Raw genomic sequence first — 57,671 nt, 5'->3', positions numbered from 1 at the left:
ACCCAGATCCAGATTGATTCCCACAGCCCGATTCAGCGGTTCAGGCAACGGCGTGCTGTTCACCGGCATTTGTGTTAACTTTTTGCCATCCACCCAGATCTGCACATTCTCCACATCAGGCGTTCCCGTCAATGTCCACGTGACAGCTTCTAGCATTTTCCGTTCTTCCTTCGCATCATACTTGGCAAAATTACCCGAGAACTCCACGACCGCCAGCTTGTCATCCGCGTGAATCGTTACATTCTGCACAACTGTTCCCTGCGGGAGAACGCCCTGGAATCCTTCAGGCAGCATACCCGCATAAGCCCCGCCTGTGACAAGTGTATCCAGTGCTGTCTTTGGACTGCTGGCATCTGTTCCAGAAGGAAGTGTCAGGGATACCGGAGCGAGCAGCCCCTGCTGGTCTTGCAAATATACCGTCGTTAAAGGGAGCGTTGCGAGTGCTCCATTTCCTTCGGCTGCCTGAATCATGGCTGCTTCCTGAATGGGCGGTGGTGGATCAACAGCTTCGGAAGACTGTGCTCCAAACATGCCACAACCTGACAACACCATAGGAATGCTCAGCAGCGCAGCTGCCGATACCGTACGCAAAGATTGGATCTTTCTCATGATCACGTTCCCCCTCATCATTTTTACAGTTTGTACTACCATGTATACGAGCCTTTGTCCAAAAAATAACTAAAAGATAATCGCTTCGCTGAAAACTTATATATGATCTTAAAGAAACGTAAAACAGGTTAATAACGTATTAGGAAGCAAGAGTAGGGACATTGCTAACTTCAGAGGAGGAATCGCCCATGGAACATCCTGAGCAAGAAAAAATCCCTTACAGCCTAAATAGCCGCAAGGTGGCGGAGGCAACAAGGGAATGGCTGCATAAGCGGGGCGTCACGATCCCTGAGATCGCAGAACTGGTTATGTTATTGCAGAAAAAATATTATCCAGGTCTTACGATGGAAGAATGTATCGAAAATGTGGAGATGGTTCTCCGTAAACGTGAGGTACAGAACGCTGTTCTGACCGGGATTCAGCTTGATATTCTGGCAGAACAGGGGCAGCTCATATCTCCTTTGCAGGAGATGATTGAGAACGATGAAGGACTGTACGGCGTGGATGAGATTTTGGCATTCTCCATCGTCAATGTATATGGCAGCATTGGATTTACGAATTATGGTTATGTGGACAAGCTGAAACCAGGGGTGCTTGAACGACTGAATGACAAGAGCCTGGGGCCTGTCCATACGTTCTTCGATGATATTGTCGGTGCGATTGCATCGGCAGCGAGCAGTCGGATCGCCCATCGCAAACAATCCGAGCTTGAAGAAGCACTGGGAGAAAAACCTGTCAGTGATGACGCTGTATAATGCGTAACTCGTTTCATATCTGAAGTCATGTGGAACATTGGACATGTGTATGGATGCTTCGTGAAATAACTGTTTAATAAAATAACTGTTCATGGAAAAAGCGGCCTGATGGCCGCTTCTTTTGCATGTGTAACGATACATATTGGATAATCCACATGTTATTATTTCAGATGTTTAGGTCGTACCGTTCCCACCAAACCAAAACCTTCAACCCAATTCTGCTCGGAAGGTGAACCAGATATTTCCCGTTTCGGTCCAATCGTAATTTCCGGGCCTTTGCGTTCTCTCAACATGCCACGCAACACCGTGATACCGAGAATGCTGAGTCCGGTAAATACATACATCATCCGCATGATGATATTGCCAGAATCCGTTCCGGTAACCATGCCGTGAACCAGCAAACCAATGAACACCGGATAGGACAGGAGGTGGAACATGAACCACCATTTACGGCCCAGCTTGTTTCGCAGATCACTGGATAACAGGACAATCACTAATCCGTAGAAGGCTAACGTTCCCAGACCACTGCCAATCGGATGCACGGAGGCGGTAAAAGGAATCAGAAGTTCTCCCCAGGTAAATGGGCTGTAATGATCAATATATAACGTTAATGCGTGCACGAGTCCAAGTCCGAAGGCGAGCCAGGTCGTTCGCGTATGCCATTTGAACATGGCTGCTTTTGGTTTGCCTTTGGCCATAGGCATCCCTTGCGCAATGCCCAGAAACACTCCGGCAAAGAGCAGTACATAAGCAGCAATTCCACTAATTCGAATGATATTCCACGTCGGCAGGTAATCTACAATCCATTGTGCCATAACCGGCCCCCCCATATCTGTTAGACTTGTCCTCGTTTAGATCAGACTGAAGCGATGATCCGGATCAAACCCGGGCCAGTGCTCAGCAAGCGTATCCGTATTCCCTCTAAAATAAGTAATTCCATCCCGTGTCATCCACAGGACGTCATGCCGATCGTAATGTCGGTTTAACCAGCCCACCGCTTCAGCACTTCCCAAAATGCAGACCGTCTTGGCAATAATCTCGCATTGCGAAGCATGCTGTCCCAGAACGGTACACTGTAACACATCCGTATCCGCCGGTTCCATCGTCCGAGGGTCAATAAGATGGTGCGCAAGACTTCCATCCGTATTCTGCCATTGTCTGCGGGAAATACCCGAAGTGGCAACAGCTCCTCGCTGTAAACGGATCACTCCCGACACAGCACCCTGATTCTGCAAAGGATCTGCTACTTCCAAGGTCCACTGGGAATGGTCTGGTGAACCCCATACTTGAATATCTCCACCAGCGTTAATCAACCCCGCCGGAATATGCAACGTTCGCTGTAACCAGTCTGCGATGCGCTCCACTGCCCAGCCCTTAACAATGCCTCCCAGGTCCAACTCAGCTCCGGGGTCCAGATGAACCATTCGGCTACCTTCCCGCTGAATCCAACTCGGACGGCTGTGGTCATATCGATCTTCCAGCCAGCCTGATGATTCAGGTGTTCTCGTTCGCAATATGCGTTCAAGCAATGGACGTTGCGGTTGTCGTTGCTGCACCTTATCGAAACTTAGATCATATCCCGAAGCCTGAAGAGCCTGGGAGATACCCGGTTGAAAAATCCCTTCGGTCAGTCCAATATATCCATATGCCAAACTCAAAACTTCATCCATCGCAGCGGAGATGGGCATCCATCCGGTTGAAGCATTCAGACGATTTAGTTCACTGTCTGCCACAAATCGACTGAAGCGCTGCTCCTGCGTCTCAAACCAATTCTTCACCAAGGTTGCTGCATGTTCAGCTTCTTCCCGCCCAGCGGACAGTTGCACTTCAACATCCGTGTTCATCGCACGGAATTGAAATCGGAGCGGACGAGCAACTTGCTCTGTGCGGCTCATGATGCACCTGTGCGTGACTGATAGTTGCCACTGCTGTATCCGGAGTCTGTACCCTGGTTATTTTGTCCGAAACGCTGAGAATCTGAATAATTATCCTTGTTACTCGTGCTCTGATCTGGCCGAGCTGCTTGTGTGCTATCAGATGTTCCATTATATTGACTATCATTATTGTCATTGTCCTGCGTGTTCCAATTGTTGCTGTCCGTTGTACTGTTGATCCATTCATCCATCACATCATCATGCGTATCCACCTGGCTTGAAGCAGTAACACTTGTGTCTGTGCCATTCGCTGCTGCATAGGCCACATCAAAGGCATCCGAAGTTCTTACATATTGAAAGAGTGCAGCCACAGTCAACGTTGCTGCCGCTGAAGCTTGCCATTTTCTCCATTGATTCCGTTTTTTTCTGGTCATCGCTCTTCCCTGCTTTCTTTAGGGTGTGTCTCAAAACGCTCCCTAGCGAAGTTCATAGTTGTATGATAGTCGCGCTGGCTTAAAAATAGATGAATGAACCGTTAAGAGAGGCTAAAAAGGCCCAGAACAGGTGAATTTCCTGTCCCGAGCCTCTATACAAGATCACATTATCATTTCATATCGATATCATCATTCCGTTTAGATTTGAAAATAGAACGTGCCATCCGGTTGCTGCTCTTGCTTCACTACTCCGCGTCGAAGTAACTCCTGCAAATGGGCCAACGTCTCACTCATGGCAAATCGCAGTTGATGGGTACCCAGCCGATTGCCAAACATGTGCACACAGATGTCATAAGCATTCGCCGGTGACTCCTGAATTCGCTCCGTCATCTTCTGAAGACGTTCCTCGTGATGAGCCAGCAATTGAACTGTCCGTTCGTTGAACTGGGCAAAAGGATTCCGATGTCCCGGATACGCCTGCTTGACATTCAAAGCACCGAGACGTTGCAATCCTTCCATATAAGACAATAATGGCTGAGGGTCACTGCCAGGTTGCAGACTGATATTCGGTGAAATCTGTGGCAAAACTGCATCTCCGCACAGAATCTCCATGGACTCCGGCGCATAAAAGGATAAATGGCCTGGGGCATGTCCACCCGTCTCCACAGCAATCCAACGTTTCCCGCCCATATCGAGCCACTCGCCATCTTCAACAGGTGTGATATTCGGAAGTGGCGTAATCTGCGAAGTAAATACCTTCATATGTTCATGTATCTGCTCAGTCTTGTCTTCTGGCATACCATGACAACCATAATAATCAGGTAATATTGTATTAATACGTGAATCAGGTCCCCACATATAATCAGCCTCTTGACGGGAGCGTGTCGACATTCGAACGGGTGCGCCCGTCATCTGTTGCATCCAACCCGACAACCCAAGATGATCGGGGTGATGGTGGGTCAGTACAATTTGACGAATATCGCTAAAGGTCAGGCCGAGATCTGCCAGCGCTTCAACCCACTCCTGTTCTGTTTCCGAATTACGCGGTCCCGGATCTATAATCGTTATCGTTCCATCCGGTTCTGATAACACATAACTGTTCACCCATCGCAAGGGAAACGACATGCTGATCTTGACCCGGTGTATGCCCTCTGTCATGGACATCTCTTCTGTGCGCTTCATGTTATCCCCCTTCCAGACTGTCTCTGTTCACTCCACAGGACGACGACCCACAAAAATCATGCGTGGAGAAGTCTGCTCGTCATATTTCTCTTCGTCATAGCCGCCATGTACCTGATCTACCCGGAGTCCGGCGGCACTTAACATCTGACTCAGTTGATCCCGTGTGTACAACTTCACACGCTCCTGATATACCCGCGGTTCATGTCCGGATGCGGTGTCCGTAATACGAATTTCCTTTTGCACAAATCCATCCTCAATCTTGCGGAACTCCTCAATTCGCTGCCCTTCATCCTCTCGGACGGAGTGCGGCACCAGATGACGAGTCACATAAGCCGTATTCATAAAATCAATAATATAGCTGCCACCCGGGCGAAGCATCCGATGAATGGCACGTAATACTTTCAGTTGTTCTCCGTCCTCCAGGAAATAACCAAACGATGTGAACAGATTGACTACGGCATCAAAGCCGCCTTTCAGCGGGAGTTCACGCATGTCTGCGTGACACCAAGATACTCGGTGTTCAGTGTCCATTAGGCGTGCTTCGCGCAAAAGCACATCGGACAGATCAACTCCGGTCACTCGTAAACCTGCGTCAGCAAGTGCCATGGAGTGCCGTCCCATACCGCAGCATAGATCCAATACTTCAGCATTGGGCTCAAGCTTCAACCAATTGATCATTTTATGTACTTCCTGATGGGCACCCTGCACATCCCGGTGCTTGTATACGAGAAGGTAATCTTCTCCAAAACTCTTTTCATACCATTCCGTCATCCATTCTCGCCCTCCACTTGGTCACTGGTTCTCTATCTATAGTACGCTTTGTACAGGCCTGATCATTTCCCCTAGCTTTAATGTATTGTAACGTCTTTATTCTGCAAACTCAAAAAATCCCAGTAAGTTTCCAACATTGAAGAGCCAAAATGCAAACGATATAATGTTAGACATACGCCAGTAAATCGGTTAATTATAAGAAGTTGTTCAAAAAGCAACAGGAGGTGTTCTTATGATTCGCATCGGACTTACCGGATGGGGGGATCAGGAAGATCTCTATCCAAACCGTACCAAAGCCAAAGACAAGCTCGGTCTATACGGACAATACTTCTCCACCGTGGAGGTGGATAGTTCCTTCTACGCGGTTCAGCCGCGGGATCGAATGGCACGATGGGCTGCAGAGACGCCCGAATCCTTTGCTTTTATCATCAAAGCCTATCAGGGAATGACCGGACATCTACGGGGCAAGCCCTACTTCACCAGCACGTCAGAGATGTATAAGGCTTTTCGAGAATCACTAGAGCCCGTCATTGAAGCTGGCAAGATGCAGGCAGCCTTGTTTCAATATCCACCTTGGTTTGAGTGCAATAAAGACAACGTGAAAGAGCTTCGTGAAGTGAAACTGAGAATGGAGGGTATTCCGTGTGCCCTCGAATTCCGTCATCGTAGCTGGTATGAAGGTGACATGCGAGAGCGCACACTTGCGTTCCTGAAAGAACAAGGCTGGATTCACAGCGTCTGTGACGAACCTCAGGCGGGTCCAGGTTCCATTCCCATCGTTCCACAGGCGACGGATTCGGAGATGACACTGGTTCGCATGCACGGACGCAACGTGTCCGGCTGGCATCAGAATGGTGCGCCCAATTGGCGCGAGACCCGTTACCTGTACCGTTACAACAAGGAAGAATTGTTGGAATGGAAAGGATATCTGGAGCAATTGCAGGAGCAGAGCAAGGATGTCTATGTTATTTTTAATAACAACTCCGGAGGCGATGCAGCGGCGAATGCCCAGATGATGATGGACCTGCTGGACCTGCCAGTGAAGCCTTTTCCTGACCGTACTGAACCGGAGAAGGAAGAAGGACCGGAGCAACTAGAGCTATTTTAATGCGTGCAAAAAACGGAGTTATTCATATTATTGGGTGAAGGTAAGTGTATTTATATATTGCTATTATGCAGATCAGATTCGGGATTGGAAACAAACTAAAAGCGGCAAGCCTGAGGGCATTGCCGCTTTCTTTAGCTGGTAATCTACCTATAGAAGGCTATCCACATACATCCGTTCCGTTGCGTCAAACATCAGCGCTGCGCGGCTGTAACCGAAGAATTGATAGACACCTTGCGTAGCTTCTGGTTCATTTTATGAGCCTCAATGCCAGCCAAGAGCACAATGCCGATCCCATGGGTATCATTCAGATTCCATCCCAGATCATCGCGATAATACAAGGCGGTAAACGAGTATCCGGAACCGCGGCATACCCCGTATATATTGCCTTTATAGTCAATCGACAAACGCGTCATGCCTTCCCATCCTTTACGCACTGCCTCCAGATAGGGCTCTGGCTGTTCCAGCCAGCCTTCCTGAATACCACGGGCATAAGCGTAGATGAACATGGACGTGCAGGAGGTTTCTTCATACGAATCCGGGCGGTTCAGCACCTGATGCCATAGTCCATTTTCCCCTTGTAGCGCCAAATAACCTTGACTTAAATCACGGTAGAAACGTAGCAGTTCCGGTCGTTTCACATGATCATGTGGCAGGATAGATAACAATTCGGTTAAGGAGAAGAGCACCCAGCCGTTCCCTCGTCCCCATGGAATACCTGTCGCCCGACCACGCACAAAATCATACACATGGGACATGATCTGTTGATCGGGAAGGTAGAGGTATTTACGGAACATCAGGAACTGATTAACCGCATCATCCCAATACGCCCTATCTCCTGTCAACTGACCATAACGCATCAGAAAAGGTGTACTCATATACAAGTCATCACACCACATCGTCTCCTGACGCATCTCCCCACTGCCTCGTACCCGGTAAAAGGCGCCATCCTCCAGACGTTCCTGCTCATCCGTAATGTAGCCCGCAATTCGATCCGCGGTATCTCTTCCCCCATGAATATCACCGAATTCCATCGCAGCAAGCAACGTAGATCCAAACGAACCGCAATCATCCAGACTGTCGATGGCAGACAGCTGATTATTAATCCCTGCCGCACCGTACCCTTCCCGATCCCACAGACCATAGCGATCAAATGAAGTACTCAGTTCAATATGTTGCCGCACATACTGAATGTAATCATCCCGTCCCAATTCCTGTCCCGTCTGGAGAAGTCCAAGCAGGGTAACGCCGAGCGGATAATTCCACTTTCCGTAATGTGTATTTTCCAGGTAAGGACGAACATGGGTGTCGGGAAGATCTACCCGCCAATACACACCTTGTGCGCCATCATCAAAAACGGTATCGGTTCGCACGATCTCGGCGTGGGATGGTTCAGCACCGGGAGCAAACACACCTGTGTACAGCCAGGGGTCAGAGCATCCTGCCACCGGATGAGGAGGTTTCAATCTCCAGCCTGTGGAACCCGAACGCTCGGCATCTTCCAACGTGAATCCCCATGAGCCGCCGACTTCCTGAATTTCACCTTTCGCGACCAGATCAGATGAACCGTAACGGCGAGGAAGTTCAACGCGGAAATTACCGCTGCTTCCAGCAGAGTATACTTCCGTGCCATCCACATACAGAGTCAAGGCTCCATCATGACATCCTTGTAAAATAACTGGCTTTGGTTCTGGCAAGGTTACGTCTAGTTTGGACCATGCGTAAGCAACAGCTAGTTGTTCCGTCCCAAAGATGCGGGCAAAAGAACCCATACTCTGCTCCTCATCTGTCCACTCCTTGCGTGGATACCAGGTAAGGCCCGTCTCTTCTTCCGTCATCCCGTCACGAGGAAGAGATAATACAGGTTCATCGACGGGTTCCGAATATAACCAGCCCTCCTGTCCCTGACGATCTGCCCCAGGAGTGAGGAAGTGGAGCGGGAAATTTTTGAATGAAGCTGTTCCGTAGATACCGCCGAATCCTACTTCTGTTTTGACAAAACACAGCAACACATCATTCCAGCCATAGTGAACGGAAATCGGAATCTGGGTTCTTCGCTCGGGAAATAACTCCTGCAACAACTCGGACTTAAACACCTCTTCACCATTCACATAGATCGTCACCGGACTATAACAGTTCAGACCCGTATTTAACGTTGTATTTTGCTCGCTCCATAACTTGCCCCATACATACACGTACTGCCCTGCACGCACCTCTGCGCATTTCTCATTCAGATTCAAGTCGTAGCGATAGTCCCCTAACCTGCGGAAACCTCCCTGATGATACGCTCTGAACAAAAAGGAATTTTTCGGATTATCACCAATATAACGCTGAGCCACCGTAGTCAATATATCCGGAATTGAATCGTACACCCTGCCTGCAATCGCCTCGTTCTCATGGAAATAACGAATGATCATCAGCTCCCTTCCTTATACCTTGATTCGTTCGCTTAGCCGCAATGTCTCTCCGCCCTGCACTTCAACAACCTGCTGATCTGCCGTGAACCATACCGGGATGGCAGACGGATTATGGATGATGGTTCGATCGGCCGAACACTCCAATCGTTGTACGGCTTTCCAATAGGCGATCACTTCGATGTTCGTGGCGTACCAGATGTCGTTCCTGCCGCCAATCTGCTCACCGAACTGTTCCATGATCTCCCAGTTGTCGTTGTCATTGAACTCATAGCTGTGACCCCAGACGTAGAGCAATAGTGGCGTACCTGTTTTGGAATGTTGGATAAAACGTTCGGCATGCCCCGCCAGATCATGATTATGATGACAGGTCGGATGCCATTCAAGCGGCCGATCGGGCAACGTGTATCTGCCATGTGATTCAACGGTACGGGCATAATCAATGCCAAGCCACTCCAGCTTTGTACTTAACGCACGGTCATACCCTCCGTTGGGATAAGCCATGCCTCGTACCGGATAACCGACGAGCTGCTCCAATGCTTTTCGATCTTCCATAATCTCTTCGGTCAATAGTTCATTCGGAACATAAGGCAGCGTAGGGTGAGTAACCGTGTGAACGGCTACTTCATGCCCCGTATACAGTTCAGCGACTTCCCCAGCCTCAATGCGGCCTGGATTACCCAGCGTACCGGAGTTCAGATTAAAGGTTCCCCGCAGGCCATACCGATTACAGATCTCCACCAGTCTGCGATCATGCACCACTCCATCGTCATAACTGAGCGTTAACGCTTTCATCAGGCCGCCTGGATAGCGGTCAAACTGAATCCGATGTCCCATCCCTTACTTCCACTCCTTTATCCCAATTCTTCAACAGGTACATGACCTGCCTCCTGTAATCGATGATGTTCCGAATCAAAATACGTACCTTCCAGCAGGCCAATCAATGTGTTGGTTATCCGCACTTCAATGTCGTTATCCCCTGGACGAAGCCAGGAGGCTTCTCCCTTCCAGCGATACGGAGACCAGCATCGCACACCAAGACTATGTCCGTTCACCCTCACTTCCGTCACATCCTGCACCCGCCAATCGCTAAATTCCAGTTCAAACGTGGTCATATCTTCCCCTGGCTCATCCAGCCAGAACGTGCGTTTATAACTCATTTCCCCGGCAAAATGGGGATACAGCGGCTGCGGTTCAGGTCCGATGCGAAGGGCCGTATCCGACTCCCGTACAAGCGAAGCCATGCCTTCATGATGGAACTCCACGCCGAATCTACCTTGTAGATACAAGGGATCAACGATACCATCCTCATCTTTCGTTACCTGCACAATCACCGTCATTTCGTTGAGACCGCTGTGCAGCAGCGCCGTAATATCACAAGCGATGTTATTGTGGTCGGTTATTTCGATTGGATCGAATTGTTCCTTTTCAAGCAGATGCCCATTAATCTCCATCGACCAATTGCCCGAAATCGCCGCTCTGTCCATGAATAAAAGGCATGCAGGCAATGCCGTTCTTAGCTCAAATGTGGTCGTATATCGGCACTCGATCGGGTAAGCAACGGATGCCTTTTTCGGTGTGCCAAATACCTGATTAAACTGGACTGGCAGATGCTGCTGCTCCGATAATTCTGCCGCCTGATCAATAAACGGTTTCACAGTTACATGCTGACTCTCCAGAATCACACCATTAGCATTGGAAGCCTGAAGATGGAATTGTCCCATTCGCAAAATGTTAGATTGCACCGTTTCGAGTCGCCATGGCCCTTCCGAAGGAACTCTGATCTTACAGGCTTGATTTGCTCCTACCGAAACATCCGCTCCGAACGTCGATCCTGTTTTGTCTGCAACATCCACCTTCGTTGTTAATTCCTCTTCCTTCACAGGTTGTAAAGTAAGACGAACAGCATGCGCTTCATAAGGCGCCAGCGTTAGTGAAATACAACATTCCCCGCCACTGCTCGTATACGGCAGTGCCTGAAGCTGTCCTGTCTCCAGATCGAGTCGTTCTGCCACGAGACAAGTGTTCTCTGCCAGCTCCGTTCCATCCCACAGCTGTCTGGCGACCAGCTTCAATTGACCCTTCAGGTCCTGACCCTCCTGATTGGTCAAAAAAACCATGTGCTCTCCAGCCGACAATTGACGGGTATGCATCAGCAGAGATGCACTTTCCTCCTCCATGATCCAACAGATGGGTTCGGGCAATACCTGATCGAGCAGGAGAGAGATCAGCTCCAGTGAAAAGTCATCTCCTTGGCCCGTTCCTGCGGGTAGAAAATAGGCATTCCCCTCACCCTGATGCCACATGGTTTCACGGTTATCGTGATCCGTTGTCACGTTACGGCCCCAGTACACCTCTTGCGGCTGCTCGCCTGCGCCAAAGAACTCGGCAGCTTCATATCCCTCTGGACTTCCCGGCTGAATCGCAATATGTGGAGGCATCCCAACAGAGATGACAGTTCCTCCCTGCCGAACAAATCGCTTCACCTGTTCCCAGGCCGCGGCCTCCAGATTCAGCATCGGTGGCAGAATCAGTACGTCATAACGGGCAACGCCGATCCGAATGATGCCATCCGTTAAGTCAGCTTCAGCCAACAATTCGGGATCAAGGTGATCATAGTCACGTCTGTTTTCGAGCAGATGGGTAGTAATCCGCATCCAGTCCTTCGTCAGGCGCTCCAGTTGCGCCCGTTCTAATTTATCCTCGCCGCTATACTCAAATCCATGCAGCGGATTCCCCATCAGACTCCAGAATGTCGTCGTTGGGTCAAGCACGGCAATACGAATATCTGCTGCTCCGGTGCTCATGAGATAGCTCAAACGTCCGGTATAATCCCCCAACTGCCGGAAATGCTTCCAGTAGGGATTCTGTAAAAATTGAGATGGCGGTGCATCATGCTTTGCCAGCCCACCAATCGTATAGAAAAAGGCGTGAAAGTTATAAAAATTGGTACCCATGGCGGCCATGCGATCAATCATCCACTTGGCATCCTGTAGCGTCATCGACCAGCCTACACTGTGAAAACATTCAATCAGATTGCGGCTTCGGCCCAATTGCCGGGCAAGCGAACTGACCATCTTAGGATTGTCACGCATCTTTTGGCCGTATCGTTCCAGAATCCACGATAAGGATCGTCCGATTTTCTCATGTGCCGAATCACCACCTGGCATATGGCTGAATAACTGGGTGGTCATCCGTACACCAGGTACCTCAGCTGCGTACTGGATTCCTGCTTCCTCACACCAGTCATGCACCTGTTTGTGATAGGACTCCCGGAGAAGCAGATGCAGTGACTGGTAATAGTCATACCGAATCCGATGCGCGTCCGGAACATCGCCATATATCAGGGCCGGTAGCGAATCGATCAGACTGTAACCACAACGCTCGCTGAAATAACGGGGAAGCTGTTGGGACCAGGGGATACGGCCCAGCGGTGCAATCTCATCCGAGAACATACCTTTGATCACGCTTTCAAATTGATCTCCAACCGCTGACTTATAACGCTCATGTGTCAGTTCAATAAAACGACTCATCGCTTCCTTGTGGCAAGGATCAACAAAGTTGCCGTAATATTTGAAATCATCGATCTCTTTTTCCTGAAATATAATCAACTCCCAATCACCCGGGGGAACATCCCACAACAAGCGGAACGCTGTTCGGTAGGTGAAGAACCGCTTGCGGTTATACGATGTGAGTCCGGTCTCCTGATAGACCTGATCAGTCTGGATATTGCCGATTTTATTTCGCAAGTCAATGGATTCAGGCCACAGACGCTTGCCCTGCGCATCCTTGGGAATCGCCTTGGCAACCAAGACTCGTCCCCACGGCAACTCCAGATCCACAGCTTCTCCGCCCTGAACCACCAACTGATGATGCACGAGCTGACGCTGCTTCGCTTCAGGGAAATCAAGGGTCACTTCCCCGCCAGCCATTCCACTCGGATAGGGATACTCGTCATATAACCATACCTGCATGCCATGATCGGCAGCTGCCTGCACTGCAATCCGCACCTTATCGAACCATGCTTCAGAGAGATAGGGAATCTGTAGACCCTGACGCGGACAGATGAAGAATCCGCCTACACCTTGCGCGGCCATCTCAGCCACCTGCCGCTTAATCTGCTCTTCTTCCATATCCCCATTCCAGAACCAAAAGGGATGGACCCTGTACTGCGCCTCGGGATTTTCAAAAGCATCCCCGTTCCACACGTTGCCTTCCTCCCTGCATGTTCAAGAGTGTATGGTAACCAGCTTTACCAATAACGTTCATTTCAGTTCAAATAGGTTTTTTTGATTTGATTATACATCAAAAACCATATTCAGGAAGTCATAATTTCCAGAAAGTTGGATGAAATTTGGTTCATGGATCAAGCCATCACAGCGATAAGAAAAGCCCGGCTGTTTCCGCTACACTGAAAGCACAGCTACCGGGCTCTGGCTTATACGACTACTTCAGTGCAGCGTACAGTTCATTAACTTCTTTCACATAATCATCTCCGCCGTTGTTCTTCCACAGAGCAACAGCATCTTCGAATCCTTTCTCATCAATCTGACCTACGATATATTTGATCCGCGCATCGTTAATGATATTGTCCAGCTGCGGTCCTTTCTGAGCGTAAACATCAGAGATCAGCGGTTCACCAGGATTGGCAATGACAATCTCTTCGTTGGCTTTCTGCACCTGTGCAACCTTTTCACGGACAGGTGTCTGTTGTACACGAAGCGTTCTGTCTTCTGGCACAAACATCAAAATCTGATTTAAGCCTTGCAGGTCGCGGAGCGCAAGCTTGTCAGTGCTCGGTATGATGTAGTCTTCTTTTTTCTCGTATTGCTTGCCTTCCAGTCCGTTGTACAACAATGCCTGCAATTCCGGTTCATTCAGCTGATCCAGAAAGCTCAGTACCTTCTTCAGGTCTTCTTTCGTTTTGACACTGCTTTTGGAGATCGCAATCAGGCCGGAGTAGCCAGACGTTGGCATATCACGTAATCCCTTTGGACCTTCCATCGCTTGCAGCACGTCCACACGTCCTGTCGCATTCGGGTCTTTATCGAGTATTTTCTGATCCATGCGCTGTGCATTATCTGCTACATCCACCATGACACCGGCTTGCCCATTCACAAATGGATCAGGCAGTTTCGTTGCATCCATCACGGCAAAGTCCTTGTTGACCAGACCCTCACTATAGATTTGCCGGAAAAATTTTAGGGCTTCCATGTATTCTGGTGTCTCATGCGCCGGGATCAGACCTCCACTGCCATCATCTCCCCATTTGTTGGGCGCACCAAACCATACCTGCATGTTATCCCACGGCCCCGTGAATTTGCTGGCAACCAGACCGTACGTATCATCCTTGCCGTTACCGTCTGGATCATCCTTCGTGAACGCTTTCAACACATTGTAAAATTCATCAATCGTCTTTGGCTCTTCCAGCCCCAGATTTTCAAGCCAATCTTTGCGGATTGTGACCCCATTACGTCCCAGGGCGCGCGCCCGGTATATGCCATAGGTTTTGCCATCGATTGACGCATTATTGGTGATGATTTCATTCATTTGACTCAGATTCGGATAATCTTTCAGATAAGGACCCAGCTCCCAGAAAGCCCCGGTTCGGGCCGCATTAATGAAACTTGGGGACTTCCCTAACACCACCATAATCTGAGGAAGCTTTCCCGAGGCCAGTGTGATGTTGAATTTGTCTTCGTACGAGCTGCTCGGCACCCACTGCAAGTTCACATCCACCTTGGTCAATTCCTCAAGCTTCTGGATGACCGGGCTGTTCTCCGGCGGATTCTCCGCTTCGAAGTTCGGAAGCATAATGGTAATTTCGTCGGTGCCACCCGCAGCGGTTCCTGAACCTGCTTTGTCCGTGGAGCATGCTCCCAGAATTGTACTTAGTACCAGTGACGCAGAGAGTAACAGTGCACCTTTTTTGAATCCCGTTTTTTGTCCCATACGTTCTCCCCCTTGGCTTTAACCTTTAATTGAACCTAACATGACACCTTTGGCAAAATGCTTCTGCAAAAACGGATACACCAGCAAAATCGGAATGGTACCTACAACGATCACTGCCATTTTGATCGACTGCTCTGGTGGCTGTACAAAATTGGGGTCCATGTTTGCCATATCTCCGACACTGGCTTGCGAGAGTAACACGATCTGTCTCAGCATGACTTGCAGAGGCCATTTGTCACTATCGGAAATGTACAGGAGTGCCGAGAAAAAGTTGTTCCAGTGGCCTACGGCGTAGAACAAAGCAAACGTGGCAATGACCGGTTTCGATAAAGGCAGAACAATTCGCCACAGCACGCCGAGATCCGAACAGCCGTCGATGCGGGCCGCTTCCTCCAGCCCGGGCGGCATTTGCTGAAAAAAGTTTTTGACAACGATTAAGTTAAAAGCGCTGATCGCGCCAGGAAGCATAAGGGCCCAGTAAGAATCGAGCAGTCCCAGTCCACGAATGACGAGATACGTTGGAATCATGCCACCACCGAATAACATCGAGAAAATCACCATGTTCATCATGACGTTACGGCCCCAGAAGTCACTTCTGGATAGTGGATAAGCCATCGTTAGTGTGAAGAATAGATTGACCAGTGTGCCTGCCACCGTGATGAAAATGGAAACACCAATGCTGCGAAAAATCGTGGACGAAGAAAAGATATACTCATACGCGCTGAAGGAAAACACCTTCGGGATGAGGAAAAAACTGCGTTCGGTGATCTCGGCTTCCGTTGCGAAAGAATTCCCTATAATATACAGGAAAGGAAGGACGGTTAATATGCCCAGAATCCCCAGCATGACGTAATTGAAAATATCAAATACCTTGCCGGCAGGGCTGTTGTATAGACGGCTGTTCATGGGCGCTCCTCCTTAATAAATTCCGGGGTGACCGAATTTTTTCGCAAGTTTATTACTGCCAAGCACCAGAATGATCCCCACCACTGACTTGAATAGTCCAACAGCGGTACTGTAACTGAATGCACCTTGCGTAATCCCCACCGTGTACACATACGTATCAAATACGTCAGCGACATCCCGGTTGAGGGAGTTGGTCATCAGATAGATCTGCTCAAATCCGGTATCCAGAAAATTCCCCAGTCTGAGAATGAGCAAAATGACTATGGTCGTACGAATCGCGGGAAGCGTAATATGCCACATCCGCCGTAATCGTCCTGCGCCATCCACGATGGAGGCTTCATATTGTTCCGTATCTACACCTGCAAGGGCCGCCAGGAAGATGATCGTGCCCCATCCCATCTCCTTCCACATCATCTGAACAATAATGAGCGGACGGAACGAACCTGGACTGGAGAGCACATCAATGGGCTTGCCTGTAATCCAGGCGATCAGGTCATATAACACTCCGCCTTGCGGGGTCAGAAACACGTACGTGATACTTGCGATAATAACCATCGATACAAAATGGGGTACATAGACCAGCGTTTGAATCGTTCTTTTGAAGAAAGCGACCCGAATTTCATTTAATAACAAGGCGATAATGATCGGTGCCGGGAAAAAGAAGATAAGATCATACAGGGCAAGAACCAGCGTATTGCGTAATAGTCGGAAGAAGTCCGGGTTGGAGAAAAAGTTCGTAAAGTTCTCTAACCCCACCCAGTTACTCTCCCGGATGCCCAGGAAAGGCTGGTAGTCCTGAAAGGCAATGATGATCCCCCACATGGGCAAGTATTTAAAGATGACAAAGTACAAAAAGCCGGGAAGCACAAGCACATATAACCATTTGTTTCGTTTAATCTGTCTTTTCCAGTTAGACTCTCGTCTCATGGGCCTTGTGGCCCTATCCGCTTGGGTGGTTGCAGTGCCGTTGGTATTCCACTCCGTCTTCCCGTTCATCATGTCTCCCCTCCTTCAATCATGTAAGCGTTATCAATTAACCTGATACTCAGACTATACAGCCGATCTTTTTCCGGCAACCTTCATTTTTTGCATTGCTACGGTATGATGGTCGGAAAGCCCGCTATAACGCCATTTCCACAAGAAACTGAACATAACGCAGCAGGTAGAATTGCACATTTTTGCGGGTTTATCCTTCTTTGTATCACGGTAAAAAAAAGAAAAAACCGACATCCGTTAAAGCTGAATGCCGGTCTGAAATGACAAAGATATAAACGGTTATTGTCCAAACCATTGATCGCGATACTGACTCGGGGTAACTCCCTCCTGTTTCTTGAAAATCCGATTAAAGTAACTATGCTGATATCCCACAGCCGCCGCAACATCATTGATTTTCATCGTTGTCTCCCGTAACAATTGCTTCGCCGCATCCATTCTCACACGTGTCAAATAATCAATAAAATTGATGCCCGATACCTGTTTGAAAGCCTTGCTCAGTGCATAGGGTGTCATCTGCTCCTCGTCAGCACAGTTTTCCAGCGAAATGTCGCTGCGGTAATGTGTATCGATGTACAACATCGTTCGTTCCACCACTAGTTTCAGCGGTTCCTGCGTTCGTACTTCAACCTCTTGTATATACGGTATGAATACCTCATTCATCATCCATTGTCTCATCTGTACAGGTTCACGAATACCGGATAGTTGCTCATACATGTTGTAACCACCAAACAGCTTATAAGGTGTGACACCCGTTTGCAACATCATGTGCTGAATACTGCCGAGCAATTGAAGCATCATCTGTTGCACCTGAAATTCGGTACTGCCCGTCCGCGTAATCTCACTCATGAATTGTTCCAGCACACGTTCTGCTTCGGCTTGTTTGCCCAGCCTGACCGCCTGTAACAACTCCCGTTCCAGCCCAAGTGGATAGGAAGCTGCTTCATTTCTGCGGAAACACGCCTCATCCTCCAGATCGAGAATCTGACTTCCTTCCTCCACACTGCGATAAGCCACGGCCTGTTCCATCTCAACGAATCGTCCGGGCAGTTCCTGAAGTGAAGCTGCTGGGCGACTGATCATCAAAGTCACCTTCAGTTTGAGTGTTCTTCCAATGACCTCCACAAGCTCCTGCCCCCATAACATCGCTTGTGATTTCACAGGTTCGTCCTGGGGAGCAATCACAAGCATGGCGGAAGACAGGTCATGAAAATTCATGACACTGATCTGTCTAAAATAATTCTTTGCCACTTCCTGAGTGATATTCACGGCTGCAAAGGTGACTAATCCCGTGTCCTGGCTCCCAAATCTGCCTTGCAGTTGCTCGTACCCCGTAAAATACATCTGCACCAGCAAATACTGCTGGCCCTCCAGCTCAAATCCAAGATGACGCATGCGCTGCTGGAGATCCTGCTCGTTATAGGCATATAGATGCCCCTGTACAAGTTGTAGGACAAAGCTGTCGCGCAGATGGGGAAGCTGCTCCTGCAACTGGCGATGTGCCGTAACACTGCGGGAGGTCAGTTCGTTCCACTGTTGCTCCAGCAGCTCAAACTCATCCAGCTTGGCATCCGTTGGTGTTGTTTCGTTTCTGCCAGGCGTAAGCAGATGCAGCATCCGCGCTACAGGCGAATATATGCGGCGTGAAGCAAACCAGGATAACAATAACCCCAGGATGAGACTGCCTATACTGGCAATGACGATGATTTTGGACACCAGTTTAACTGGCGAAGTGACTGAGGTCAAAGGTGCTGCGGAGACGTAAGTCCAGTCTGAGTCGATTCGACTCAATGAACCGTATGAGACAGAATAGGTCTGATCCTCATATCTGAACAGGAATGAGCGGCTGCCCGCATTCAGGGCTACTTCTTCTTTTAGCTGCTGCTCAAAAGCAGAAGTCTCTCCCGCCGTTCCAGGATTCCCGGTAACCAGTGTGTTTCCTTCCTGATCCATGAGGAACGTTAACCCTTCGTCGTAAGGAGTAAGCGTTTTCAACAAACTGGCAACTTTCTCGTTATCCAGCGTGATGATCAGTGCACCAAACGGATTAATGCTCTCACCCGGTATCTTATGTACTAGAACAAGTGCATTGCCTGCATCCGTATGAAGTGGACTATCGTTGGTCGAAGGTTCGGTATCTCTGTTGATACCGGAAACCCAGTCTGTCCAGTACACGTGGTTACCCATGGAAAGGTATCGATCATAGGCTTGTACTTTGGCTTCATCGTTCAACTCGGTATAATCCCGATTAAACAAGATTGGCTTCGGTTCCTGCAAATACAGCTGTGCTGACTTGATCAGTGGATGGGAACCTTGTAATACGTATAAGGTAGTCACAATCTCCTGCGTTTCATTAAAATAATACACAAAATCCAGTGTTCGCAAAGCATTGCCAAACCTCGGTTCAAAAGCCCAATGAGATAAGTTCATCTCCAGATAAGCCAGCTGGTCATCCACATTGCGTGCCCGGTTCTCGATCTGGTTCTGATGCATCTGATTGAACTCGGTCTCCATTCGGCCAACCACCTGTTGATACATGACGATACCTGTGATTAGCCCGGGAATGCTGGCAATGAGTAAAATCAGCATGAGGCTGTTTCGATAAAATCGCCCTTTATGCCTTCCAGCCTTCAAATCGGACAAACGCTTGAATCTACCAAATATTCGATCGCTCCTAGTCGGTTCCATCGCTGCTCACCTGCCTGCTTGCATCGGGTCTGACTGTCATGGAAACTTCCTCAACTCCCCTGAGAATATATGGATGAAATCCTTTTCTTGTATTATACGCACAATCTTCTGGTGAATGAAACGATCTGTAACCGATCATTTTTTTAACCAATGTTTTATTAACATGACAAAATGGATTACAATGAGATAAAGCAAACATGAAGGAGGCCTTTTTAATGAAAGAACAGACTTATTTTGAACAAAATAGAGAAAAACACCTGGCAGAACTGAATGAATGGTTGTCCATTCCGAGTATCTCTGCCATTTCAGAGCATAAAGAGGATGTTAATCGTGCAGCACAATGGGCAGCAGATGCGCTCACACGTGCAGGCATGGAAAACGTAGAGGTCATTCAAACGGCTGGACATCCGATTGTCTATGCAGATCACCTGCATGCACCGGGCAAACCGACGGCGCTGATCTATGGACACTATGATGTACAACCTGTTGATCCGCTTAACCTGTGGGAGACACCTCCTTTCGAACCTACCGTTCGTGATGGCAAGCTGTTCGCTCGTGGTGCAACGGATGACAAAGGACAGATTTTCCTACATATCAAGGCAGTTGAAGCCATTCTGGCCGAAAACAAAGAACTTCCGGTTAACATCAAGTTCTGCATCGAAGGCGAAGAGGAAATCTCCAGCCCGAACTTGCCCATCTATCTGAATGAACATACGGACAAGCTGCGTGCAGACATGGTATTGATCTCGGATACGTCCCTGCTTGAAAAAGGTAAACCGGCGATCTCCACTGGCCTGCGCGGCCTCTGCTCGCTTCACGTAGATCTGCACACAGCCAATACCGACTTGCACTCCGGTTCATTTGGTGGTGGTGTACCTAACGCACTGCACGCACTCGTATCCCTGCTCGCTTCGTTGCATGATGAGCAAGGCCGTGTGAGTGTAGACGGTTTCTACGACGGCGTTCTGCCACTGTCTCCTGAGATGAGAGAAGAATTTGTGAAACAGGGCTTCAATGAAGAACAGCTTCGTCAAGACCTTGGGCTGGAGCAATTGTACGGCGAAGAAGGTTACTCGTTCGTGGAACGTGTTGGCGCTCGTCCAACATTGGAACTAAACGGCGTATGGGGCGGTTTCCAAGGCGAAGGCAGCAAAACGGTTATTCCGAAGGAAGCTCATGCCAAAATCACCTGCCGCCTTGTTGCGGATCAAGATCCACAGCATGTATTGGATCGTATCGAAGCACATCTGCGCGCTCACGTTCAACCGGGTGCAACGCTGCATGTGAAACAGATCGAGAAAGCTTTTGCTTTCAATACCGATCCTTCCAATCCAATTCTGCAAAAAGCGGCAGATGCGTATGAGCACGTGTATGGCGTTCGTGCCCTCTTTACCAAAGATGGCGGCTCCATTCCGATTGTTGAGAAGCTCTCACGTGTACTCGAAATCCCTGCTGTTATGATGGGCTTTGGTTTGCCGGATGAGAACTTGCATGCTCCGAACGAGCACTTCAACCTGGAGAACTTTGATAAAGGGTTGTTGACGATTGTGCAGTTCTTGAAGAGTTTGTAATAGTTAAAAAGTACTCTTACACGGAGGTCACTACGCGGGGAGAATAAGCTTCCGATCGCTGTTATCCCCCGATTTCTTTGATCCCCTTTTCTAAAGGGAGAAATTCGGGTGATAAAGGCGAACGCTCCGCTTCTTCAGCTTTTTTCTCCCCTCTCCGTTAACGTGTAAATTATTTATTCAACTTCATAAGAATAGGGGCAGATAGATATTACAAAAACGGTGGCCTACAGGTCATCGTTTTTGTTTGAATCGATTTCGTCCCCTACACTACGTTGCAGCTTCTTGCATGACTGATTTTAGGATTGAGCCTAACTATTGATTGGTTAGTGTAATGGGGAGAACAAAGGACGGCCTTCGGGTCGTTTTTTTGTTATTTATTTTATTTCTTTGTTTCTTTTTTCTGTGTTTTTTGTTTCTTTGGTTCTTTGGTTCTTTGGTTCTTTGGTTCTTTGGTGAAATTGTAGTTTTTTTCATGGCTGCTTTTTATGAATGGAGACGATGCAGACTTACTTTTAAATGGATTAGTGTATTAGAGATAAAAACATGGTGACCTTATTAGGCCGTTTCTTTGGATTTTGTCTTGATCGTTACGTTGTAGCTTTAGCGCGGCTGCTTCGAAGGATTGGGTCTCACTTTGATGGGTTAGTGTGATAGATTACCTTAACGATGGGCTGCTGAACACTTTTTAGATTTTTTCGTTTTTTTCATTTTTTTCGTTTTTTTCTCAATAACTTCGTTATCGTTGTTCCTATGACTGATTTTATAGACGAGGTCTCTCTTTTAATGGTTTAGTGTATTGGAGATAACTTACGCGACCTTATCGGCGGTTTTTTTAGATTAATTACGTCTCCTCACTAGGTTTCAGGCTTTTACCATGGTTACTCTTTATTGTGACTGGTTTTAGACGACGGCTAACTTTTAAGGGATTGTGATAGAGACAATACAAGTGGCCTTTAGGAGTTTATTTGAAGCGATTGATATTCAATATTTAGGATGCACCCTTATGGAGTATGATGTGGATCGGGTAACGGATATTGTTGATGGCTACAGAGGTATTTGTGGATGGAGGATCTTGCAGGATTCCTGCGTTTTGATCTGCTTATGTTAAGCGACTTCGGCGCGGGGCTTTTGCCATGAGTGTTTACGTGCTGTTGCGCCCCGGCAAGCTAATCCAAAATGATGAGGTGAATGTTGTGTCTGCTTCTCACCTAACCAAACATGCGCTGGCCCACTCGCTTAAATCACTGATGGAGCATACTCCATTGAACAAGATTACGGTCAAACATCTGGTTGACCATTGCGGAGTGAACCGGCAAACCTTTTATTATCATTTTCAGGATATTTACGCGCTACTTGGGTGGATCTATCAGACTGAAGCGGTGGAGAGCCTTACGGAGTACCGAAGCTACAGCACATGGACGGACGGATTCTATAAAATCTTTTGTTACATCGAGAACAACAAAACGTTCTGCTGCAACACACTCAACTCGCTCGGGCGTACCCACTTGGACACATACCTCTATGAAGTAACCTATGATCTGATTATGGGTGTTATTGATGAACTCGCCTGTGGGATTAAGGTCCGCGATGAAGACAAAGAGTTTGTCGCCAACTTCTATACCCTGGCTTTCACTGGGCTAGTCATTCAGTGGATGAGAGGTGACATGCAAGAACCGCCAAAACAGATTATTGAGAAGCTCAATGGGCTGATCGAAGGCAATGTCCTGAGGGCACTGCACAGGTATGAGAATAAGCTGCCCTCCACTTAATGATGTGCGGCTTTTTTCATATGTGATCTAAGCCTAGGTTTTAGACACTTTTCCAAAAGTGACCAAAAATTAGACACTCCCGTTCTTTTGATCATACCTTACGGGACCTGCAAAGTTTACATTAGGGATGTGATTACAGAACCTTTTGGAGGCGAATGATCGTGAAGAAAGATTACGGTAATAAACAGGTCTATTTTGTAGGGGGCGGCATTGCATCTTTGGCGGGTGCAGCTTATCTGGTTAGAGATTGTGGCTTTCCCGGAGAACATATTCACATTATCGAAGAAATGCCCATTCTCGGCGGTAGCAATGACGGAGCTGGTAATCCCGATCAAGGATATATCATCCGCGGCGGGCGAATGCTCAATGACGAGGCCTATGAGAATCTGTGGGAGCTGCTGGCTTCCATCCCTTCCATCGACCGTCCGGGCATATCTGTCCGACAGGAAATTACCGAATTTGACGATGCCAATCCCACACATTCCAATGCGCGGCTCATCAACCGTGACGGGAAGGTCGAAGATGTGCTCTCGATGGGCTTTAATATGGCCGATCGTCTGGCGATGGGTAAACTGATTATTACTCCTGAAGACACGCTGGGTAAACTGCGCATCAACGACTGGTTTGGTCCTCATTTTTTCAAAACAAACTTCTGGTATATGTGGGCGACCACCTTTGCATTCCAACCTTGGCATAGCGCCGTGGAATTCAAAAGATACATGCTTCGCTTTTTTCACGAATTCCCGAGAATTCAGACGCTGGAAGGTGTTACCCGCACACCGTTCAACCAGTATGACTCGATCATCCTGCCACTGCATAAATATTTGGAACCGTTTGGCGTAGATTTCACGCTGAAATGCACGGTTACTGATCTGGATTTCAAAGACGGCGACGGCATTACGGTAAGTCGGATGCATGTGCTCAGGGGAGGTGAAAAGGAAGTCATTGACATCCTCGAAGGTGATCTGGTCATTGTTACAAACGGTTCGATGACCGAAGGGGCTGATATCGGCTCCATGACCTCCGCACCAAAACTGAACGGCAAGGGCAGCTCATGGAAGCTGTGGGAGAACATCGCCGCCAAGAAACCGTTGCTGGGCAACCCTTCTTCTTTTAATGATCATGTGCATGAGTCCAAATGGGAATCGTATACGGTCACCTTTCAGGATTCGGTCTTCTTTGATCTGATGGAGAAATTCACACGCAACCGGGCAGGTACCGGTGCTCTGGTTACTTTCAAGGATTCCAGCTGGTTCATGTCTGTTGTTCTGGCCTTTCAACCGCACTTCCGCGGTCAGCCGGAGCATGTAAAAGTATTCTGGGGATACGGATTATACCCGGATAACGTGGGGGATTACGTGAAGAAAAGAATGTGCGACTGTACCGGGGAAGAGATTATGCAGGAGTTGATCGGCCATCTTCATTTTCAGGAACATCAAGAGGCCATCATGGCTACTGCCAACTGCATTCCATGCATGATGCCTTACATTACAGCCCAATTCATGCCTAGACTCAACAGCGACAGACCAAAGGTTGTGCCTGAAGGCTCCACCAACCTGGCCTTCATCAGCCAATTCTGCGAAATTCCCGATGACGTGGTATTCACCGAAGAATATTCAGTCCGGGCAGCACGAATCGCCGTCTACACCTTGCTTGGAGAGAACCGTCCAATTGAGCCGATCAACAAGTATCAGTATGATGTTCGGACGCTGTTCAGCAGTTTTGTGACTTCGTTTAGATAATTGCTTATATAGAGAATGTGTGTTGTTGAATTGTATAAAGCAAATAGAGAGAGTTCCGTCAGCTATGACAGGACTCTCTCTTTCGTTTACTCGTTTACTATCTAAGCCCGACACATAACCTTACTCGAGATTGCCAACTGTCGTCTAAAGAACCTGACAAGCCTTATTACTTGAAATATCGCAGGTTTGAAAATCTAACGAATCGTAGACATCTTATTTACGCTGCAGACATGTTTAAGTACCGAAATATCGCTAAATTGCATTAAATAGCGTGTCTGAGATTCGTTACATTTTCTATCACTGCCAAATCATTGGAATAAGGCTTCACAGATTCGTTAGCGCTACGTGGCCTAAGGAGAAAACTACTTATGAGAATGGAATCGTAGTGAAATGTTATTGTGGAGATCCTAGTCTATTCTTCCTTGAAACTTAACTTATTACTCTTCCATGTTACTCACGTATACTCTTGTGGTTGTTCATGGTGTTACTCTTCATTTTTGCGTTGTTACTCATCGCTTATGAGAGCCACATATTATACTCTACTCTTCCTACTCACGCCGCTTATTACAGCCTACATATCACACTTCGCTTATGTGCGGAATGTTGTGAACTTCAACATGTGCACAAGTTTGGATAAATGTGCGATCTCCTGCTGGACTCCAGAGGTGTCCGTGCCTGCCATCGCCTGGTTCGCCCGCAGCGTTCTGCGTGTGTTCAGCATACCTTCGATCAGTTTCATGACTGTGTTGCGTCCACGATGATCGACAATCATATACTTTTTGCGTGCATCCAGCTCTACCCATACGATGTTGCTGAATGATGTGAACAGATGCCTGCGGTACAGCTCCATATCGGTCTCATTGTAATGCTCGCCATAAAAGGCATAATATCCGTGTATGTGCAACTTCTCCGCCAGCACTGTGATGAACGGATCATGTTCGAGCATAGCGTTACGTTCCATGTTTCACGCCTCCGTTATGCGTGATCCGCAGATCCCGTCTTTTTGAGATCTATTTTAACATATTGCGCAAGGTGTTGCCTCTACACAGATAAAAGCTAAGTTTTAACTCCGAAGACGGATGCATCACAAATGAGAGTTATTAGCACGATACTAGTTTTCTAAATCTAATATGACTCGCCAATCCGTCTGCCTTTCACCCACACACCCTCAATATCCAGCTCCGCATTCAGTAAAACGATATCTGCCTGTTTTCCTTGAGCCAGGGAACCTGTCCGGTGATCAATGCCCAGCAGGCGTGCCGGGGTCAGACTTGCTGCACGTGATGCAGCGTTCAGACTCAGGCCCACTTCCTGTACCAGGTAACGGAAACCTCGAATCATCGTCAGTGTGCTTCCCGCCAGTGCGCCGCCGTCCTTCAGTCTGGCCTCGCCATGCTTCACAATTACGGGCAGGTCGCCGATTTTGTACTCCCCATCATCCAATCCCGCAGCAGACATGGCATCTGTAATCAACACGAGTTGATCATCATGTTGCTTCAGCTGAGCGAGGATCGAGATCGCCGCAGGGTGAACATGAATGCCGTCAGCAATTACCTCGGCACTGATACGTGGATCACTCAGCACGGCTCCGGCAGCCCCGGGTAGCCGGTGATGTAGCGGTGTCATGGCATTGAACGTATGTACTGCATGATGCAGTCCGGCTTCCACTGCCCGCTCCACCTCTTCATAGGTCGCATCGGTATGGCCGAGTGCCGCTGTAATCCGTTGTTCTCGCAGCCATGAAATGACTTCCAGCCCGCCTTCACGTTCCGGTGCCAACGTAACTTGACGAATCAGGCCAGGATATTGCTTCTCCCATGCTTCGAGCCAAGATACATCAGGCAGTATGATATGTTCCGGATTTTGCGCACCAGGCCATTTCGGACTGAAAAATGGACCTTCCAGATGTACGCCCTCAAGCTGTGCATATGGCATTTCACTCGAACGATAGCGGTCGACTTCAGCAAGCACGCTGTCCAGGCGCTCTTTCGGAGCCGTCATGGAAGTCGCAAGCATCGCTGTTGTGCCCTGCGTACTATGAAAAGAAGTGATCTTGTCCAACACCTCCGGGCTTGCGTCCATAAAGTCTTCCCCATTCCCACCATGCACATGGATATCAATGAATCCAGGCACAATGAGGCCGCGTTCCGGTACAGACAGCGGCAAAGCCTCTCGCCGAATCTGTTCAGGAAGACCTTCCGGTATCCCAGCATAGATGATTTTCCCATCCCTCCAAGCTAATAAACCGTCTTCCAATATCTCATTTGAAAGGAGCAGCTTGCCCCGAAGAAGAGAAATATTTTCATCACGCTGTCTCCCAGGTTCATGGCTATTCGCTCCGGTCATCTCACCAGCCTCCCTGCCGCACGGTCCAGCAATACCACCACATTTGGATGACATTGCAAAAGCGATGCAGGACAGGCCGTTGTGATTGGGCCCATGAACGCTTCGCGAATAATCTCGGCTTTTTCCTCGCCACGGGCAATGAGCAGAATCTGTTTGGCTTTCAAAATGGTACCGACACCCATCGTAATCGCCTGAGCCGGAACTTCATCGATGCTGTCAAAAAAGCGCGCGTTTGCCTTTCGCGTCTCGTCTTTCAGATCCACGACATGTGTTCGTCCTGTAAGTTCAGTTCCCGGTTCATTGAAGCCAATATGACCATTATGTCCGATGCCCAGCAGTTGAAGGTCTACCGGTCCACGATCGTCCAGCCTTTGTTCATAGGAATTACATTCCTGTTCCAGATCGGCAGCCTGACCATCAGGCACATGCGTTCTGGCAAGATCCATATCAATGTGATGGAATAATTGTTCGTTCATGAAACTGCGGTAGCTTTCACGATGCTCCGTTGGCAGTCCAACATACTCATCCAGATTAAAAGAGGAAGCCTGTGAGAAGCTGACCAGCCCCTTCTGGTACAACGTGATAAGCTGTTTATATATGCCCACAGGAGAACTTCCTGTCGCAAGCCCCAATACAGCCCGTGGTTTGGTCTGCAACAAGCTGGCAATGAGGCCAGCACCCGTGGCGTTTAAATCTTCTTCATTTTCAAAAATTCGTATATTCATCTTCATCTGTCAGGCACCTCCGTTGTGTTGGAATCGATAAGACTGCACGTTGTGATAGGATTGTTCCAGTCTGGGGATAAAACGGTCGAAGTCGGCACTTACCATGCCTGTGAACAAAATATCGACCACATGCAGCAGTGCAATACGTGAAGCCATATCTCCACGCCTCATGCCTTCTTCCAGAGAGGACGTAAAGAGTGGGATATCGGATACAGTTGCGAGCGTGTTACTGCCATAGGAAGTCAGTGAAATCGTAGAAGCTCCGGCCTGTTTGGCACAATGCAGGGCATCTATGGTCTCTGGTGTTTCGCCTGAATAGGATACGGCCATCGCCACATCTCCCTCGGCGAGCGAAGATGCGGATGTAATCTGCATATGTGAGTCGGAAAAAGCCGTACAGCTCTTGCCGATCCGCACCAGTTTCTGATAGAAATCCTGTGTAACAATCGATGAGGTAGCTACACCGTACAGATCGATGCGGCGAGCCTGACACAATAATTGCACTGCCTGCTCCAATCTGCCCAAATCCAGCAAACGGGTGGTATCTGCAATCGACGCGAGGTGGTTGGCTTCGATAGCTTCAACAATTTTGGATAGGGAATTTCCCGCTACAATATCCTGATACGCCGTTTCATCAGATGCGTGGGACAATTCTGCGGCAAGTTTCATTTTGAAATCGGGAAAACCTTTGAAATGAAACGACTTGCAAAAGCGGGTCACCGTCGCCGCACTTGTGCCACTCTGCTCTGCCAGATGACTAATCGTCCAGCCGGGAATGTCCGATGGAGATTGCATAATGACTTCGGCAATACGTCGCTCCTGAGACGGAAGGTTATTCAGTTCTTGCTGCAACGCACGTAATATGGCTGCCATGAGGTCCTCACTTTATGAAAATTATTTTTATTTATTTTTAATAAATCAAGAAAATCATTTTTATAACTTCATTTTAATCAAGACGATCCTGCAAATCAAGAGGAATTTAACATGACTTTTGCAATTATGCTGAGCGTGTGGGTAGACCCTCGTCTCCTTGCTCCAAATAGTGGATATCCTTTATATTGAGAATCGAGAGGGGTGCAATTCTAATGAATCGAAGACAACGTGAAAAGCTCATTCCTTCCACCTGGATTATGGCTACCAAACAAACAGAAGGACACGCCTATTATGCCCTCTATGCTATCGACTGGAAACGCGGAGGTCGGTTGAGTTGGGAAGGATGGAATCACCTTGAAGATCTGCTGCAATTTCATATTCCGATCAAACGAAAAGCCGGAGGAAGGAAATACGCTTCCCAACCTGCCGCAAAAATTGCGAAAAGAGCACTCCATCTTCATCTGAACGAAGCACAATTTGAGGAATTGGAGCAGCTCTTTTATCAGCCATTTTCGAAGAAAAAATGGAGGACGTTCCTTCAAATGAATAGGAATCAATAAGTGTATGGATTCGGTTGTTTCATTTTTTCACGCTCAAACAAAAAAGCCTCTTCCTTCTTTAGTTTAGTTAAAGAATAGGAAAGACTTTCGCGGTACTAAGATTCAATGTTTTAATGCAATTTCCATTCAACTAAACGCTCAACTCAAGTTAACTCGGTCTAATTCATGTCATCATATCGTTTTAAGAATTTGCTGGCTAAGCCGGGTACAGTCATTTGATGGACCGATTGATTTTCAATTTCCTCCGCCAGATCATCATCTGTGAGAGAAACGAAAAACGTAATGTCTGCTTTGGTTTGTCCATATCGGGCGAAAACGTCATCTGCTGTCTCATTCACAACTTTGGCGATGATTCGAATGATCTCATCCTTATACTTCTGGACATCTTCTGTTGCATACAACAATCGACTGATGTGGTTAAAGTGCGTATCCTCGCCATATTGATATTCGGAGCAGCCCCATCTGTAATAGATCTCGTCCTCCTCGCTGTCGCACAACCCCTGTTCCTTCATATTGGTAATATGCCTAGCCAGGGATTCCTCTGTATTTACCGCCATGAACAGCGTTATCCAATCGCTGTCTGTTCCAAAGGCACAAGCATATACTTTCTCGTGCTCTACCTTAGCCAGCGTTTGTTCCAGATCAGGTAGAAACCCCGCTCGAAATTGATTTTCAAATTCACTTAAAAAGTGGTCCACACAGCTCATCCTTTCATTTTCAATGCAGTTTAAGATTCAAATGTCTTTTCAAACCATTGATTCGGGCCGAAACGGTTAACGAGATATTCATATCCCCGCCCTGTTGCTATGTAGGTCTCTCGATAACTACAAGGTACCACATAATCGCAATTAACGTGCTTACTTCCTACACCCTTAAATGACTATGCTATAATAAAAATACGACTAACCAAGTGAGGTGACACCGATGAAATGGGGAGAGATTATTGAATTACACCCAGATCGTTTTGTGCTTGTGGAAGCAATCAAGGCAAGCTCCAGCAACCGTGTCCGTCAACTAGAGGATATAGCTGTTATTCAAAACTATGATAATCCTCAAGAAGCCTGGAGCGGTTACAAAGAACTGCACAAGCTCCATCCGACACGCGAGTTATATGTCTTTCATACGAGCAGAAGCGATGTTGAGGTTGTAGAAGAATTTTTCTCAGGAACCTCATGCAAAGTCGACTTTGAATTAATGGATGTTCAATTTTCAACATAAGCCATGTAATGATAACCTTTGGATGGTTGCGTTGCGTGGCTTATTTTTATACACCATGGATGGGAGACTTAATCCCTGAACAGCGGATCATCTGATGTAATAAACTATAAATCAGCAGCAAAAAAGCCTTGCCCCATTCTTCATGACAAAGAATAGAGAAAGGCTTTCATGCTGCTACTTAATCCTAACTGTAATTCGCAACTAAATCTTCAGTTCTCCAAGCTTAATCAGCTCGACAACTGCCTGCGAACGACCCTTAACATTGAGTTTCTGCATCACATTCGAAATATGGTTACGCACCGTTTTCTCGCTGATGAATAACTGCCCTGCGATGTCACGCGTTGTTTTGTCTTGAACCAGTAATTCGAATACTTCGCGTTCACGGTGGGTCAACAAAAATTTGCTTTTATGATCGATACCCTTCAATGTTCACCCCTCCTTGCTCGGGTTGTGTTGGTGTAACAAGGTTAAGGGGATACAGTCAACTCATCTTATGTAAGGTCAAGGGCGTTGGTTCAGTTTTATAAGAAAAATGGGCAGTAAACATGTGATTCATTGTCCAAAGAGAACGTGTGCAATTGTATATGTAATAAAGATCATGTAAAACAAACATGCCCCTGCAGCGGATGTTACCATCTGCGCAAAGACACGCTTGTTCATGTCAAAAAAACTACCGATTCATTCGGTTCATGACACCATCGTTGTGATTACGGTTCATCAGGCCATCGTCAAGGATGCCATCACGGTGATTGGTATCCGTACCGTTGGTTGGGAAAATGCGCTCTACCATCGATTGGAACGTATCGATCATGCCGCTGACAGGCTTACCATTACGAATATCTGTGGCATAGTTCTCAACATGCTCCACAAAATCCGGATTAGCTGATACATATACATTCTCGATGTTTGGTGCAAACTGCTTGATTTTGGCTGAAATCTTGCCTTTAATCTCAGCTGATGTGTTATCATCCGTGCTATCTACACGTTGTCCTTCACTTTTCATACCATAATGCCCATCGTCCGTCCCACGTGCTTTGCCGCTGTTTGTCAGACCACGCATCATACCAATTGTTCCTGTGCCCATCGTGCCATAAATGCCACGGTCATTGCCCATATGGCTGCGATCCGTTGCTGAATTTGTGTTCAGTCCTGGAGCAATTCCGCTAGTGCTGTACGGAGACATTGTTCCCGTACCGCCATTCACACGCATACCACCCATATCGTGATTCATGTTGCCCCCACGCATGGTATCACTGGCATGATTACGCATTGTTCCATTCAGCATGCTCGTACGACCATTGGACTTGCTCTCCAACTTGCCTGCATGACCATCTGCCAAACGAACCGCCACATAAGCATTACGATCCGTTAACATGACACGGGCGGATTTAACTTCCTTCATCTCCGTGATGCGTTTTGCCAGCTCTTCACTGGATTTCAGGTCAGTCACATTATGCATGCGATAACTTTTCGCACGGATGCCATCCATGCCATTTGTTTCCACACCATAACGGTTAATGCCGTTGGCTTGCTGACGAACACTTTGTGTATGCATATTGTTGGTATCCCGATTCGTGCCACAACCTGTCAAACCGGCCATTACAAAGATCGCAGTAGATAATGATAACGTAATAGCTGTTGCCTTTTTGACTGCTGGCATGTACTCATCCTCCAATGTCTGTTGGTTTTGGTCACAAAGATAGGATGCGCTTCTGTACGTACCGATATGCTGAAAGGATATGGTACCTTACCCTGTAGATTCAGGTCTTCTGGTTTGGGTCTTCTGGTTTGAGTCTTTGCTTATTGGCCTTTAGGTTTGATCTGTGGACAGTGAGTTTCTTCGCTATATAAAATAAAAAAACAGTGCTGCTTGTTCGCAGCACTGCCTCGAAATAATATTGCATCTTAACTCAATAATATCACTTATCTTCCGCCCCGCTCATTTCCCGTCTGTTGATGAGGATGTCGTTGCGTCATTTGCAGAACTCGATGACTCTTCCGACGAAGTTGTGGATGCTTTAATTGTATCCGGGAATTTCTCGGCTTCCGTTAGACTTGTCGCATCCATGCCATATGCCCATTGACCATCTGGCGTAATGACCCAGATCTGATCCGGGTCGGATGGCACTGTAAGTCCCCGATACACGTCTCTAACTTGTTGCCCATCAACCGTCTGTTCAACAGACAGAGTGAATCGTGGAACCGAATTCTTCAGCTCGGACGCTTTGCGCACATCATCTGCTGTCGACAGGTTTTTGATTTTGCCGATAAGAGATACGGCATCTGTGGCTTCAATCGTTTTTCCATTCAGTGTCCAAGTCTGCTCTGCCGCATCGTTCTCCGATGTCGATGTTAACATCCAGGTAGCTGCTTCACCTTCCCACTCCAGAGACTCAACATTCGTCTCATCCATGTTGAAAGGTGTCGTGTCCAATAAATCACGACGAGACAAGGCTATATTGGTAATCGTCTCTGTCTGTACGGCAACTACGGGACCCTCATCTACGCGTACATACCGTGCATCATCTGCTGGAAGCTGTCCGCCAATAGCCAGTTTGATCTCCCGATTATCTTTGAGTTTGATATCCATACGTGTAGCATCTGTACCTAATCCGTACTTATCCGGATCCGTCGGCGATTCTTCCACCACCAGTTCCTGATTTGCACCACTCAGAGCATCCAGCCAGCTGCTTACACTGTAACCGTTCAGAGGATAGGCTTTTGGCTCAACCATCTGCCATACGCCATTTTCAAGCGACAAAGTCGAAGATCCTGCTGCACCAGATGTCTCCTCCGTAGTGTCATGTATTGTGATAGATTGAATATCCCCGGATTGAATACCGAGCGATTTGGCTTGTACCGCTTCTTCTTCTCGAAAATAATTTTGACTGGCCGCGTACACCCAGCCCACAATCAGTACGATGACTACCAGAATCGTTGGGACCCATTTTCTCATACCCGTCTACGCCTCCACCATAAGAGTACACCGATGATAACAAAGATAAGTGGGAACGCTACAATAGCCACGAAGAAAATCGTTCTGGCTTGCTCGCCATTCAGGTATGCCGTCTCATACCCGGCTTGTACCCGTGGGCGAATCGTCAATCCATTTTCTTTCTCACTCAAATAGTTTACCGTATTCAAAATAAAGTCCCGATTGCCGCCATTCGCAATTTCCGAATCCTGCATGAAAATGGACGACCCCAGAATAACCGCCTTCGGTTTACCATCCGTTGTATCGGCTGCATACCCTAATTCAACGGGTCCCTGAATGTCCTCTTCGGCATCATTGGTTGTTTCATTCTGCAATAAGCGGCCGATATTTGTCTCCCCATAACTGTCATTCGAAGAATGAATTAACGGTGAAAGGGTATATTTATCCTGTTCTTTGCTGGTCAACGCAATCGACAGCGACAACATCGGATACAATTGGCTTGCAGCAAGTTTGTCCGTGATTGCATGTGTACCATACTCCGGCACCACCCAGAGTGGCCCCATCGTACTGGCTTGCTGGTTATCTACCATGACCGCATGCTCGTCAACGACGCCATAGTCAGCCATCAGGGCATCGATGTTTTTCCAACTGGATTTCATATCTTCTACAAATCCGAGGGATAATAACAGCTTGCCTCCATTACTCAGATAGGTGCGAATGGCCTTCATTTCTGCATCACTGAGATCACGTTGTGGACCTATAATGGCAAGCACATCTGCATCTTCCGGAACCTTCCCGGCCTGATTCAACTGCAACTCTTCCGTCTGCACATTATTTTGTTCCAAGGAGGATTTCAGCGTAGTCATCTGAGCGAGACTCAGCTCTTCATGTCCGGTCAAAAAGACCATTTTATGCATCTCGGTGGATGACATATTCATGAGCGCCTGTGTCAGCTTTTCTTCACCTGTGAATTGATATGATCCGTCACTGCCGTCACCTGTCGCGGTGAACAAACTGGCGATATCAATCACTTTGTGTTGATCTCCCTGCTCCAGCACAATGGAGCTGCCTGTTATGCCGTATTTGGATGCAAGCGCAGGTTCCTGCGTCAGATTATACTGTTTTAGCTTCAACTTGCTATTGCGTTTCGTGTATTCCTCGACCATATCCGTGACCTCACGGTTCAGGACGGTGTTGTTGGCATTTTCGACGGTTAACACCAGAATGTTGACGTCATCCTTCACGTCTTTGATCGCAGTTAGAGACTGGTCAGACAACGTGTATTGTTTGTTCGAGGTCAGATCCAGCTGGAAGCCGCCAAGTGAATTCAGGAACAGTGTTAGCAAAATAAAGATGCCAATCACCGCTACGGACAGCACGGTACTGTTGGTATGACTTAACCATTTTTTCATCTTCTCACCTCCACCGCTTCCGTTCCACAATTTGAATGCTTAACAGCAGAAACACACCTGAAAGTGTGACATAGTACAATATATCCGGTCCACTAAGTACACCTTTCATGAAGCTGTCGAACCGGTTGGTCAGTGCAAATGGGTCCAGCCACTGTTGCAAAGCAGATCCCGTATTTCCTGCGAATGAATCAAGCATCCACAAAACGAGCAAAATAATAAAACCCGCAACCGCAGACACCATCTGATGCTGGGATAATGTAGAAGCGAACAATCCAATCGCCATCATGCTTCCGCCCAGGAAAAATAACCCCAGCGCAGACATCCATACCGTCGTCATATCCAATGTCCCATAGAACGACATGATGAATGGATACACCAGACTACACAGGATGAGAACGACCAGAATGGCCAGAGAGGCAAGATATTTGCCAAAAATAATTTCTGTTACACGTGCCGGAGAAGTCAGCAATAACTCATCCGTTCCCTGTCTGAATTCCTCTGCAACCAGTCGCATCGTTAACAATGGCACGACAAACAGCAGCATGGACAACGTATCCCCCAACACGAGACGATAATCGACAATACTCGGCTGGTAATATACAAAGCTTGAATAGAACAGCAGACTGGTCATCAGTACATATACGGCAAAAGCAAAATAGGACGTTGGTGACAGAAAATAAGCTTGTAGCTCTTTATTGCATACCGCCATCATTCGTCTCATTTGGAATCCTCCCCTTTGTGAGCTTGGGGCGAAGTATCGGCTGCTGTACTCACTGATGTTCCCGATATACTCGACGAGTCGATGTCCGAAGTTACGTCCTGATCCATCTCTGCCCCAACAACCTTATCCACATCTGCCGAATTTGCCTCTGTGTCTGTGGGCTCGGTTGTGGTCAGCTTCAGGAAGATTTGCTCCAGACTCAGGTTCTCTTTCTTCATCTCCAGGATCGGTAATCCTGCACCAGACAAAAGGTAGAACAGCTCCTCCCGGAAATCTTCCGAGTTTTCTCCAGTAAGCAGCATTTTAACCGTATTCGCTGAATCTGAATTAAGTGAAATATCTTTGGTGTGATTTGCATCCGATGCTTGAATGACTTCACTCCGCACCTTCTCCCATGGGGTCAGCACATTATGTAATTGCTCCGCAGTGGCCTTCACTTCAATCGACACCTTGAACTGATCCCCCATTGCTGATCCGAATTGCTGAGGTGAACCATCCAGCACGAGCTGTCCCTGATTGATGATCAACATTCGATTACAGAGCGTGCTCACTTCAGGCAAAATATGCGTACTGAGCAGCACCGTATGGTTCTCGCCCAGTTCCCGAATCAGATCTCTGATCTCGATAATCTGATTTGGATCAAGGCCCGATGTTGGCTCATCCAGAACCAGCAGATCCGGTTTATGAATAATGGCTCCTGCCAGCCCAAGGCGTTGTTTGTATCCTTTGGATAACCCACGTACCATTTGCCTTTCCCGACCCTGAAGTCCCAGTCTGCTAACCATCTCACTGACACGCAGCTTAACCTCACGTGCCGGGACATCTCGCAAATTGGCTACGAATTTAAGATAGGACTGCACCGTCATATCCGGATACAGTGGCGGAGTTTCAGGCAGATACCCAATCTTGGAACGAACACGCTGACCCTGCTCATGCACCGATACCCCATCCACCATAATGGTACCCGCGGTTGGATGCAGATAGCCCGTAATCATACGCATCGTTGTTGTTTTTCCGGCACCATTTGGCCCGAGAAAGCCAACAATCTCACCACGTTCCATGGTGAAATCCAGTTGATGTACGCCGCGTTGCCCTTCGTAAACTTTGCTGACCTGTTTCACTTCGAGCACATCATTCATCCTTTCCCGTTAAAATACCCGTGCACCATCGTTCAGGTTAGATGATAGACACGGGAAGTTCCTTGTATCTTACGTGAGCTATCCTAGCCTCAGCTTAATGACACTTAAAAGGCAGCTTAAAAATATTTGTCCAAAATGTGAACATTCTGACCAACACCCACACCCTGCGCTTAAAGCCAACGTAACATAGAGTACAGGAGAATGTGCTCCTGACCAAAAGTCAGAGGGTGAATCGTGTGAAAGTATTATTCACGTTTTATGTTCCGAGCGGTGGCGTGGATACGTTGAATCGACTGCGCACCGCTGTTCTGAAACGCCACGGCATTGAAGCGCACCTATTATATCTCAACACAGGCTCGGGATTGCAGAACAACAGTGATACGCCCATTTTCACCGCGTCCAGTGACGAGGATATTCATCATATCATTCATACTCATCATTATGATGCCATCATTGCCACTTCAGACATCGCTATGCCCGGCCGCTTGAGAGGACTTGGATATACCGGACGAATTATTTTTGAAGCGCAGGGACTCGGAACACGCGATCAAGCTCTGGAAACGATACAGATGGGTGTCCCTTACCTTCAAGCCCATTGCGATGCTGCCGTTATACCTCCCACAGACCATCTGCTGGATATGTTCATCCATATCTGTCCTTGGCTTCATCGGTTTGTTATTCCCAATATGCTGGATACGAACACCTTCGCACCCATTTTGGTGGATACCCCACCCTATCCGGTGCTGGCTTGGGTAGGACGACTTGAACACAACAAAAACTGGCGTGAATATTTAATCATCTCAAGTGAAATCGTCAAAAAAAATCCGAAAGCCAGACTATGGTTATTCCACGATCCAACTTTGGCTAATCCAGAAGATGAGGTCATGTTCCGGCACATGCTGGTAGAATACGGGCTTGAGGATCGGATTGGCATCTTCATCAATGTTCCACATTCTCAGATGCCTGCATACTATTCCATGATTGCCGAATCAGGGGGGATCATGTTATCCACTTCCTTGCTTGAAGGATTCGGCTATGCCGTCGCTGAAGCCATCAGTTGTGGCTGCCCGGTGCTCAGCACGGATTCGGATGGTGTGCGTTCATTTATCACACATAATAAGACTGGAAAGTTTTATCCGATTGGAAATGTAAAGGCAGCTGTAGCCGAAGCAAGGGAGCTCATGGATAACAAGAAACTGCGTGACTATATTCGCATTCAGGGCAGACAGCATATGAGCTTGTCTTTCTCACCCGATCGATATGCCATTTCTTTCCGTGAAATGATGACAGCACTGCGAATTTTCCATTGAATATAGCAAAAAAGGCAGTTCAGCAAGATTTCTCTGAACTGCCTTAGTATGGTTTGTAAGAAATCTTAGTGTCCCATCATCATCGCGGGATCAGGCTTGTCGCCATTTTGAAGTTCTTCTTCCGGCATCGGTTTAGGTTTGCGCAGAATCAGACTGAGCAAACATCCGAACAATGCAATACAAGCGGCCAGGAAGAACGTATCATTGAAACCAGCCACCAAACCATGAACGATAGCGGTCGGCTCTGCACTCGTTGTATTGTCTGCGATTCTTGAAGTAAGGAAGCCTGTAAGCCCTGCAACTGCAAAGGACACGACCACTTGCTGTGCAGCGGCCGTGAGCGGTGTCACCCGTCCAACCAACTTGCGTGGTGCAGCATTTAATACATGCGTATTGAGTGGCATCATGGACAGGCCCATACCCAGACCCATCATGACCAGAGCCGTTATTATCAGGCCAAGACCTGTCTCCGCAGTGATGGAGGACAGAATAAACAATGCTCCCGAGATAATACCCAGACCCACAAAGGCCAAAGGTCTAGCACCTATTTTATCAAACAATCGACCACCAAGCGGCATACCCACTCCAGAAGCCAATGCCTGTGGCAGCAGAATCAATCCAGTTTCCAGTGCAGTGTACCCTTTGATCTGTTGCAAGTAGAGCGGGATCAGGATCATCGCACCGAACAGTGCCACTTGTGACACCCATGCGAGAATAATTCCCCGTGAGAAATCAGATGATTTGAATACCCGGAGTTCAAGCAATGGATTTTGATGACGAAGCTCCACAATAATGAACAAAATGAGCGCTACACCACCCACAATGACACCCGTCAAAGTTGTTGCAGACGTCCAGCTCGTTCCACCCTCACTCACACCGTAAGCCAGCATCGAGAACGCAATTGGCGCCAGAATCATGCCGAGCAGATCCAGTGCAGGTGTGCGTCCACGATCTGTATCAGGCAAAAACTTGATACATAGAATGAAAGCTGCAATACCAATGGGCAAGTTAATCAGGAAAATCCAGTGCCAGCTCAGTGATTCAATAAACCACCCGGACAACACCGGACCCAATGCAGGGGCAAGCAGCATCGGAATTCCCAGCATCCCCATGATGGAACCTCTTCGCTCAGGAGGAGCCAGACGAAAGACCATTGCCATACCAATAGGGGCAACCATGCCTCCACCAAGACCCTGAATGACACGGTAAATGATTAATTGCTCAGGTGATTGGGCAATCGAGCATAACACAGAACCCAAGGTGAACATGGCAATCGTGAACAGAAATACTCTTTTGGCACCAAAACGGTCCGTTAACCAGCCTGCCAGTGGAATAACTGCAGACAAAGCCAGAGTGTAACCCGTAACCGTCCATTGGATCGTTTTAAGATCCGTCTCAAAATATTGAACCAGATTCGGAATGGCCACGTTCACCACCGTGCTGTCCAGTATAACCATGATCATACCGACGATAATTGCCAGGAGTGGCAGTATAATCGTTTTGATTGAAAACTCTGCGGGCTCCTGGGATACTGCTGTTTGTTCTTTCACGTTCTCCACACTCTTTTCCAGCCAGGAGATCGCAGGCTTACCCATGCGTCTCACTCAGCCTATATTGACGACTAATTTCAAACTATCGTTTTAAATCGTCGTTTTAAACTTTCGTTTAATACTGATCTAATTCTAATGAAAATACCTTTGCTGTCAAGCTATTTTTTCAGGCATTTCTACTATGGATACACCACAAAAAAAATGGAACAGGCACCTTCCCTGCTCCATACGTTGGTTATTCATGACTATTCAATGATGTCCATATCAATCTGCAAGCTTCATCATCTGATATTCTGACAGTATGCCCAATGTCTGACCGTGAATACTTCTGCAATATATTCGAATAACCAAATGATTCGGTGAAGAACTGTTGCTGATGACCCTCAGTTCATAAGGCTCGGGTGACACATCCAGATTATGAATGACCTGATTACCGCCCGCTCCCCCCGAATATGCCGTTAGGTGAAAAAGGTGTCGGTACAGTTCTCCGTGCATACTGGCTCCACCAACAAATACATCCGTCCCTTCCTCGCCGCCCACATAGGCCAACTCCACATCCATGTACTTGACGGGAACAACTGTCTGTAACAGATTCTCATGAATCTCAAGTAAATATACCGCCACTGTAGATCCCTCCTTCGGAGCACATGAACCTTCCTGTACATAGGATATGCTTCCTCTCGTCCATTGCCATTTGCATTCACCCATTTTCGACCAATTACACGGAAATGCCCGACCTTCCGGTCCTCTTTTTTCATAGAATAAAAGGATAGAAGCTCGGCCGGTGCAGGCCGTGACAAGGAGGTCGCTATGAAAGTTCTGCTCGTTACGTATTGGGAGCTTACACATATGGGAGGCATATGGACATATGTTAAACAATTGGCCGACAGGTTAATCGCACTTGGTGTAGAGGTTGATATCATGGGCACAAATGGTGCCAATAACGAAGTATATGTTCGTAATCTGAACCGTGCTTTCTCCAAGGATAAGGTATGGCCCATGCTGCAAGCCAAACTCAATCCGACTGATTTGCCACAATTCACTGCCGATCCTCTTCTCGCTTATTATGAACTGAATAGATATGCCTTCGAAATGGCGGCCGCTTATCTGGGGGTGGACCACTATGATGTTATTCATGCGCAAGATCCGGTAGCTGCCGTAGCCATAAAACGCATCTTGAACCGCAATATCCCACTGGTTACAAGCTATCATGGCGCTCTTGCACGCGAAGCCTTTTACGATGCTCAAAATTCCAACCCACAGCTTACTCTCCCTTCATATTTGCAATCCAAGCGTGGACGTTATTTCCTCTCATTGGAAGAACGAAGTGCAGCACAGTCCGAGCTCATTCTCGTGTCAAGCCACTGGATCAAGAGTACGCTTACAGAGCTTGCCGTTCCTGAATCAAAGTTCAGACAGATTCCCTATGCTGTAGATCTGCCAGCCTACCGTGCCTCAGCAGCTGTGAAGTTCCGCCAGCGACCACCTGCGGGCAAGAAAGTCATTGCCTTTACCGGACGACTTGAATACATCAAGGGCGTTCATGTGTTAATCAAGGCCTTAGCCAGTCTGAAAAGTAAACGTTCCGATTGGGTCTGCTGGATCGCAGGAGAAGGCAATCTAACCGATGAATTGCGGTCACAGGCCGCTTCAACGGGTATTGGAGCCGATGTTGTGTTCTGGGGCAAGCTGGACAATATTCCTTCCTTCCTGCGCCATGCAGACATCTATGTCCAACCCAGCCTGCAGGACACCCAGCCGTTCTCCGTTACCGAAGCGCAACTGGCGGGTGTACCTGTTATCGTCAGTGGTACAGCCGGCATGCCTGAGATGGTTGAACCTGGACGTACGGGATGGGTTGTTCCTCCGCAGGATGTCGACTCGCTTCGTGAACTGTTGGATGCACTACTTGAGGATAATGTTACCCGGAGAACAGTGGGTGCATCGGCGAAAGCCTGGGCTGAACAACACCGTTCACTGGAAGTGATGGGATTTCGTACATTTCAAGTCTACCAAGAAGCCATTTACAGAGGAGGACATACGGTATGACGTTACTTGTACCAAGTGATCTATACAATCGCTGGTTTTCGACTCCTGTTTCCACACCTCACATCGACGTGGATTACGCTGTAATGAACGAATTGATACAGAAGCTGCCTAAAGGATATGTATTTCCCGATCCTGCATCGATGGTGATCATGAATTCAAAAGATTAAGTCGTCCAATGATATGCCGTCTTTATATAACATACCGAAATATCAAACAAGGGGTGTCCCATCTGTCATATGAATGACTGAGGACACCCCTTGCTCGCTGTAAAGGGTTCTAACGAATCCACCACACGCTATTTGTTACCTTTTGCACAGGTCTGACATGTAACGAATCACAGAGACGTTATTTCGTCCATCGTGGTCGATTTTCAGGTTCGGAAGCCATTTTCGGAGCAAATAACGTGACTGAGATTCGTTAGGATTTGTTTTTCGTGGTAATTCCCCTAATAAGACGTGGCAGATTCGTTAGCGCTTGGAGCTGGGGAAACTCCAAATTTTTCTAATCTGTCGCTAACTTGGAATACATATTCAGATCACTGAACGTTTCGCCTGCCCTCTCATATGCTCTGAGGGTCCCTTCGTATGTGAAATTGAGCTTCTGTAATAGCTTGATAGAATTCACATTATCGGGGTCAACCTTTGCTTCTATTCGATTCAGCTTCATAGTCGAGAAGGCGTGAGCTAACAAAGAAGAAATCGCTTCCCTAGCATATCCTTTTCCCCAGTGTGATCTGGCAATGTCATACCCGATTTCTGCTTTAAGATTGTCAAAATCCAGTGAATTATAACCACAGGAACCTATGATTTCGTTGGACTCTTGCGCAAGGATAGAGAACCGAATGGCCTTGTTTTCCTGAGCAAGATCATTCAGAAGATTAATCATGGCTATGGCTTGATTTTCATCCGTAAAATGAGTGATATTCATAAATCTAGTTACATCCGGATCAGACCAAATTTTAAACAAGCTGGCCGAATCCGCTACGTCCATTTGTCGCAAATATAACCGTTCTGTGTGTAACTCTGTAATCAATACTCTTACCTCCATTAGTTTATTAATAGTTGGGTTTAAGATATTGATATCTGCGCATAGTCCAGTCCCTTCCATATATGAATCATTTCATTATACAGAGACTTCAGCAATCGATCACCCTTTCTGTCCACGAAATCTGTCCATAAAGCAAAAAAGAGCTTCCACTTATAACACTTAAAAAGTGCTTCATAAGGGTGCTCTCCTGTCCATTTAACACCTATTCCATTCAGCCATCGTTGCCAAATCCATCTATTTCCAGTAACCGCCAACCTGAAGCAAGTTAAACAGAATAGGCCGATGCTTCTCTTGAACTTTTTCCATCTCGGCAACCAGTGCCTTGAAATGACGTTTGGTTCCCATCGACTCATGCAATCGGTAACACATCAGAGGTTCATTGTAGTAGAACAGCTCATACATTGGAAACAGCCTCATCCACATTTCATAGTCATGGGTGTAGCGAAAATCAGTGTCGAACAGTCCGAACCGCTCAAATGCTTCCATCTCTAACATGACAGTACAGCCGTTAATCGGACAACCTTCCAGCAGTACTTGCAACATCTCCAGACGACTGCCCACTTCCGGGTGCACCGTATCCAACCATTCACTCTTCTCATTCACATAATGGTAGGCACCATGGCAGAATGAAGCCTTGACCTCTCGCATGAATTTCAGTTGTTTCTCCACCCGATCCAGCAGCATCACATCATCTGAGCTGAGCCAGACAAAGTAATCCCCTGTTGCATGTTTGATGCCCTCATTCAATGCTGTCGCCGTTCCACCGTTTTCTTTGCGAATATAACGGATGGAATCCATGAATGGCTGTAACTTCTCCACGTGCTCGGTTGACCCATCATCCACTACGATGACTTCGATATGCGGATACGTCTGGTGAATGGCACTGTGAACAGCCTGCTCGATATAAGCACAATTGTAAAAAGGAATGACGATCGATACTTTTGGCTCCATTCGGGCCTTCCCCTCCTCTTACTGTCTTAGGTAAAATGCTGCGCAAAGAGGGCGTTAATCAGCCGTCTTTTGGCTTTCATAACTGCCCTCCCTACGCTACCCGCCAAGCGTCGCTATTCGCTGCAACAGCGGTTCCCGATATCTGGACCATACCATGGATGCCTCTCTGCCGATGACATCCGCATGACGTACCGATCCCATTCCACCATGCCACCGATAGGCAGTAAGCGGTTCATTCAGGTATGGGAACCGATGACCGTTCAGTAAAATACGCATCCAGAGATCCAGATCATGGGTGTAGGGAAGAAGTTCATTGAACAGCCCCACTCCGCTAAAGAGATCCTTGCGGATCATGACCGTGCAGCCATTCACCGGATTGCCGTTAACAAACCGTCGTAGTAAATCCATATCCGACATCGGTTCAGGTCCACCATGCATTCTGGTAACTGCCGAATGCTCGTTGATATAGTGAAAGTTGGTATGTGAGACGAGCACATTCTCACGCTGCATAAACTCCAGCTGATAACGAATTTTATCCGGGTACAGATAATCATCCGAACTGAGCCAGGCTACATAATCACCAGAGGCATGGCGGATGCCATGATTAAGTGCCGAAGCCGTCCCGCCATTGCTTTTGCCAAGCACATTAATATAAGGAAGATAGGGTTGAAGCAACTCTGCATGCCGGGTTGAACCGTCATTCACAACAACGATCTCCACATCGGGATACGTCTGGTTCAGCGCACTCTGAATTGCCTGAGGCACATAAGGGCAGTTGTAGAATGGAATGACAATGGATACTCTCGGATTCAACTTGTCGTCCTCCCTTGCTGGACACGAACATCACTCAGGATATCCTGAAGCGATGTGGCAAATGGAATCATCGGCTGCCAGCCAAGCTTGCGCAGCAGTGATAATTCCTCCTGTTTTCCCGAACCATCCGGACCAGAAGATGCCCCATCCCAGCGAACAGGGACTTCCGCTTCTGTCATGGACAACAGCAGATCTGCAATTTCACCAAGACTGCGCTCGACTCCAGACACCACAGGGTATACTGTACCGCTCGACCCGTGTACCAGGAGGGTCGCATACGCTCTGACGGCATCCCGAACATCCAGAAAGTCACGCGTGTTGTCCCGTCCGGACAGACGGAATGCCTCGGTTTTGCCCGCCTGCTCACAGGCAACAACATGGCGTGCAAGCAGTGAACAGATGCCTGTGGAAGGACCCGCACCAATCAGATTGCCTGGCTCTGCCAACATGATCTGTTGTCCGAAGAGCGACATCCACGACAAGGACACCATCTCTTCCAGAGCTTTACTGAGGCTGTATGGATGCGGGGGCTGAGGAATCCGGCCAGGTTCCGGCGTATATTTTAACCTCGATCCTACAATAACGGTTCGTGCTGTCGGACAACTGCGAAGCGCATCCAGCAAATACAGCACGGCCATCACATTGGTCTCCAGGACCAGTAGCGGATCAGACCACGAATCAGGCACTGAATTTTTGCCAGCGAGATGCAGCACATAGTCGGGCTGCACCTCGCCGATCAGATGACGCACTTGCTGTTTATCGTTCAGATCACAGACATGGACCTCCGTATCTTTACCAAACGAGTGCACATCCGGCCTCCGGACTACCGCCGCAACCACTGCACCCGCTTCCCGAAAATAAGATACGGCATGTCGCCCGGTAAAACCGGAGGCGCCTGTAATCAGTACGTTCTTGCCTCTCAGCTCTGCTCCATCCATAATGCCAACTCCTTCAGCATTGTAGAATAATCCGGCAGGTCTGTCTTCACATCCTCGCGAGTGGACACCAGCGTACGGTCCTGCACTACACTGTCATCACGCACAATCGTCACATCCTGCTTATCCCAGGTCTGCTTGAACAATACAAGCAGGTCATGCTTGTTGACAGGTGCCGGATGAGCTAAGTGGATCAGACCACTAACCGATGAGGCCAGGTAATGGTCTACCCATTTGGCCAACTCAAGTGTGGTCACACCGTTCCAGAATACGCGGGTATACCCGCCGACTTCACCTGTGCTGGACATAAACCATTGCATCAAACCAATGCCGCCCTGCCGAATCTCGGGTCCAATGATGGACGTACGGATCGTCAGATGACCTTCATCCTGGACTTCGCCAAGTGCTTTGGTGATGGCGTAAGCTGAAGTCCCATCCGTAACATCATCTTCCCGGTATGCTCCCCGTTCTCCGCTGAACACACAGTCCGTGCTGATATGAATTAAGCGTGCACCAATCGTATCTGCAACCCGCCGCAGACGATGTGGCAGGAAACCGTTAATATGATATGCAGTAATTTTGTCCTCATCTGCGAAGTTGTTCAACACACCTACAGCATTAATAATCACATCCGGGTGCACAGCTTCTACCAATCGATCAACCATGAAGCTGTCGTTCACATCCAGGAGCAGACCATTGGGGTCCGTTACATCCCGAGTTGTGTAGAAGACGCTGTGTACACCTTGACGGCGGAAATAGTCGACCAAAATATGGCCGGCCATTCCGTTTCCACCAAGTATCAGCAGTTTCATGACAAGAATCCTCCGCGTTTCAGAATTTCACGAATCTCCTCTTTGGTCATGAGTTGGTGTTCAGAACTGAAACTGTTAAAGGAGACCGGGGGACAATTGGTATAATGTTCACGCAGACCCGGTATACCCAGGGTAGGAAGAATAACCAGGTACTGCTCATCGTAGACAACGGTGGTCATGCTCTCGAATTCACTCATCAATATTTCATGGATTTTCTCCCCTGGACGAATGCCACGTTCCACAATGCTCACATTCTCCACACCGGAATCCTCAATCAGCACCTCCGCAAGATCAACGATTTTGCAGGTAGGCATCGTCATGACAAAGATCTCTCCGCCGACACTTTCCACCGAAGCTTTGAACAGCAAGGTAATTGCATCCTTCAGCGTAAGAAAGAATCGAGTCATACTCATATCCGTGATGGAGACCTGCCCTTTCTGGCGGATCTGATTCTTGAACAGATGTACCACACTGCCGTTTGTTCCCAGTACATTCCCACCCCGTACCGTAACAAACTTGGTATCACTGTGTAACAAGTTTGCATATACAATTAATTTCTCGCCGATCGCTTTTGTCATGCCATAGAAGTTGGACGGATTGGCAGCCTTGTCAGTCGAGATATAGATTACTTTTTCCACCTTGTTCTCAATAGCCGCCTCAATTACGTTCTGTGTACCAATCACATTGGTTTTGAGTGCTTCGTACGGTTGGTCTTCACACACCGGAACATGCTTGAGCGCAGCCAGATGAAATACATAGTCCACATGCTGGCAAGCCGCCGTCAGGGCATCCTTGTCACGAATATCTCCAATCCGGAAATGAAGACGCGGGTCTTCAAATTCACGACTCATAGCCACTTGGCTAGACTCGTTCCGGGAATATACAATAATTTCTTTGGGCTGCTGGGGCAGTAGTTGAGCCACAAGTTCATAACCCCATGATCCCGTACCGCCAGTCACGAGTATACGCTTATTTTCAAACATGCATTTTCCCTCCAAGCAGAAATTTAACCACTTTACTGGATACATCTGTGGCTTTGTAACCTTGCGGGCAATCCCAGTCGCTAGACATCTTTGTCATGACTTTCACGCAATCAGCGATGCGCGCGGCATCCAGACCAGAGACGACATTGCTGCCGCAATCGACCGTTTCCGGCCGCTCGGTAGTTCGACGCATCGTTACGGTCGGCACGCCCATAATGCAACACTCCTCCTGCACGGTACCGCTATCCGTAAGTGCACAGCGTGCATGACGTTCAAGCATTACAAAGTCGAAGAATCCAAACGGCTCGTGAAACTCCACCAGTGGGTTCATCTCCAGTTGCAGATGCTCCGCAATCCGGATCGCGGTACGCGGATGAATACTGCAGATCACACGCAACCCGTGTTCCTCTGCGACCTGGTTCAGCCCTTTCATAATCTCCAGCAAATGAGGGGCATGATCCACATTCTCGGCTCGATGGGCAGTAACCAGGAAGTATTGCCCGGACTTCAGCTTGAGCTTCTTCAGTATTTTGCTGGAACTTACTTGCGCGTCGTAGTGCTGCATGACTTCATAGATGGGATTGCCCGTTAGCACGATGCGCCTGCTTGGTACCCCTTCGCTGACCAAATGTTTCTTGCTCTGTTCCGTGTAAGGCATATTAACGGTAGAGATGGCATCAATAACCTTACGATTTTTCTCTTCAGGCACATCCAGGTCGAAGCAACGATTGCCTGCTTCCATATGAATAACAGGAACACCCATGCGCTCAGCCAATATTGCACATAATGCGCTATTGGTATCGCCAAGCAGCAGCAATTTATCGGGCTTCTCCTGCAATATCAGATCTTCCATCTGCGTAAACATCGAGGACAGCTGTCGTCCCAGAGTGGCCGCTTCATCCTGAAGAACGTAATCCGGTGCGCGCAGGCCCATTTCCTTGAAAAAGAGACCGCTGAGACTTTCCGTGAAGTTCTGTCCCGTGTGCACCAGAATATGTTTGGACGCGTACTGGTCCAGCTTGGAGATGATCAGGCTGAGCCGTATGATCTCAGGTCTCGTACCCAGCACCGTCATGATCTTCATCGTAATCCCTGCCTTCATCTTGTATTGGAACCCTTGCGCCCTGCACGGCTACGTCCCGCCTTGGCAGATTTGCGTCTGCGACTAGCCGATTTCCCCATATGTGGACGCGGTCCCTTCGTTGTACGGCTTCTCCCCTTACGTCTGCCAGTTCCGGAAGTACGTTTCAGCCCCTCACGGTCTCGGCGAGAATGAGGTGCAAGTGGCTTGCGACGACGTTTCCGCGTTTTGCCCCTCTGTTGAATCGGCTTTGCAGCTGGGCCAGTACCTGAGGCAACAGGAGCATCGTGACCCAATGCGATTGGAGGTAATGAGGAATGTGGCAACGCCTGTATGACGGTCAGTGGGAATAACAGTGCCCGCACCGTAGTCGGCTCCAGAACCAGTACAGTGCGTAGTCCTCCCTCCCCATGGGTATACACAGGTCCATTCGGAGGTTGGATATAAGCAAACCATCCGGGAAAACGCAATAACCACTGTGTCACCATCGTATGCAGTTTCGTTCGGTAGGTTTCAACGCCGTAGAGCCTTTCCGCTTCTGTCCGATTGCGCCACCCCGTATTGGAGGCCAGCTCTGCATCATTCAGCAAGGTTGTTGCCAAAGTGACAAGCGCTTCGGTATCGCCCGGCGGGGCCAAAAATGTATCACTGCCTACGGATTCCATTAATTCCTTCAGTCCACCCTGGGCAAAAGCGATGACCGGTTTGGCAAAATAGAGACCCTCCAGTGCGGTCATGCCAAATCCTTCTTTGACCATGCTTGGGATGACCAGGATATCCATCGCGGTATACGCCAGAGATACGTTCTCTTCAAATGTGGTGAAGGTAAACCGGCGTGAATACCCGGATTTTTTCACCCGTGATACACACTCGTCGTAATACTTTTTATCCGATGCTGCCCCGATGATCCAGAAGCGACAGCGCGAATGCGTTTCACAGATCCTCAAGGCCATATCCACAAAAGGTTTCAACCCTTTGGCATCATATATAAATGAAGAAATATAACCGATACAGGTCTGCGATGATTTGAAACCGAGCTCCTTACGCTTGCGTTCGCGCAGATGAACCCAGCGGTCCGGTGCAGGTAGCGCGGGTTCCCAAGTTGGGGATATGATGGTCACTTTGTCACCCATGCCGGCTTCTTGGAATGGGGCTACCGCTGTCTCGGATATGCCGATAATCCAATCCGCGTAACGGCCAATCATCTGGATCGCCTCGGTTGTATGTTCATTCGCATGAATGATCTCGGTAATCTTCCAGATAATCGGAATCTGAAGGGACTTTGCCGCTACAGCCGGCATCACATTAACGCAGGTGTTCGTTAACACTATATCGGGAGCAGTCTCCCGTATTAGGGAGACTGCTTCCTGATACGCTGGTGTATGGCGAAGATGCTCCGCATCATCTGCAATGCCCTGGTAAGGTGTGTACACACCGTGAAGCATCGGCAGAGTGCATATTTTGACCTGAATGCCGAATCTTCGCGCAAGCCCCGCAAGCTTCCCCTCCTGGGGAACAACGAGCACACATTCAAAGATCGTACCGATCTCTCTCATAAAATGAAGCAGCAGCTTCTCGGCGCCTGTAATGCTGCGAGTATTGCACACATGTGAAAATAACATCATCTTTGGTTTCGTTGCCATGGCCGCACGGACCCTGTACATGGTTATCCGATACAGGGTACTGTGCACACCTCCTCCCGGCCAGAATTAAGGGAATATAATGGTTAACATTTCATTAATTCTTTTGCCATACGTGTGGTCTTTCAGTGTACGTTCTAGTCCACGAAGTGCTATCTCACGGCGTTCTTTTTCATGAGTAAGATAATATTCCACTTTGTCGAGTAACTCCTGCGGCGAGGAATATGTCTCAATCTCCACACCAGGTTTGTAGAAACGCGCAATGTCATCCCGGGCGTCGGTCAGCTGTAGCGTCGTGGACGCGGCAATTTCAAACGTTCTCGGGTTCGGTGAGGCTGGCGGGATTTTGAGGTGATTATTATTGACGGAATCATCTTCGTGGGATCGATGCAGGTTGATGACAATTTTGGTGCCATTGTACACATCATTGGTCTCCGGCGGACTCATCCAGCGACCGAGCTCAATCTTCTCGCCATAGGCAGTGTAGTCAGGCAGGCGATCCCACCAGATTCCGTTAAATACCGTATTGTGTGACATCAACTGAGGCATGATCGGATTGAAGAAGTATACCCGGTTCCAGTAGGCAGAACCGATAAAGCTGACATCCCGTTTTAACGGGGAAGGAGTTGTAATCGGAAAGTAATGATTAGTGAATGCGGCAAAAGGGAGGTAGTGAACGGACGCGCAGCCGATTTGTCGATATAGATCGATACAGTTCAGTTCCAACGTGAAGACATGGTCAAAATGTGTCACAATTTCCAGCGTCATATCTGTATAGTACGGATCGTCCGTGAGCCAGATCGCCGTCTGAATACCCGCTTGGCGAATCGCATCGATATGTTCAATGGGGATATCCATTCCATCCAGCACAAGCACAAGATCAGGACGCGTCTGTAGCGCAATTTCAGAAATCGGTTGACGCGGATCAGAGAGGGTTACTTGAGCTACCATACCCTGTAGCGTGGCCATAATGGCCTCATCCAACGGGGAGTAAGGGAAGCCTTTGCCCGAGGATACATACAGCACGTGAAGCTGTCGGAAAGGCAACGGCTCCTGTGCACAATTCACAATATAGTTGGCGCGCCCGCGCAGATATCCTTCTTCCTTACCTGCGTCATATCCGGCATGTTGCCCATTTTTGCGTGCTTGATCAGCCAGGCTCAGTACGGGTGCATGAACCTTTTTGGTTTTACGGTGTTTGAGAGACATACCGCCACTCCTTTATTTTTTGGGATAGGGTTCTCGTTGGTGCTGCACTTCAGACGGAATTACAAATGTTCCAGCAACTGACCGATGCGGCGAGTGAATGTGTGCTGGTTCATCGTGGTGAGAAGTCCCCGCCACGCCATCGCCTGTCGTTCTTCTTCATGCTTCAGATAATAGTGAATCTTGCGCTGAAGTTCTGCTGCGTTGGTGAACGTCTCGATGTCATATCCCGGCTTATAATAACGGGGTAAATCTGCACGTGCATCCGTAATCTGCATTGTGCCGCAGGCACTGATCTCATACGTGCGTGGATTAATCGAGTGACCTTCAAGATGATGTGTGTTGCGATTGTCTTCCCCATTCTCGCAAGTCCGGTGAATGTTAATGACAATCTTGGCACCATTGTAATAATCCACTGTCTCTCCAGGAGCAATCCATCCTTCGTGGATGAAACGGCCTAGTACATCAAAGCGTGCCAACCGACTCCACTGGCTACCCGCAATGAATACCTTTTTGTCCGCCAGAAAAGGGGCTAGCTCGTCGAACAAAGCAATCCGGTTCCAAAATCCGGTACCGATAAAACAAATGTCGTGTTGATGCTGCGGTGCCGCGCGCCGCGGTTGAAACATGCCCGGATTCACCGCGAGTGGCATATAGATAACCTGGTTCGCTCCATGTGCCAGATAGAAGGGCACCGCGGCCTCTTCATGCGTGAACACGACATCATAGTGCTGGCAAAGGGACGTTGTATCTTCGGTGAAATACGGATCATCCACAAACCACACGGCAGTTCGGATACCGAGTGCACGTATGCCATTCACCTGCTCCACATGATCTGCGGGAAATACATGCAGACCATTCATGACGAGCACAACATCGGGCCGATGCTGACTGGCTTCCTGCAACATCGCTGCTGGCGATCCAACAACGCATTCACGTACAGATTGCTGTAGAGCCAAGGTGACACCTTCATCGATGGCATCGAATCCTTGCGGGATATATAACACTTTCATGTCCCGCAGGGTCGGTTCAAACATCTGCACCCGCTCCATCATGGCTTGACAGCCGCCAAATCTGCGGCCTTCTGCATATCCGCCGCGGTAAGCCGTTTCCGCTTCGGTCAGCGGACGGTGCCTTCGTTTTGCCACATTCTTCACCCTGTCTTCCTTCAGGAGATCTCACTTCCAGACTCTCCACGAGATTGGTCTTCCCTCTAAAGGATATGCCTCGGGGTCAGATGCATCATGGACGGGTGTCCTGCAAGGCGCAAAATTGGCGCTTGCCCTCCACATCCGCCTGTACGGGCATGTCCGCTTTTGCGGCGATGCAAATAACCCGGAGGGATCTGTCCCCCGGGCTAACTGTATACAGGTATCATTCCATGCAGGAATAATCCTATCTACTCGGTTACTGTGCTTTGTACGCCAGCTGATGTCCGTCCTCGAATCCCTTGGCGAAACCCGCGTTGAATCCCTCGTTGTACGCCTCGTTGTATCCCTGGCTGTACGCACCGTCCGGGTTCGGATCGGTAGGGGTAGCCGGGGCGACTGGTTGTACGGGCTTTGGACTCCGGTGCCGCCGTACCGCACGTTTCTTTTTTTTGAGCCACGCACTGCGTCCTTTAAGTGGGCGTTTGTGAAGAACACGTTTGGCTCTGAGCGCACGCAGCTTGCGAATTTTGCGCAGACGGGCTCCACGGATTAACAAAGCTCTTTTGGTTCTCAGTCGTATTTTCTTCTTCTTTAACATGTCAACATTCCTCCTGTATGTCCCGAACGATACGAATTGCACACCCGGGGTCTTTGAGCCACGGCAAGCCAGGCTCCCCATGCTGGATTCGGGCCAGCCTGATTCCCGTAACCATACGAGACATTTCTTCCTGATAGCGACTCAGCAAACGAATGTTCTCGGCCAGACTGCGGGCGGATACTTCCGAATGAGCGGTTACACTGGCTACACTGTCCAGAATGCGTGCCAGCGCCTGCTGACTGTGTGCGATGGATTCAATGAGCGCCAGTTTTGCTTCCTGCTCACGCCGCATCAGACTCATTTTCCCATGTCTCCCAGATCCATGCCGCCAAACATGCCACCGTCCATACCGCCGCCATCTTCGCTATCGTTCTGCACCATCACCGCTTTGAGATTGTTGCACAGTCCGGTCTCCATCCGGGTTAATCCTTCCAGCAATTCCACCAGCTGATCATGCATTTTGAGCGGCTCGCCTACCTGATCCCCATGCGTCAGAAAGGTATCCCCATTCAAATGATTCAACGTCCAGTTCCGTACCTTCTCGGCCTCAATCGCTTTTGCCTCCAGGATCAGGGCAATATTCCACTGCATTTTGGCTGCTGCGTCCAGCATCAGAATGAGGCTCTGTTCTCTACTCATTTTCCTTCACCCGCCTTCCGGGCTTATTCTTCCTCTTGAACCGCGATCTCCCGCATGACTTGGGTCAGCGTCTCGGCTACAGCCTCTTCCAGATCTGCAAGGCCCCCCAAGTAAGAGATAATGCTTTTGTTGATTTGCCCAGAGCTATCCAGCAGACCGTCAACGCCATCCAACTCCGGTTCGATATCTGGCAAATGATTGATGATTTCAGACATGCGTACAGCGACTTGGCGTTTGGCATCCAGCACACGTGCGATCTGCTGGTGAGAGTGTGCAATATGTGTGATGATTTCATCGATTTTGCTCTGCATGGTCCTCCTCCTTACCGTCACGGCCTGCTTCACCCATAGAAAAACCCGGCCTATCAGCATTTGCCTGTTACAGCATATGCCGGGCCGGGATCGTCAGTTACTACAGCTTGCGCCTATATCGTCAGATGACATAACTCCAGTCGGAAGAATATCGACTGAGGAATTGGCGAGTACGTTCCTGCTTGGGACGCACAAACACCTCTTCCGGGGTTCCTTCCTCCACAACGGAACCTCCATCCATGAAAACAACGCGATTTGCCACCTCACGGGCAAACCCCATTTCATGGGTGACTACAATCATGGTAATCCCCTCTTGAGCAATGGAGCGGATGACAGACAATACCTCACCTACAAGCTCAGGGTCCAGCGCCGAGGTCGGTTCATCAAACAAAATCACTTCGGGATTCAGTGCCAGTGCTCTGGCGATGCCCACCCGTTGCTGTTGTCCACCTGACAACATACTTGGATACTCATTGATTTTGGCAGACAGTCCGACTTGTTCAAGCACACGCAAGGCACGCGTGCGGGCATCGGCTTTGGACATTTTCTGGGCAATAATTAATCCCTCGGTGACGTTATCCAGCACGGTCTTGTGTTTGAACAGATTATAATGCTGGAACACCATCGCTGTTTTGCGTCTCAACTGCACAATGTCATGTTTGCGTGCATGCTTGCAATCGACGGTCAATCCACTGATCTGAACCTCGCCCTCATCGGCACGTTCCAGAAAATTGACGCAGCGCAGCAGCGTTGTTTTACCTGATCCGCTCGGTCCAAGGATCGCTACGACATCGCCCTGTTCCACGGTTAGATCAATGCCCTTCAATACTTCCTGCTTGCCGAATGTCTTGTGTATGTTGGTTAGTGTAATCATGACACGCCTCCTTTGCTGTACACGGCAACCCGACGCTCAAGCAGAGCAGTGATCCGCTCGGCAATGATGGTCAGCCCCCAATAGATGAACGCTGCGGCGATAAAGGCCTCCAGAAACTTCAGACTTACGGATGCCACCACATCCGCTTTACCGAGTATGTCCATCTGAGACACGGTAAAAGCGAGTGTTGATCCATGCAGGAATCCAACAAACATACTGCACAGGTTAGGCAATACAGCCCCGATCGCTTGAGGTATAATGATGCGCCTTAAAGCCTGGAATGTGCTCATGCCTACAGCGTGAGCCGCCTCCATCTGGCCGATATCCACAGCAAGAATGCCTGAACGGATAATCTCGGACATATAGGCGCCCGCAGTGAGCGAGAAAGCAATCAGTACAAATACGAGAATGGGAATCGACGAGGATTGGAAAGCCCAACCGTAACGTTCCGACAGCTTATCGATAATCATCGGAATGCCGTAATAGATGAGGAATAGATGCATCAGCATCGGTGTTCCACGCAGGAACGAAACGTAGAAGTCAGCAATGCGGTGAATCCACCGCACGCGATAAATACGGATCAGAGCCGTAGCCAGACCGATTCCGAAGCCTGCAATCAACGGAACAATCGTAATGACAAGTGTCAGTGGCAATGCCTTCAGGATTTGAAAAAAAGAGGTATAGATAAACTGGAGATCAATCGACATATGCTCACCCCGCTATTCGTTTCAGGCGTTTGGCTCGAATTGCCGGTTTGCGTACAACTCTCTTGCGTTCATGACGCTGGAGTCTGCGTTCTGCAAAGGCAAATCCTTTTTCAAGCACAATAACAATGACATAATAGACCACAGACAGACTGATATACACTTCAAGTGCATGCGATGTAGCCGAAATTAACGTCTGCCCTCTGCCCACCATATCCATGACACCAATGGAGAAAGCCAGAGACGTATCCTTCAATGAACCGATTAACGTATTTGCCATATTCGGAAAAGCAACAATCAGTGCCTGCGGAACAACAATCCGCCGAAAAGACTGGAATGTGGTCATACCCGCAGCATAGGCTGCTTCCGTCTGACCTTTATCCACACTGCGCACCGCTCCGCGAAAGATCTCGGCAAAGGATGCCGCGTCACTAAGCGCATAGGTCACAATGACAAATAACAACGGGTCGGTTCTCGACAGGTCGATGCCAATGGGTTTGAGCAACTCGGGAAGTCCGTAATACACCAGTAACAATTTGATCAGGATCGGTGTGCCCCGCATGAATGAGACGTACAGGGTAGCCAACTGGCTTAGTACCGGAATCCGATACAGCCGGGGAACGGCCAGAAGCACGCCGCCCACCAGTCCGAGCACGATGGAACCACCCAGCACAATCAGTGTTATATGCAAATATCGTAGCAGTTCCGGGATGAAATCCAGAACCAATGACAGATCAAATGATTTTCCCATTACCGCTGCACACCTTTCTCAGACTACTCTTCAACCGTATAGTCAGCTCCAAGCCACTCTGTGCTCAGTTTGCCTAATGTTCCATCTTCTTTGATCGCTTTGAGCGCTTCGTCCACTTTGGTTTTGAGCTCCTGCTCATCTTTGTTCAGAATGAAGTACACTTTGGAGTTGGAGAGGGCATCTCCTACCGTTTTCAACTGAGCATCAACCGCCTTATTCTGATAATCAATGGCAAACTGAGTGCTGATGGTGGCATCCACCCGGCCTGTTTTGATCTGGGTAATGGTATCCTCACCCGCTCCGGAATAAACGATATCAATCCCGTTGCCGTTCGCTGCATTCCATTTCTCAGCAAGTACAGCCGCATTACTTGTAGCACCAACAATCAGTTTTTTCCCTTTGAGATCCTCAATCGATTTTACTTCCTCATTTTTCTGACTTACGACGATTTTATTTGGAAAAATATTATAGGCTTCATCATTAAACAGGAACTTGGCCTGTCTCTCATCATTCACTTCCATCTGGTGAGCGATCAGGTCAATTTTTTTCGTTTCCAGACTCAGCAGCAGGTTTTTGAAATCCATCGTGCTGAATTCGAATTCATATTCAGGCAAACGTTTGTCGATCTCCCGGATCAGTTCCACATCATAACCTGTTAACTTGCCATTCTCATCAATGAAGCAGACATTCGGGAATTGTGTACCTGTTCCTACAATGATCTTTTTCACTTTGGTGTCGCCTGCTGCCGAAGCAGATTCTGAATCATTACTTGCAGTTCCTGTGCTGCATCCAGCCAGTACCGCCAGCATTGTAATGAACAGCAGTGCTGTCCGGAATTTTTGAATCCCCCGTTTTTTAACCATTCCCAATCTCCTCCACAGGCTGTTATCACAGCGAATATGATGTGTACTCCCATTCCTCTACCCTATTAACAAACCATTCTTACTTGTATAGTCGGAATTAGGTTGAACAAAGAATATCATTACAAGTCATCTTAGGGCAATAACTAAACTAATAGGACATCCTGATATGGTTATAGGATTTCTCTATAGTACAAGAAAAAGCCATCCCCAATATCGATTGGTGGATGACTTCTTCTTGTATGACTCTCACTGATTATACCATTTTGGCGGTGCATCACTTGGTGTATACATTACTCATCTATCTGCGACTCGCCCATTTAATTTTACGTGCAACTTCCACTCGCTGTAATTGTAAGAGACCGATCCGTTCCTCGAACTTCTTGCGTTCGTCCATGGAATGAGCGGCATGAATCTGGTGGCACAGACCTGTCAGTTTGCTGTTGATGTAATCAAACCGTGTCCATAATTCCTCTTCAGGTGTGCGTTGCTGCTCCGTCGCCGTCTGAAATATTTTGAGTTGGCGGATAAGGGATTGTTGCCATTCCTGATCCTGAATTTGGATGGCAAAATGCAAAAGATCCAGATAGTCATCGATTTGCAACGAAACGCCGCAATCAGATTTAGTGTTCATCGTCGTCTCTCCTTATTTCAGTACTTGGCTGGAATCCATTACTTCTATCTTACAGGAACAAGCCCACTGAAAGCGAGT

General features: G+C 48.2%; 55 protein-coding genes (1 of these 55 cut by a window edge). 10 read left to right on the top strand and 45 right to left on the bottom strand.

What is annotated here, in order from left to right:
- A protein-coding gene (locus MKX68_RS17560) for a GerMN domain-containing protein (protein ID WP_340913299.1) crosses the window boundary here: on the bottom strand, positions 1-609 show its 5' portion. It extends 447 nt beyond the left edge of the window; only the first 609 of its 1,056 coding nucleotides appear in the window; its start codon is at positions 607-609; the stop codon falls past the left edge of the window.
- A gap of 188 nt (positions 610-797) precedes the next feature.
- Between MKX68_RS17560 and MKX68_RS17555 the strand changes: the two genes are divergently transcribed.
- The gene (locus tag MKX68_RS17555) at positions 798-1,364 is read left to right on the top strand and encodes a phosphatidylglycerophosphatase A family protein (RefSeq protein ID WP_091037633.1); all 567 of its coding nucleotides are present in this window, start codon (positions 798-800) and stop codon (positions 1,362-1,364) included.
- Between the two features lie 161 nt (positions 1,365-1,525).
- Here MKX68_RS17555 and MKX68_RS17550 read toward each other — a convergent pair whose 3' ends face one another.
- The 5 genes from MKX68_RS17550 to MKX68_RS17530 all read right to left on the bottom strand — a co-directional run bounded on the left by MKX68_RS17550 (position 1,526) and on the right by MKX68_RS17530 (position 5,625).
- On the bottom strand, positions 1,526-2,179 hold the full coding sequence (locus tag MKX68_RS17550) for a ferric reductase-like transmembrane domain-containing protein (protein WP_340913295.1): 654 nt from the start codon (positions 2,177-2,179) through the stop codon (positions 1,526-1,528).
- A 36-nt stretch (positions 2,180-2,215) separates the two neighbouring features.
- A complete protein-coding gene (locus MKX68_RS17545) occupies positions 2,216-3,259 on the bottom strand; it encodes an FAD:protein FMN transferase (RefSeq protein WP_338588386.1) in 1,044 nt (347 codons plus the stop codon).
- Positions 3,256-3,672 carry a hypothetical protein gene (locus tag MKX68_RS17540; protein WP_338588387.1) on the bottom strand — a complete coding sequence of 139 codons (417 nt, stop codon included), beginning with the start codon at positions 3,670-3,672 and terminating at the stop codon, positions 3,256-3,258. Before MKX68_RS17540 ends, MKX68_RS17545 begins: the two co-directional genes overlap by 4 nt.
- A gap of 198 nt (positions 3,673-3,870) precedes the next feature.
- Positions 3,871-4,854 carry an MBL fold metallo-hydrolase gene (locus tag MKX68_RS17535; protein ID WP_338588388.1) on the bottom strand — a complete coding sequence of 328 codons (984 nt, stop codon included), beginning with the start codon at positions 4,852-4,854 and terminating at the stop codon, positions 3,871-3,873.
- Between the two features lie 27 nt (positions 4,855-4,881).
- Positions 4,882-5,625: a class I SAM-dependent methyltransferase gene (locus MKX68_RS17530; RefSeq protein ID WP_340913290.1), complete on the bottom strand. Its 744-nt coding sequence runs from the start codon at positions 5,623-5,625 to the stop codon at positions 4,882-4,884.
- A 232-nt stretch (positions 5,626-5,857) separates the two neighbouring features.
- Here MKX68_RS17530 and MKX68_RS17525 point away from each other — a divergent pair, with 232 nt between their 5' ends.
- Complete coding sequence (locus MKX68_RS17525; protein ID WP_340913289.1) at positions 5,858-6,733, top strand: DUF72 domain-containing protein; 876 nt, start codon at positions 5,858-5,860, stop codon at positions 6,731-6,733.
- Between the two features lie 191 nt (positions 6,734-6,924).
- On the opposite strand, the gene MKX68_RS17520 is transcribed toward MKX68_RS17525, so the two are convergent.
- From MKX68_RS17520 to MKX68_RS17490, 7 genes are all read right to left on the bottom strand, one after another.
- Positions 6,925-9,147 (bottom strand): glycoside hydrolase family 88/105 protein, encoded by a 2,223-nt coding sequence (locus MKX68_RS17520; RefSeq protein WP_340913287.1) that lies wholly within the window; start codon positions 9,145-9,147, stop codon positions 6,925-6,927.
- A 12-nt stretch (positions 9,148-9,159) separates the two neighbouring features.
- On the bottom strand, positions 9,160-9,981 hold the full coding sequence (locus tag MKX68_RS17515) for a polysaccharide deacetylase family protein (protein WP_340913286.1): 822 nt from the start codon (positions 9,979-9,981) through the stop codon (positions 9,160-9,162).
- A 17-nt stretch (positions 9,982-9,998) separates the two neighbouring features.
- Entirely contained in the window at positions 9,999-13,352 is a 3,354-nt protein-coding gene (locus tag MKX68_RS17510; RefSeq protein WP_340913284.1) for a glycosyl hydrolase, read from the bottom strand.
- Between the two features lie 238 nt (positions 13,353-13,590).
- Positions 13,591-15,096 carry an extracellular solute-binding protein gene (locus MKX68_RS17505; RefSeq protein WP_340913282.1) on the bottom strand — a complete coding sequence of 502 codons (1,506 nt, stop codon included), beginning with the start codon at positions 15,094-15,096 and terminating at the stop codon, positions 13,591-13,593.
- Between the two features lie 18 nt (positions 15,097-15,114).
- Positions 15,115-16,002, bottom strand: coding sequence for a carbohydrate ABC transporter permease (locus tag MKX68_RS17500; RefSeq protein WP_017692544.1), 888 nt, complete (start codon positions 16,000-16,002; stop codon positions 15,115-15,117).
- A gap of 12 nt (positions 16,003-16,014) precedes the next feature.
- Positions 16,015-17,001 carry an ABC transporter permease gene (locus MKX68_RS17495; protein ID WP_445671080.1) on the bottom strand — a complete coding sequence of 329 codons (987 nt, stop codon included), beginning with the start codon at positions 16,999-17,001 and terminating at the stop codon, positions 16,015-16,017.
- 276 nt (positions 17,002-17,277) lie between these two features.
- Positions 17,278-19,584, bottom strand: a complete 2,307-nt coding sequence (locus tag MKX68_RS17490) for an AraC family transcriptional regulator (RefSeq protein WP_340913280.1) — start codon at positions 19,582-19,584, stop codon at positions 17,278-17,280.
- Positions 19,585-19,898: 314 nt separating this feature from the next.
- On the opposite strand from MKX68_RS17490, the gene MKX68_RS17485 reads away from it, so the two are divergent.
- From MKX68_RS17485 to MKX68_RS17475, 3 genes are all read left to right on the top strand, one after another.
- On the top strand, positions 19,899-21,254 hold the full coding sequence (locus MKX68_RS17485) for a dipeptidase (protein WP_340913277.1): 1,356 nt from the start codon (positions 19,899-19,901) through the stop codon (positions 21,252-21,254).
- Positions 21,255-22,387: 1,133 nt separating this feature from the next.
- Positions 22,388-23,023, top strand: a complete 636-nt coding sequence (locus MKX68_RS17480) for a TetR/AcrR family transcriptional regulator (RefSeq protein WP_340913275.1) — start codon at positions 22,388-22,390, stop codon at positions 23,021-23,023.
- Between the two features lie 155 nt (positions 23,024-23,178).
- The gene (locus MKX68_RS17475; RefSeq protein WP_340913274.1) at positions 23,179-24,765 is read left to right on the top strand and encodes an oleate hydratase; all 1,587 of its coding nucleotides are present in this window, start codon (positions 23,179-23,181) and stop codon (positions 24,763-24,765) included.
- A gap of 589 nt (positions 24,766-25,354) precedes the next feature.
- Here the strand turns inward: MKX68_RS17475 and MKX68_RS17470 are convergent.
- The 4 genes from MKX68_RS17470 to MKX68_RS17455 all read right to left on the bottom strand — a co-directional run bounded on the left by MKX68_RS17470 (position 25,355) and on the right by MKX68_RS17455 (position 28,709).
- On the bottom strand, positions 25,355-25,726 hold the full coding sequence (locus tag MKX68_RS17470; protein WP_074096289.1) for a hypothetical protein: 372 nt from the start codon (positions 25,724-25,726) through the stop codon (positions 25,355-25,357).
- Between the two features lie 164 nt (positions 25,727-25,890).
- Positions 25,891-27,111, bottom strand: a complete 1,221-nt coding sequence (gene nagA, locus MKX68_RS17465) for an N-acetylglucosamine-6-phosphate deacetylase (protein WP_340913271.1) — start codon at positions 27,109-27,111, stop codon at positions 25,891-25,893.
- Entirely contained in the window at positions 27,108-27,836 is a 729-nt protein-coding gene (nagB, locus tag MKX68_RS17460; protein ID WP_026081489.1) for a glucosamine-6-phosphate deaminase, read from the bottom strand. Before nagB ends, nagA begins: the two co-directional genes overlap by 4 nt.
- 9 nt (positions 27,837-27,845) lie before the next feature.
- Positions 27,846-28,709 (bottom strand): MurR/RpiR family transcriptional regulator, encoded by an 864-nt coding sequence (locus MKX68_RS17455; protein WP_339297872.1) that lies wholly within the window; start codon positions 28,707-28,709, stop codon positions 27,846-27,848.
- A gap of 212 nt (positions 28,710-28,921) precedes the next feature.
- On the opposite strand from MKX68_RS17455, the gene MKX68_RS17450 reads away from it, so the two are divergent.
- Positions 28,922-29,269 carry a hypothetical protein gene (locus tag MKX68_RS17450; RefSeq protein ID WP_340913268.1) on the top strand — a complete coding sequence of 116 codons (348 nt, stop codon included), beginning with the start codon at positions 28,922-28,924 and terminating at the stop codon, positions 29,267-29,269.
- Positions 29,270-29,427: 158 nt separating this feature from the next.
- On the opposite strand, the gene MKX68_RS17445 is transcribed toward MKX68_RS17450, so the two are convergent.
- Positions 29,428-29,976, bottom strand: a complete 549-nt coding sequence (locus tag MKX68_RS17445) for a DUF4303 domain-containing protein (RefSeq protein ID WP_340913266.1) — start codon at positions 29,974-29,976, stop codon at positions 29,428-29,430.
- A gap of 217 nt (positions 29,977-30,193) precedes the next feature.
- Here MKX68_RS17445 and MKX68_RS17440 point away from each other — a divergent pair, with 217 nt between their 5' ends.
- Complete coding sequence (locus MKX68_RS17440; protein WP_339789278.1) at positions 30,194-30,487, top strand: hypothetical protein; 294 nt, start codon at positions 30,194-30,196, stop codon at positions 30,485-30,487.
- A 201-nt stretch (positions 30,488-30,688) separates the two neighbouring features.
- Here MKX68_RS17440 and MKX68_RS17435 read toward each other — a convergent pair whose 3' ends face one another.
- The 6 genes from MKX68_RS17435 to MKX68_RS17410 form a co-directional block, all read right to left on the bottom strand.
- On the bottom strand, positions 30,689-30,913 hold the full coding sequence (locus tag MKX68_RS17435; RefSeq protein ID WP_017692532.1) for a helix-turn-helix domain-containing protein: 225 nt from the start codon (positions 30,911-30,913) through the stop codon (positions 30,689-30,691).
- A 244-nt stretch (positions 30,914-31,157) separates the two neighbouring features.
- Positions 31,158-32,147, bottom strand: coding sequence for a YhcN/YlaJ family sporulation lipoprotein (locus MKX68_RS17430; protein WP_340913263.1), 990 nt, complete (start codon positions 32,145-32,147; stop codon positions 31,158-31,160).
- Between the two features lie 279 nt (positions 32,148-32,426).
- On the bottom strand, positions 32,427-33,443 hold the full coding sequence (locus tag MKX68_RS17425) for a DUF4340 domain-containing protein (RefSeq protein WP_340913261.1): 1,017 nt from the start codon (positions 33,441-33,443) through the stop codon (positions 32,427-32,429).
- Positions 33,440-34,834 carry a GldG family protein gene (locus tag MKX68_RS17420; protein ID WP_340913259.1) on the bottom strand — a complete coding sequence of 465 codons (1,395 nt, stop codon included), beginning with the start codon at positions 34,832-34,834 and terminating at the stop codon, positions 33,440-33,442. The genes MKX68_RS17425 and MKX68_RS17420 overlap by 4 nt, the downstream gene beginning before the upstream one ends.
- Before the next feature lie 4 nt (positions 34,835-34,838).
- Positions 34,839-35,555 (bottom strand): ABC transporter permease subunit, encoded by a 717-nt coding sequence (locus MKX68_RS17415; protein WP_017692528.1) that lies wholly within the window; start codon positions 35,553-35,555, stop codon positions 34,839-34,841.
- Complete coding sequence (locus MKX68_RS17410; RefSeq protein WP_340915417.1) at positions 35,552-36,685, bottom strand: ABC transporter ATP-binding protein; 1,134 nt, start codon at positions 36,683-36,685, stop codon at positions 35,552-35,554. Before MKX68_RS17410 ends, MKX68_RS17415 begins: the two co-directional genes overlap by 4 nt.
- 236 nt (positions 36,686-36,921) lie before the next feature.
- Here MKX68_RS17410 and MKX68_RS17405 point away from each other — a divergent pair, with 236 nt between their 5' ends.
- Positions 36,922-38,004 (top strand): glycosyltransferase family 4 protein, encoded by a 1,083-nt coding sequence (locus MKX68_RS17405; protein ID WP_340913257.1) that lies wholly within the window; start codon positions 36,922-36,924, stop codon positions 38,002-38,004.
- Positions 38,005-38,069: 65 nt separating this feature from the next.
- On the opposite strand, the gene MKX68_RS17400 is transcribed toward MKX68_RS17405, so the two are convergent.
- The gene (locus MKX68_RS17400; RefSeq protein WP_340913255.1) at positions 38,070-39,599 is read right to left on the bottom strand and encodes a DHA2 family efflux MFS transporter permease subunit; all 1,530 of its coding nucleotides are present in this window, start codon (positions 39,597-39,599) and stop codon (positions 38,070-38,072) included.
- 219 nt (positions 39,600-39,818) lie between these two features.
- Complete coding sequence (locus MKX68_RS17395) at positions 39,819-40,178, bottom strand: hypothetical protein (protein ID WP_340913252.1); 360 nt, start codon at positions 40,176-40,178, stop codon at positions 39,819-39,821.
- A gap of 186 nt (positions 40,179-40,364) precedes the next feature.
- On the opposite strand from MKX68_RS17395, the gene MKX68_RS17390 reads away from it, so the two are divergent.
- The gene (locus tag MKX68_RS17390; protein WP_340913250.1) at positions 40,365-41,603 is read left to right on the top strand and encodes a glycosyltransferase family 4 protein; all 1,239 of its coding nucleotides are present in this window, start codon (positions 40,365-40,367) and stop codon (positions 41,601-41,603) included.
- A complete protein-coding gene (locus MKX68_RS17385) occupies positions 41,600-41,770 on the top strand; it encodes a hypothetical protein (protein WP_340913248.1) in 171 nt (56 codons plus the stop codon). Before MKX68_RS17390 ends, MKX68_RS17385 begins: the two co-directional genes overlap by 4 nt.
- Positions 41,771-42,104: 334 nt before the next feature.
- Here the strand turns inward: MKX68_RS17385 and MKX68_RS17380 are convergent, their stop codons facing one another.
- The 19 genes from MKX68_RS17380 to MKX68_RS17290 form a co-directional block, all read right to left on the bottom strand.
- Complete coding sequence (locus MKX68_RS17380; protein WP_340913246.1) at positions 42,105-42,635, bottom strand: GNAT family N-acetyltransferase; 531 nt, start codon at positions 42,633-42,635, stop codon at positions 42,105-42,107.
- 249 nt (positions 42,636-42,884) lie between these two features.
- A complete protein-coding gene (locus MKX68_RS17375) occupies positions 42,885-43,601 on the bottom strand; it encodes a glycosyltransferase (RefSeq protein WP_340913244.1) in 717 nt (238 codons plus the stop codon).
- A 96-nt stretch (positions 43,602-43,697) separates the two neighbouring features.
- Entirely contained in the window at positions 43,698-44,414 is a 717-nt protein-coding gene (locus MKX68_RS17370; protein WP_338588418.1) for a glycosyltransferase, read from the bottom strand.
- Entirely contained in the window at positions 44,411-45,352 is a 942-nt protein-coding gene (locus MKX68_RS17365) for an NAD-dependent epimerase/dehydratase family protein (RefSeq protein ID WP_340913242.1), read from the bottom strand. The genes MKX68_RS17370 and MKX68_RS17365 overlap by 4 nt, the downstream gene beginning before the upstream one ends.
- Complete coding sequence (locus MKX68_RS17360) at positions 45,334-46,161, bottom strand: dTDP-4-dehydrorhamnose reductase family protein (RefSeq protein ID WP_340913239.1); 828 nt, start codon at positions 46,159-46,161, stop codon at positions 45,334-45,336. The genes MKX68_RS17365 and MKX68_RS17360 overlap by 19 nt, the downstream gene beginning before the upstream one ends.
- On the bottom strand, positions 46,158-47,144 hold the full coding sequence (locus tag MKX68_RS17355) for a polysaccharide biosynthesis protein (RefSeq protein ID WP_017692517.1): 987 nt from the start codon (positions 47,142-47,144) through the stop codon (positions 46,158-46,160). The genes MKX68_RS17360 and MKX68_RS17355 overlap by 4 nt, the downstream gene beginning before the upstream one ends.
- Complete coding sequence (wecB, locus tag MKX68_RS17350; protein WP_339185449.1) at positions 47,137-48,228, bottom strand: non-hydrolyzing UDP-N-acetylglucosamine 2-epimerase; 1,092 nt, start codon at positions 48,226-48,228, stop codon at positions 47,137-47,139. Before wecB ends, MKX68_RS17355 begins: the two co-directional genes overlap by 8 nt.
- Positions 48,229-48,242: 14 nt before the next feature.
- Positions 48,243-49,889, bottom strand: a complete 1,647-nt coding sequence (locus tag MKX68_RS17345; protein WP_340913235.1) for a glycosyltransferase family 4 protein — start codon at positions 49,887-49,889, stop codon at positions 48,243-48,245.
- A 45-nt stretch (positions 49,890-49,934) separates the two neighbouring features.
- Positions 49,935-51,074 (bottom strand): CgeB family protein, encoded by a 1,140-nt coding sequence (locus MKX68_RS17340; protein WP_338588422.1) that lies wholly within the window; start codon positions 51,072-51,074, stop codon positions 49,935-49,937.
- Positions 51,075-51,133: 59 nt separating this feature from the next.
- Entirely contained in the window at positions 51,134-52,228 is a 1,095-nt protein-coding gene (locus tag MKX68_RS17335; RefSeq protein WP_340913232.1) for a CgeB family protein, read from the bottom strand.
- A 250-nt stretch (positions 52,229-52,478) separates the two neighbouring features.
- Positions 52,479-52,820, bottom strand: coding sequence for a hypothetical protein (locus MKX68_RS17330; protein ID WP_338588423.1), 342 nt, complete (start codon positions 52,818-52,820; stop codon positions 52,479-52,481).
- 1 nt (position 52,821) lies between these two features.
- Complete coding sequence (locus MKX68_RS17325; protein WP_076211204.1) at positions 52,822-53,121, bottom strand: hypothetical protein; 300 nt, start codon at positions 53,119-53,121, stop codon at positions 52,822-52,824.
- The gene (locus tag MKX68_RS17320) at positions 53,118-53,459 is read right to left on the bottom strand and encodes a hypothetical protein (RefSeq protein ID WP_017692510.1); all 342 of its coding nucleotides are present in this window, start codon (positions 53,457-53,459) and stop codon (positions 53,118-53,120) included. Before MKX68_RS17320 ends, MKX68_RS17325 begins: the two co-directional genes overlap by 4 nt.
- Before the next feature lie 23 nt (positions 53,460-53,482).
- On the bottom strand, positions 53,483-53,770 hold the full coding sequence (locus tag MKX68_RS17315) for a hypothetical protein (RefSeq protein ID WP_017692509.1): 288 nt from the start codon (positions 53,768-53,770) through the stop codon (positions 53,483-53,485).
- Positions 53,771-53,891: 121 nt separating this feature from the next.
- On the bottom strand, positions 53,892-54,644 hold the full coding sequence (locus MKX68_RS17310; protein ID WP_017692508.1) for an amino acid ABC transporter ATP-binding protein: 753 nt from the start codon (positions 54,642-54,644) through the stop codon (positions 53,892-53,894).
- Positions 54,641-55,351, bottom strand: a complete 711-nt coding sequence (locus tag MKX68_RS17305; RefSeq protein WP_074096309.1) for an amino acid ABC transporter permease — start codon at positions 55,349-55,351, stop codon at positions 54,641-54,643. The genes MKX68_RS17310 and MKX68_RS17305 overlap by 4 nt, the downstream gene beginning before the upstream one ends.
- Before the next feature lie 4 nt (positions 55,352-55,355).
- Positions 55,356-56,099, bottom strand: a complete 744-nt coding sequence (locus MKX68_RS17300; protein ID WP_340913226.1) for an amino acid ABC transporter permease — start codon at positions 56,097-56,099, stop codon at positions 55,356-55,358.
- Between the two features lie 23 nt (positions 56,100-56,122).
- The gene (locus tag MKX68_RS17295) at positions 56,123-56,944 is read right to left on the bottom strand and encodes a transporter substrate-binding domain-containing protein (protein WP_036673581.1); all 822 of its coding nucleotides are present in this window, start codon (positions 56,942-56,944) and stop codon (positions 56,123-56,125) included.
- A gap of 316 nt (positions 56,945-57,260) precedes the next feature.
- Positions 57,261-57,593 (bottom strand): hypothetical protein, encoded by a 333-nt coding sequence (locus tag MKX68_RS17290; RefSeq protein WP_017692504.1) that lies wholly within the window; start codon positions 57,591-57,593, stop codon positions 57,261-57,263.
- Between the last annotated feature and the right edge of the window lie 78 nt (positions 57,594-57,671).

Origin of the sequence: Paenibacillus sp. FSL M8-0212, from assembly GCF_038004645.1 — a bacterium.
Classification (GTDB): domain Bacteria; phylum Bacillota; class Bacilli; order Paenibacillales; family Paenibacillaceae; genus Paenibacillus.
This window is presented reverse-complemented; position numbering and strand designations above follow the sequence as displayed.

Coding starts and splice junctions, on each gene's coding strand:
- MKX68_RS17480 (WP_340913275.1), top strand. CDS start 22,388: ATGAGTGTTTACGTGCTGTTGCGCCCCGGCAAGCTAATCCAAAATGAT.
- MKX68_RS17495 (WP_445671080.1), bottom strand. CDS start 17,001: ATGATGAACGGGAAGACGGAGTGGAATACCAACGGCACTGCAACCACC.
- MKX68_RS17485 (WP_340913277.1), top strand. CDS start 19,899: ATGAAAGAACAGACTTATTTTGAACAAAATAGAGAAAAACACCTGGCA.
- MKX68_RS17520 (WP_340913287.1), bottom strand. CDS start 9,147: ATGATCATTCGTTATTTCCATGAGAACGAGGCGATTGCAGGCAGGGTG.
- MKX68_RS17400 (WP_340913255.1), bottom strand. CDS start 39,599: ATGGGTAAGCCTGCGATCTCCTGGCTGGAAAAGAGTGTGGAGAACGTG.
- MKX68_RS17500 (WP_017692544.1), bottom strand. CDS start 16,002: ATGAACAGCCGTCTATACAACAGCCCTGCCGGCAAGGTATTTGATATT.
- nagB (WP_026081489.1), bottom strand. CDS start 27,836: ATGAATATACGAATTTTTGAAAATGAAGAAGATTTAAACGCCACGGGT.
- MKX68_RS17310 (WP_017692508.1), bottom strand. CDS start 54,644: ATGATTACACTAACCAACATACACAAGACATTCGGCAAGCAGGAAGTA.
- MKX68_RS17550 (WP_340913295.1), bottom strand. CDS start 2,179: ATGGCACAATGGATTGTAGATTACCTGCCGACGTGGAATATCATTCGA.
- MKX68_RS17300 (WP_340913226.1), bottom strand. CDS start 56,099: ATGGGAAAATCATTTGATCTGTCATTGGTTCTGGATTTCATCCCGGAA.
- MKX68_RS17445 (WP_340913266.1), bottom strand. CDS start 29,976: ATGAGCTGTGTGGACCACTTTTTAAGTGAATTTGAAAATCAATTTCGA.
- MKX68_RS17345 (WP_340913235.1), bottom strand. CDS start 49,889: ATGTACAGGGTCCGTGCGGCCATGGCAACGAAACCAAAGATGATGTTA.
- MKX68_RS17490 (WP_340913280.1), bottom strand. CDS start 19,584: ATGCTGATTTTACTCATTGCCAGCATTCCCGGGCTAATCACAGGTATC.
- MKX68_RS17530 (WP_340913290.1), bottom strand. CDS start 5,625: ATGACGGAATGGTATGAAAAGAGTTTTGGAGAAGATTACCTTCTCGTA.
- MKX68_RS17545 (WP_338588386.1), bottom strand. CDS start 3,259: ATGAGCCGCACAGAGCAAGTTGCTCGTCCGCTCCGATTTCAATTCCGT.
- MKX68_RS17450 (WP_340913268.1), top strand. CDS start 28,922: ATGAATCGAAGACAACGTGAAAAGCTCATTCCTTCCACCTGGATTATG.
- MKX68_RS17365 (WP_340913242.1), bottom strand. CDS start 45,352: ATGGATGGAGCAGAGCTGAGAGGCAAGAACGTACTGATTACAGGCGCC.
- MKX68_RS17455 (WP_339297872.1), bottom strand. CDS start 28,709: ATGGCAGCCATATTACGTGCGTTGCAGCAAGAACTGAATAACCTTCCG.
- MKX68_RS17385 (WP_340913248.1), top strand. CDS start 41,600: ATGACGTTACTTGTACCAAGTGATCTATACAATCGCTGGTTTTCGACT.
- wecB (WP_339185449.1), bottom strand. CDS start 48,228: ATGAAGATCATGACGGTGCTGGGTACGAGACCTGAGATCATACGGCTC.
- MKX68_RS17305 (WP_074096309.1), bottom strand. CDS start 55,351: ATGTCGATTGATCTCCAGTTTATCTATACCTCTTTTTTTCAAATCCTG.
- MKX68_RS17360 (WP_340913239.1), bottom strand. CDS start 46,161: ATGAAACTGCTGATACTTGGTGGAAACGGAATGGCCGGCCATATTTTG.
- MKX68_RS17375 (WP_340913244.1), bottom strand. CDS start 43,601: ATGGAGCCAAAAGTATCGATCGTCATTCCTTTTTACAATTGTGCTTAT.
- MKX68_RS17420 (WP_340913259.1), bottom strand. CDS start 34,834: ATGAAAAAATGGTTAAGTCATACCAACAGTACCGTGCTGTCCGTAGCG.
- MKX68_RS17440 (WP_339789278.1), top strand. CDS start 30,194: ATGAAATGGGGAGAGATTATTGAATTACACCCAGATCGTTTTGTGCTT.
- MKX68_RS17290 (WP_017692504.1), bottom strand. CDS start 57,593: ATGAACACTAAATCTGATTGCGGCGTTTCGTTGCAAATCGATGACTAT.
- MKX68_RS17540 (WP_338588387.1), bottom strand. CDS start 3,672: ATGACCAGAAAAAAACGGAATCAATGGAGAAAATGGCAAGCTTCAGCG.
- MKX68_RS17515 (WP_340913286.1), bottom strand. CDS start 9,981: ATGGGACATCGGATTCAGTTTGACCGCTATCCAGGCGGCCTGATGAAA.
- MKX68_RS17525 (WP_340913289.1), top strand. CDS start 5,858: ATGATTCGCATCGGACTTACCGGATGGGGGGATCAGGAAGATCTCTAT.
- MKX68_RS17340 (WP_338588422.1), bottom strand. CDS start 51,074: ATGTCTCTCAAACACCGTAAAACCAAAAAGGTTCATGCACCCGTACTG.
- MKX68_RS17330 (WP_338588423.1), bottom strand. CDS start 52,820: ATGTTAAAGAAGAAGAAAATACGACTGAGAACCAAAAGAGCTTTGTTA.
- MKX68_RS17430 (WP_340913263.1), bottom strand. CDS start 32,147: ATGCCAGCAGTCAAAAAGGCAACAGCTATTACGTTATCATTATCTACT.
- MKX68_RS17390 (WP_340913250.1), top strand. CDS start 40,365: ATGAAAGTTCTGCTCGTTACGTATTGGGAGCTTACACATATGGGAGGC.
- MKX68_RS17555 (WP_091037633.1), top strand. CDS start 798: ATGGAACATCCTGAGCAAGAAAAAATCCCTTACAGCCTAAATAGCCGC.
- MKX68_RS17320 (WP_017692510.1), bottom strand. CDS start 53,459: ATGAGTAGAGAACAGAGCCTCATTCTGATGCTGGACGCAGCAGCCAAA.
- MKX68_RS17315 (WP_017692509.1), bottom strand. CDS start 53,770: ATGCAGAGCAAAATCGATGAAATCATCACACATATTGCACACTCTCAC.
- nagA (WP_340913271.1), bottom strand. CDS start 27,111: ATGACCGGAGCGAATAGCCATGAACCTGGGAGACAGCGTGATGAAAAT.
- MKX68_RS17355 (WP_017692517.1), bottom strand. CDS start 47,144: ATGTTTGAAAATAAGCGTATACTCGTGACTGGCGGTACGGGATCATGG.
- MKX68_RS17325 (WP_076211204.1), bottom strand. CDS start 53,121: ATGAGTCTGATGCGGCGTGAGCAGGAAGCAAAACTGGCGCTCATTGAA.
- MKX68_RS17475 (WP_340913274.1), top strand. CDS start 23,179: ATGATCGTGAAGAAAGATTACGGTAATAAACAGGTCTATTTTGTAGGG.
- MKX68_RS17415 (WP_017692528.1), bottom strand. CDS start 35,555: ATGAGACGAATGATGGCGGTATGCAATAAAGAGCTACAAGCTTATTTT.
- MKX68_RS17505 (WP_340913282.1), bottom strand. CDS start 15,096: ATGGGACAAAAAACGGGATTCAAAAAAGGTGCACTGTTACTCTCTGCG.
- MKX68_RS17425 (WP_340913261.1), bottom strand. CDS start 33,443: ATGAGAAAATGGGTCCCAACGATTCTGGTAGTCATCGTACTGATTGTG.
- MKX68_RS17470 (WP_074096289.1), bottom strand. CDS start 25,726: ATGGAACGTAACGCTATGCTCGAACATGATCCGTTCATCACAGTGCTG.
- MKX68_RS17535 (WP_338588388.1), bottom strand. CDS start 4,854: ATGAAGCGCACAGAAGAGATGTCCATGACAGAGGGCATACACCGGGTC.